This window comes from Bartonella sp. AP20NXHL, from assembly GCF_042196165.1.
Classification (GTDB): Bacteria; Pseudomonadota; Alphaproteobacteria; order Rhizobiales; family Rhizobiaceae; genus Bartonella.
The window spans coordinates 57,672-115,342 of sequence record NZ_JBHIPV010000006.1; the positions used below are offsets into that span (position 1 = coordinate 57,672).

The window sequence follows — 57,671 nt, forward strand, 5'->3', positions numbered from 1 at the left end:
ATGGGGTTGCGAGGGGTGTTGTTGTGAATTCTGGAAATGCAAATGCTTTTACAGGAAGCAAAGGAAAGCACACAACCGATGCAATTATTTGTGCAGCAGCGAACGCTTTAAAGGTTAGAGAAGATGAAATTTTTATAGCTTCTACGGGTGTTATTGGTGAGCCAATGGATGCATCGGGTATTGTCAATCTTTTACCAAGTATGACAGAGACAGCAGAAGAGGGCAATTGGTTGGAAGCTGCAAAAGCCATAATGACAACGGACACATTTCCAAAACTTGCGACGCGCACTTTTGACTGTGGGGGAGAGCGTGTTACCATTAATGGAATTGCAAAAGGTTCTGGTATGATTGCACCAGATATGGCGACAATGCTGTCATTTGTGGTTAGTGATGCGACTATTTCTTCGGATGCACTCCAATCCATGTTATCAGAGGCAGTTGAGGGTTCTTTCAATTCAATTACTGTTGATAGTGATACCTCCACTTCAGATACGCTTATGTTGTTTGCGACAGGAAAAGAACATTTTCCATGTCTTACAAGTAAATCTGATCCGCGTTATGGGGTTTTTGTGAAACAATTGAGTGCACTTCTGCATGAACTTGCACTACAAGTTGTTTGTGATGGTGAAGGTGCTCGTCATTTAATTGAGGTTAATGTGATGGGCGCTACAACAAACAATGCAGCTAAAACTATTGCTTTATCAATTGCAAATTCACCGCTCGTAAAAACGGCTATTGCCGGTGAAGATGCGAATTGGGGGCGGGTCGTTATGGCAGTTGGGAAGGCCGGTGTTGAAGTCGATCGTGATCTATTGACGATTTGGTTTGGTGAGCATCGTGTGGCCGTGAATGGCGTACGAGATCCTGAGTATTGTGAAGAGACAATAGGTGCTTATATGCAAGGTAAACACATCACAATTCGTGTTGATATCGGTTTGGGTAAGAGCACGGCGACGGTTTGGTCTTGCGATTTAACAAAAGAGTACGTTATGATCAATAGCGATTACAGAAGTTAATGGATGCACTTTATATTTAACAGCTTATTATTTTTCAGAGCAAATGGGGTATGTGAGCTCTTTTAGGAGCAGAGGGGATATGATAGGAAAGTCAGTTATTTTTATGTTCCCTATTGGGGAGTGATATGTGTATGAAAAGTTCTATTCTTCTTGTTGTTGCATGCGCATTGTTCGATCAGAATAATCGTGTTTTGCTTACACAGCGTCCTGAAGGAAAATCACTGGCTGGTTTATGGGAGTTTCCTGGTGGCAAGGTTGAGCAAGGTGAAACTCCGGAAGCATCATTGATTCGTGAATTAGAGGAAGAGCTTGGTATTTATGTTCAACTAAATAATTTACACCCTTTAACATTTGCAAGTCATAACTATAAAACATTTCATCTCTTAATGCCATTGTATCTTTGTGACCATTATGAGGGTGTTGCGCAAGGACGAGAGGGGCAAAATTTAGAATGGGTTTTTATTAATGATCTTGATAAATACTCTATGCCTGATGCTGATAAACCATTGGTTCAGGTATTGAAAAATCATCTTCTTTAATGTGTTATAAGAAGAAAATATAATTCAATATATTGATTTAAAATGATAATTTATAATTTTTTATGTTGAATGGGGAAGTCCAGAGTCGTAAAAAACTTTCTCATTTCAAATCTGTTTTATGTTAAATTAATCAAAACCATTCTTTTGCACGTTCCAAGCGGGGAGGGTTATGTGGATAAAATTATTTAAGAAAGAAATAAAATACGTGCTGAAAGAACACTCTCCAATAGCCAAGGGTTATCGCAACATTGAGAATTGGCAAAGTGTATAATGATGTCTTTACACGATTCATAAGTATAAAGATAGTGGTAGACAATGTATGTTATACTTTTCACGTGTATCATTGTGAGATGGGTTTGGGTGCACTGAGAGGTATAAGGGGTATTTATTTCATGAGATATCGATAATAGGAAAAATTTCAAAAAATGTTGCTTTTGATTAAGAGGGGTACGTTCTTTACGTAATGTAGAATGGCATTGTGTTGCATATTCACGAGCTTTTTTAAAAGAGGCACCTCGCAATGCTCCAAAGCCCATTTCGCGACGGTGCCCGGAATGATATAACGTTAAAGTCCCTATGGAAATAATGTAAAATCTATTGAGCGCCACTATCTTTACGCTTATGAAGAAGTAAGCTGGTCCCAATATTACGATAGCTCTTGGCATTTGAGGGCATTCAGAAGGAATATTTTTCTTTTCATAATCATTTTTACTTATACATCAATTACGCTTGTGATGAACAGACAAGCGGCTTTGATTGATCCAACATAAAAACAGATTTGAAATAAAAAATTTTACGATATTTAGAATGCTTGACGCAGAGTGAATGATGGATAATTATCCTTATAAATCAATATATTGTATAATAAAACATTCAATTAATTTTTTATAGGAGGCATGTATGAAGTTTCTTGAATTGGACGGCGTTTTGCGATGGGATATTGATTTTTTTTAGCGATACGCGTAATTGCGTTTTCCAAGGGCTCAATCATAACGTCCATAGAAAAACCATTTGCGTGAATAATATTTGCGTGATCGACCATAATAGCAACATGATCTTTCCAAAAAATTAAATCGCCTCGTTGAAGTTTATCAGTATCTGTAAGAGGACTGCCTATAGTTTCTTGCTGCATATCGGTGTCACGTAAAACTATTTGATCGGTCATCATCATAGAGAGCTGAATGAGTCCCGAACAATCAATTCCAAAACCGCTGACACCACCCCAAAGATAAGGTGTACGGATAAAGGTTTCTGCAACTGTGACATAATCTTCATATACGCGTCCAATGGGGCTGAGATGGCTCGTAATGATTGCTGTTCCATTTTCAAGAATAGAATACATTGTGTCACGGACTTCAATTTCATCAACAACACTGACTTTGCTTCCCATAGATAAAGGGGACACTATTGGTCCACGTAAGTCAGCGTGTAAATATTTAAATGTACGTGGTACTGAAACCACATGCGTTTGTTTTATGGTTGATGTACAAAGAACTTTTGTATCAATATAACCAACATAACCATCTTTGAGTGATTGTCCCCACGACATTGTTTCCCCTTGTTCAAAAATGAGAAGTTCTTCTCCCAATAAGCATTCTGTTTGTCTTTCACTTTTTTTACTATTTTCTTTAAAAAGTCCAGCGACCGCTGTATTAACACGTCTTTTTTCACCTTGAACAAAGCGCTGAGCTGTAATTTCTGTTTCAAGACGTTGATCTGCTAGATCATCTCTGAATGCATGAAGTCTTGGGTCTTTAGAGATCATCTTTTTGCTTTCCATTTTGTTACTTCTTACCTTTAAACAAACTCATGAAAGCTGTATTGGTAAGATTTTTATCCTCAAACAAAACTAAGAATACTGTGTAAGACCAATTATTCTTTAAGCTGCAAAATTGTCTATTTTTTTGAATATTGTGTGTCAAACTTCATTTTTAAAAATATTATAAAGGGCACGAATAGTTTGTGCTGATCCACCAATAGGGTATCCTGGTTTTTCTTTTGGAATCCATCCATAAAGGTCAAAATGCGCAAAATGTTCAGCTTTTTCAACAAAAGAATTAAGAAATAAAGCAGCTGTTATAGAACCAGCAAAGCTATTTCCAGTTACATTGTTAAGATCAGCAATTGGTGATGATAACATTTCTTGGTAAGGTTTCCAAAGGGGCATTTGCCAAAGAGGATCAAAGACAGCGTGAGCAGATTCAGAAATTTGTTGTGCCCATATTGAATCATTACAATAAAATGCGGGAAGATCTGGTCCTAATGCTATACGCGCTGCCCCTGTTAAAGTAGCCATACAAAGCATGAATTGTGGACTTTCTTCATCACCATAGGCGAGTGCATCGGCAAGGACAAGGCGCCCTTCAGCATCTGTATTACCTACTTCAACACTTAAACCTTTACGACTTCTAAGGATATCACTTGGTCGGTAAGCATTCGCAGAAATTGCATTTTCTACAGCTGGAATCAAAACACGTAGACGGAAAGGCAATTTTGCATCCATGATAAGTTTAGCCAATCCCAAAACGTTTGCTCCACCCCCCATGTCTTTTTTCATAAGCAACATGTTATTGGCTGATTTAATATCGAGTCCTCCAGTATCAAAAGTTACGCCTTTGCCCACCAACGTTATTTTAGGATGATGTTCTTTCCCCCAGAGTAACTCAATCAGTCGTGGTGCAGTGCTGCCTGCTCGTCCTACAGCATGAATCATCGGAAAGTTATGTGTTAAGAGATCATCTCCACAAATACTTTTGATGTGAGCACCGTAGGTTTTTCCTAGTTTTCGAGCTTCTTTTTCGAGAGCATCAGGGGTCATATCATTGGCTGGAATATTAATGAGATCACGGACGAAAAAGACAGCTTCATAAATTCGTTGGAGTTCATTAAGATCAACGGCCTCATTGACATGGATGGATAATGATTTGAAAGAAGAATTTTGACGATAGCGATTAAATTGATAGCTACCGAATGCTAATCCAAGATAGGTATTTATTTCATCAGAGGTTGTACCTTCTAAATGCCATTGACCAGCAGGAAGTTTTTGAGCAAGAACTCCTGTGATAAAAGGATCGCTATTATTGCCAATTCCAAATAAAACTTTTTTTAAATGCCCCGTTTCGTGAGGAACAAAGAGTATTTGTCCCGCTTTTCCAGTAAAGTCATTAACTTTTATCCATGCTGTTGTTGACGCATCAAGTGATAAGTTAGCAAGATTTCTTTGGTTTACCAAGATGATAGGGCAACTGTTATCGATACGCGTTGAGGTAAAATGAATGTGGTGGTGCTGCATAGTTATGAGATCCTTATAGTCGTCTAAGTGCGACATATTCGACCAAATGATTTTTTCCCTTTCGTAGAATGAGATTGGACCGTGGTCGTGTTGGCAATATATTTTCCTGTAAATTTTTTAAATTAATCGTTTGCCAAAGATCCTCAGCGATTTTTGAGGCTTCTTTTTCATTGAGGTGGGCATAACGATGAAAATAGGATTCAGGATTTTGAAAAGTTGTTTTACGCAAACGTTTAAAGCGCTCCAAATACCAGTGACGAATGACTTCTGTTTCGGCATCGACATAGATTGAAAAATCAAAAAAATCTGATACGAAAGGAATAGCTTTTCCATCTTTAGGAAGATCACTGACCTGTAATACATTAATACCTTCAACAATTAAAATATCAGGACGATCGATGGTAATTGTCTGATTTTCTAGAACATCATAGGTCATATGTGAGTAAAGTGGGGCACGGACATTTCCGATACCTGCTTTTATAGCCGAAAGAAAGCACAGCAGCTTTTTAATGTCATAGGAATCAGGAAATCCTTTACGATTCATACGATTTTTTTGCTGTAAGATTGCGTTAGGATAGAGAAAACCATCCGTTGTGATTAGATCAACTTTAAGACTAGATGTCCAACGTTTCAACAGTTCTTGAAGAATGCGAGCCGTGGTTGATTTTCCTACAGCTACAGAACCAGCAATTCCAATAATAAAGGGCGTTTTTCTACTCTCTTCTTGATGGAGAAACTGCTGACGTTTGTGGAAAAGTTCCTGTACTGCTTCAACATGGCATGATAACAGACGCGATAAAGAAAGATAAATGCGTTGGACTTCTTTAAGATCGATAGGATCATCAATAGAGCGTAAACGCTTAATTTCATCAAAAGTCAAAGTAAGAGGTGTGTCTTCACGAAACTCTGACCATTCTTGTGCAGTAAAAACACGATAGGGTGAATATCGGTCAGAAACAGATTTGACCAGATTATCTTTCTGATTAATTTTTTGTATAGTTGTATCAATCATTTGTATTTGTCGAGATTTTTTTGCAGCAGCAATTGATTAAGAGCAGACAGAAGAGCGGCTTTATTTTCAAATAAATTTTGTTTTGCATGCTCTCTTCTTTTAAGATAATAGATCATTTTTCATTAACTTATAGTCCAGTCATTCCAGTTTGCACGGATTTGTGCTAATGAGTGCCCTTGCGCCAAAAAAGCCCATAAAAGTAGACGCGCTTTTACGGCTGATAAATAACCAGACATGAGAGCACCAGAAGCAATCATATCGATTTCGGAGCCTTTATAGCCATAAGTTATACGAGTTGTTGAGCCATTACAACAACGACTAGCAATAATGATTGGTATTTTTTGTGCATATTGTTGTACAAGGTCTGCTTCTTGAAAACTACAGTGCCCCGCACCAAAACCAGCAATAACAACTCCAGCATAATACCCACTTTCAAGGCATAGTTTCATTAATTGTGCACCAGATGATAAAGAGGAATAGAGGAGTGCAATTTGATGATCATGATTTTGGGGAAGATCAAACGTTGTCGGAAAAAATTTTCGATCATTGAAATAAATAAGTTTTCCCTCTAAAATAGTTCCTAAAACACCTGCAAGACCTGATTGAAATGTTTCGACTTTGACGGTATGGCTTTTATAGAGCCAATAAGGTGAATGAATTGCATCATTTATGACAACGAGAACGCCCCTGTTACGACTTTGTGTGGCTGCTGCGACACGAGTGGCTGCTAAAATGTTGGCGGGGCCATCCGCGCCTGCTTCATGAGGCATGCGCATAGCGCCGGTTATGATGAGTGGTTCAGCCTCCTTCCAATAAAGAGAAAGAAAAAAAGCTGTTTCTTCCAGAGTATCAGTCCCTTGTGTTAAAACAATACCTTCTGCACCAGCGTTTATTTGTTGTTTTGCCCACTTAATTATTTCAAAAAGCATTTGAAACGATAAAGATCCACTTGGTATTTGCATTAATGTTTGTGCATGAATATCAGCAACGTTATTTAAATCAGGAACACTTTTTATAAGGTTATCTGAAGTTAAAGTCGGTTGCATGTGACCAAAACTATCAGCAGTCATTGCAATTGTTCCACCTAAGGTTCCTATGGCTATTTTTTTCATAATTTTCCTCTAAAAAGCACAAACTGTTTATATAAAGCTATTTAGCAGTAATTTACATTGACAACAATGATATCATTTTTCCATTTTCAACAAATTGAGTTATGCTGAATCATTGTGTTTTGCTGTATATGTTCTTAAATAGGACAATAGTAATTGAGTTTTACATTGTATGAAAAGAAATCAATATTAAAAAGTAAAGTTAATATTAAGGAGTTTCCTTATGACAGAACATAAGCCAGACATAATGTATGGTACAACAATTATTACGGTACGAAAAGGTGGAAAAGTCGTGATGGCCGGTGATGGTCAGGTCTCTCTTGGACAGACAATTATGAAAGGCAATGCACGTAAAGTGCGTCGTCTTGGAAAGAACGGAGTGGTTATTGCTGGTTTTGCAGGTGCTACGGCAGATGCTTTTACATTACTGGAGAGATTGGAAACAAAGCTTGAACAATATCCTGATCAGCTTATGCGTGCCTGTGTAGAACTTGCAAAAGATTGGCGAACAGATCGCTATTTGCGTCGTCTCGAAGCAATGATGCTCGTGGCTGATAAGAAAGTAACTTTGGCTTTAACAGGGCTTGGTGATGTCTTAGAACCAGAAGATGGGGTTATGGCAATTGGCTCTGGAGGAAATTTTGCTCTTTCAGCAGCGCGTGCACTCATGGATTTGGATTTGGATGCAGAAACTATTGCTCGTAAAGCTATGGCTATTGCCGCTAAAATTTGTGTTTACACCAATGATCATTTTACGATTGAAACATTGGATGCAGAATTATCTTCTTTAGAGAAAGCTATTTAAATGTGTGTTGTATTTTCCCCTCGTGAGACTGTTTCTGAACTTGATCGTTTTATTATTGGCCAAAATGATGCCAAACGCTCTGTAGCTATTGCATTGCGCAATCGGTGGCGTAGGCAACAGCTTGATGAGCCGATGCGTGAAGAAGTTATGCCAAAAAATATTTTAATGATAGGGCCAACAGGTGTTGGTAAAACAGGAATCGCACGTCGATTAGCAAAACTTTCTGGAGCACCCTTCGTTAAAGTAGAAGCGACGAAATTTACTGAAGTTGGTTATGTGGGACGTGATGTTGAGCAAATTATTCGAGATCTTGTTGAAATTGCCATTTCTCTTGTACGTGAAAAGAAACGAGATGAAATAAAAGAAAAGGCTCACGTGAATGCTGAAGAGCGCGTTTTAGACGCCCTTGTTGGTAAAACAGCAAGTCCTGCTACCCGTGATAGTTTTCGTAAAAAATTGCGTGAAGGTGAGCTGGATGAGAAAGAGATTGAAATTGAAGTCGCCGATAATAATAGCAATAGTGCTTCAACCTTTGATATTCCTGGTATGCCTGGGGCACAAATGGGTATTATGAATTTATCAGATATTTTGGGCAAAATGGGCAGTCGTACAAAAGTCCGTAAGACGACGGTAAAGGATGCTTTTAAACCGCTCATTGATGATGAATCTGAAAAACTCCTTGATCAGGAGCAAATTATTCAAGAGGCGCTTCGTGTTGCTGAAAATGATGGTATTGTTTTTATTGATGAGATTGATAAAATTGCAACTCGAGACGGTGGAGCCAGTGCTGCGATTTCGCGTGAGGGCGTTCAACGTGATCTTTTGCCTTTGGTGGAAGGAACAACAATTGCTACAAAATATGGGCAAATCAAAACAGATCATATTCTTTTTATTGCCTCAGGTGCATTTCATGTTTCCAAGCCATCTGATTTATTACCGGAACTTCAAGGACGTTTGCCCATCCGTGTGGAGCTCAATCCTTTAACAAGGGAAGATTTACGACGCATTCTAACAGAACCAGAAGCCAGTTTGATTAAACAATATATTGCTCTTATGGCAACGGAAGAGGTTCATTTGGAAATTACCGATGATGCAATTGATGCTTTAGCAGATATTGCTGTAGATTTAAATGCAAGGATTGAAAATATAGGGGCACGTCGTTTGCAAACAGTGATGGAGCGCGTTTTGGATGAGATTTCTTTTACGGCGCCAGATAAAGCTGGAACATCGTTTAAAATTGATGCTGCTTACGTAAGAAAATCTATTGGCGAGCTTGCTGCTGATATCGATCTTTCCCGTTTTATTCTTTGAAAGTTATTGCTTGTTTTGTTTATCTGCGCGCTTCGATAATTTTGAAACCATGGGCTTGTTCATGTATCAACACTGTGCGGAAAATATTTTTTAATAATGTTTCATAAGGCAGGTGGCGGTTTGCAACAAAAAGCAGACTGCCGCTTGGTTTTAAGCACTTTGCAGCATTTATAATAAAATTTTTTCCTAATGAAACATCTGTCGTTTGTTGTGTGTGAAACGGTGGATTTGAAATGATTGTGTCATATAGATTTGTGATAGGTTCATGTACAAGGTCATGCCAATAAAAATGAATTGGAAAAGGAGCTGTTATGGATTTAAGGTGCCGTTTTGCTGCTCTCAAAGCGTTGTAGTCGGCTTCATAAAGGTCTAGAGCGGTGAGTTTTTCACTTCTTTCAAGTGCAACGTGAGAAAGATAGCCCCATCCAGCACCAAAATCAGCCGTTTTTCCAGAAATAACTTTGAACATATAAGACGCAAGCGCAGCAGATCCTGGATCAATACGTCCGTGTGAGAACATACCAGAAGCGGTTTGAAAATTACCAAAAGTGAGCGGTGGTGAGCGCAATTGCGCAATGTTATGTCTCTCAATTTGTTGAGGAACTTGCAACCAAAATACAAGACCATGATTTTTAGATAATTTATTGGTGATGGGAACAATTGTTTTGACCCATTTCATCATTGAAGCAGCACCAGCAGTTTTATTCCCACTGATTACAATCCATCCATTGGGTTTAACGCATTCTAATAAATCAAGAAAACAATTTTGGTTCAAACCACGATATTTGCTCAAATGTAAAAATGCACCATCATAGCTGAAGGTTTTATCTATTTGAGGAGAGCAGTGAAATTGAGTATCGACAAATTTTAAAAAATCTGGTCGCCAAGGCGTAATAACTCTTAAATTTTGTGCCCATTCTTGAGCTGGGATTTCTGTTAAACCAAAACTTAGCCAACACTGGTTTGGATCAGGATACGGGAGTTCATGATTTTCAAAAGGCAAAAATAATAACACATATGACTCTTTCAAAGAAAAAAATGCCACTCCAATATTGGGATGGCATTTCATGATACGATAAGAAGAAAAACTTACTCTTCTTTTTTCTTACGGCGGCGCTTATTTTCAGGTTGTTTTTTTTCATCCACGCACTTTTCTTCATTCATCACTTTATCACCGGTGATTTCCTTTCCGGTTGTTTGATCAACGACCTTCATTGATAACCGAACTTTTCCACGCTCATCAAAGCCCATTAATTTAACCCAAACTTTGTCACCTTCTTTTACAATATCGGTTGTTTTGCTGACGCGTTCTGATGCAAGCTGAGAGATATGAACGAGTCCATCACGAGAACCAAAGAAGTTTATAAATGCACCAAATTCTGCAGTTTTTACAACTGTTCCTTGGTAGATAGCACCAACTTCAGGCTCATCGACAATAGAATGGATCCAGCGTTTTGCCGCTTCAATGGTTTTAGCATCAGCAGAAGCAATTTTAATGGTACCATCATCTTCAATATTAATTTTTGCTCCAGTTTGTTCCACGATTTCCCGAATAACTTTACCACCAGAGCCGATAACATCACGGATTTTATCGACAGAAATATTCATAACTTCGATTCGTGGAGAAAATTCACTCAGCTCAGCACGTGCACTGGTTAAAGCTTTCGCCATCTCATTAAGGATATGAATTCGGCCTCCTTTGGCTTGTTCAAGCGCGATTTTCATAATCTCTTCGGTAATACCATCAATTTTGATATCCATTTGCAAGGCAGTAATACCATTTTCTGTTCCTGCGACTTTAAAATCCATATCTCCAAGATGATCTTCATCCCCTAAAATATCAGAAAGAACAGCAAAGCGTTCTCCTTCTTTAATCAAGCCCATAGCAATACCAGCAACAGGGCGTGCTAGAGGAACACCAGCATCCATAAGAGCAAGTGAGGTTCCACAAACCGTTGCCATAGAAGAAGAGCCATTGGATTCAGTGATTTCTGAGACAGCACGAATGGTATAAGGAAAAGATTCTTTCGTTGGCAACATGGGGTGAATTGCCCGCCATGCCAATTTACCATGTCCAATTTCACGACGACCAGGAGAACCAAGGCGTCCCGTTTCACCCACTGAAAATGGTGGGAAATTGTAATGGAGAAGGAATGTTTCCTTATACATTCCCGTTAAGGAATCAACATATTGTTCATCTTCACCAGTTCCTAGCGTTGCAACGACAATAGCTTGTGTTTCTCCACGGGTAAAGAGAGCTGATCCATGTGTGCGGGGTAAAATACCTACTTCTGATTGGATAGGGCGCACGGTAGAAAGATTGCGTCCATCAATCCGCTTTTGGGTATCAAGAATGTTCCCACGAACAATTTTTGCTTGCAACTGTTTAAATACGGTTGCAATTTGATCTGTACTAAATTGACAGTCTTTTTCTGTTTCTGGCATAAATTTATTGAGGATTTCTGTCTTTAGTGCATCAATTGCAGCATAACGTTCTTGCTTATCAGTAATTGTGTAAGCCTTTCGTATATCCTGTTCTGCCATTTTCTGCATCGCTTTTTCAAGTTCAGAAAGATCTTCAGGAACAAAATCACGAGGATCTTTTGCAGCAACTTCAGCAAGCTTTATAATGGCATCAAGGACAGGTTGAAGGCCTTGGTGACCAAACATCACGGCCCCCAACATGATATCTTCCGGTAATTCTTGTGCTTCTGATTCAACCATCAAAACAGCACTTTCTGTTCCAGCAACAACAAGATCAAGTTTTGATTCAGGCATTTCATCGATATGAGGATTAAGAACATATTGTCCATTACAATAGCCAACGCGTGCACCAGCTATAGGTCCCATGAAAGGAACACCTGACAGGGTCAATGCGGCAGAAGATGCAATCATCGCAAGGATATCGGGATTGTTTTCGAGATCATGCTGTATAACGGAAACAATAACTTGTGTATCATTTTTATATCCCTCAACGAAAAGGGGACGAATTGGGCGATCAATCAAACGTGAAACCAAAGTTTCATTTTCACTTGGTCGACTTTCACGTTTTAAATAGCCTCCAGGTATTCTACCAACAGCATAGAATTTTTCTTGATAATTAACAGTGAGTGGAAAAAAGTCCTGGTCTGGTTTTGGGTTTTTGGCCGATACAACGGTTGCTAAGACAATAGTTTCTCCATAGGTAGCAATCACTGCACCATCAGCTTGACGCGCTATTTTCCCTGTCTCAAGGGTGAGAGGACGCCCAGCCCATTCAATTTCTATCTTGTGCGTTTTGAACATTTTTTATCCTTAATGACCAGTGTTTAAATCTTTGATTGCTTACATTCTGGTTGTGCGCAGCATATTTGCAAGTTTTGGGGTGGACAACAAATTACTTCCTTTGTTGCGAGAAGAGAGAAGTAAATCGCATTAAATGTGAAACGATGAGCAGTCCTATCCCATAATAACTTATCAGTTTTTAAAATTTTTAATTAAAAGCAACACATTGAAAAAATGGGTGGTTTTTTTAAATACCACCTCCATTTTTCTTTTAGCGACGTAAACCTAACTTCTTTATAAGTGTCTGATAACGATTTTGGTCAACTCCTTTAAGATAATCAAGAAGACGCCGGCGTTGAGACACCATCTTCAAAAGACCTCGACGAGAATGATTATCCTTTTTGTGAGATTTAAAGTGGTTTGTTAAATTAGAAATACGTTCAGAAAGTACAGCAATCTGTACTTCTGGTGATCCTGTATCACCAACTTTGTTTGCGTATTCTGCGACAAGAGCTTGTTTACGTTCAGCTGTAATCGACATCGTATTATCCTTTCCAAAAACGAAGAAACATAAAGTCACCCATAGCCGAGATGTCGTTCAGCTAGGGTCTGTGAGAAAACAGGAAAAGTCGAAGACTCTTACCTAATTTCGTTCTTATATAGGAAAGAAGGTTAAAATACTAGTCCTTGACAGCATTTTGAAGTCTTTCTTTAAATAAAAGCTTTTGTTTTGAAATATTGATTTAAATAGAGTTTTATGAGAAGTGTTTTAAACAATTATGCATCCTTTTGATACAAAGATTATGAGTGTGTGTGAGTGGTAACAAAAGTGATAAATAGCGTTGGAGGGAAAAGATGCAGAGCATTTCAACATTAAAACTTTTTCGTAATTCGGTATTTCGAAATTTATGGTCATCTACTCTTATTTCTAATTTAGGGGGGCTGATACAAGCTGTTGGAGCAGGGTGGTTAATGGCGTTGATTAGTTCTTCGCATTCCATGGTTGGGCTCGTTCAAAGTGCCACAACATTACCACTTGTTATGTTTTCTTTGATGGCAGGGGCATTAGCTGATAATTTTAATCGGCGTCAAATTATGTTGTGTGTACAGATTATGATGATGGTCATATCGATGAGTTTATCTGTTTTAGCCTATATGGGATTTCTAACACCTTGGCTTTTGTTATGTTTTACGTTTTTGATTGGATGTGGCACAGCTTTTTATAATCCTTCTTGGCAAGCAACGATAGGAGATATTGTGAGCAGGGAAAATATTCCTGCTGCTGTTAGTTTGAATAGTGTCGGCTTTAATTTGATGCGGAGTGTTGGTCCTGCGATTGGTGGTGCCATCATTGCAACTTTAGGGGCATCGGCTGCTTTTTTGTTTAATGCTATAAGCTATATTCCTCTTATTGGTGCGTTGTTTTTCTGGAAGTCGAATTATGAAAACAACTCATTGCCACGAGAAAGGCTGTTAGGAGCTGTCTCAGATGGTTTGCGTTATGTTGCGATGTCACCTAATCTCTTAAGTATTATGGTTCGAGCGTTCCTTTTTGGTATAGGAGCAACTTCTATTTTAGCACTTTTGCCAATTGTTGCGCATAAAGTTCTTGGAGGAAGTGCCCTTCTTTATGGTACATTGCTCGGTTGTTTTGGGTTAGGAGCCATGACAGCAGGTATTATTAATGCAGTTGTACGGCATCATTTTCGTTCAGAAACAATTATTGCAAGTGCATTTATTGGTTTCGCCTTTTCTTGCTTTTTATTGGGAATCAGTCGTTCACTGATTATAAGCCATATTGCTTTATTTCCTGCAGGGTTATGTTGGGTTTTGGCCTTATCATTGTTTAATACATCTGTACAACTCTCTACACCACGCTGGGTTGTTGCACGTTCTTTAGCTCTTTATCAAACGGCAACTGCCGGGGGGATGGCTATTGGAAGTGCAATCTGGGGAGGTTTAGCTGATGGTTATTCTCCAACAATTGCTTTGAGCGTTTGTTCTTTATTCTTGATTTTTGGTGCTCTTGCAGGGGTAAAATTTAGAATTCAAGAAATTCCTCAGATAGATTTAAATCCTCTTGATCATTTTAGAGAGCCGGAATTATTACTCGACCTCAAAGCAAGAAGTGGCCCGATCATGATAATGATTGATTACCAAATTCATGAAAATGAACTCGAAGAGTTTCTCAAAGTGATGACGCGTCGACGCCATATTCGATTACGTGATGGTGCGCGTCAGTGGGTTCTTTTACGAGATCTTGAAAGACCTGAATATTGGACAGAGGCTTATCATATGCCAACATGGGTAGATTATTTACGCCATAATCATCGTCGCACAAAAGCGGATGCAGAAGTCAATAAGCGTCTGCGTCATTTAAATTGTGCTCCTAACGGTATAAGAGTGCACCGTATGATTGAACGCCAAACAATACCTCAAGCCAATGAGATGCTTTTAAAAGTTTCCTCTGATCATCTCCCTTAGGGTTAAAACAGTTTTTGTAAATATTACATATATTAATATTATTTCGATCAATTTGTTAGCTTAATCATAACAAAAAATTGCTGTTTCAATATTTAATGAATTGATTTATAATGGTTATTTTTCATTTTTCATGTTGAGTGATAGTTCTGAAAGTCTTAAGCTTTTCTCGTTTCAAATCTATTTAGAGTAAATCAGTCCACATCTTCGCTTGCACATTACAAACGAGGGCTAAAGTGTGAGTAAAAATGATTGAAAAAGAAATAAAAAGCCTCTTATGAATCCCTTCAAATGCAAGGATTATTGCGACATTAAGAGGAAAAAGTGTGTGGTGGTGTTAGCTTATAGCACTGACTTAAATTTTGATATGAATACGGTAAATATAGACAATGAAAAGCACCATATTTTTCTTAATTGATAGAGAAAAATATCTTTTCGCAAAAGGTGGTTGTGGAAAAGAATCGATTAAATTGTGAAAATCCGCTTTGGTTTAAATAGACCTTTGTCGAGAATGCCAATAGCAAGAAGTTGTTCCTTATAGAGGACACAAATTTCCTCTTCATCAAGAGGTACTTTGTGATGATTCAAGAGGATAGAATGACCCTTGATAATTCTCTGTGCTTGAGTTTCATTAAGGATATAGTGAGGGAGGCAATCTAATGCGGCACTTGTGTCAATTAAGAGCCCATCGAGTGTTGAGAAGTTTTTTTCAAAAGAACGATTATTTTCATCTGTAGTATTTTTATTTGGCGGAATGGCCGCTTTTAGTTCCTCCCATGTAATGAGATCTTCTTCATCAAAAGGTGCGACGGCAATACGTCTTAAATCAGCAATATGCCCATAGCAACCGAGATCACGTCCCATATCGCGTGCTAAAGAGCGCACATAAGTTCCTTTTCCGCAGGTTATTTCAAAGACAGAATGCTCTTTAGTAGGCATTTCTAATAACTTGAAAGTTTCTATTTCCACTTCACGGGGCGGAATTTCAACAACTTCCCCTTCACGCGCTAAATCATAGGCACGATTTCCAGCAATTTTGATTGCTGAAAATTGTGGAGGTGTTTGCAAAATAATACCCGTATATTGAGGAAGAAGAGCAAGTATTTCTTCTTGTGTTGGACGTATGAGAGAAGTTTTCGTTATTTCTCCTTCTAGATCATCTGTTGAGCGCTCTTGCCCCCAAGCAATATGAAAACGGTAAGTTTTTTTGCCTTGCATCACGTAAGGAACGGTTTTGGTTGCTTCGCCCAATGCAATAGGAAGGAGACCAGAAGCAAGAGGATCAAGTGTACCCGCATGTCCTGCCTTTTGAGCATGAAAGAGCCATTTGATTTGTGAGACAGCTTCTGTTGATTTCATTCCTTTTGGTTTATCAAATATGACCCAGCCAGAAACAGGACGCCCTTTTTTCTTGTGTTGCCGCGCCATATCTTTAATCCTCATCTATATCACTATGGTGAAGATCGCGTGCAACCTCAGGCGAGCGAAGGAGAGCATCAATTTTTGAAAAATTATCAAAACTATTATCAAGTCGGAAACGCAGTTCTGGCATATATTTCATTTGTCGCAACGCATGACTGATTTCTCCACGGAGAAAACGACTATGTTTATTGAGGGTATCAACAACATCGGTATGAGAAGCATTTTTAAGAGTGCTGAGAGGTGATACAAAGCAAGTAGCAATTTTTAAATCTGGTGACATGCGTACTTCAGAGACAGAAATAACAATATCTTTTAAGATATCATCAAGCAAAATATCACGCTGTAATATATGCGCTATTGCATGACGTACTTGCTCTGCTACTCTAAGTTGCCGTTGTGATGGCCCTGCATTTTTCATCAAAGTTTTATCCTTGCTACAAGATCTCTTTTTTTGACCATTTAGATAAGGAAAAAAAGATATTGTGTATAAAATCTAATAACTTTTTCTCATTTTATAACAGAATAAGGTTATTGGATTATTTTATAATGTACGATTAATATGTTCGATACGGAAGGTCTCAATGATGTCTCCTGCGCGCATGTCGTCATAATTTTCAAAGGCTATTCCACATTCTTGACCACTTTGCACTTCACTGACTTCATCTTTAAAACGTTTGAGTGTTTTCAGCTTTCCTTCGTGAATAACGATATTATCGCGGATAAGGCGAACACCGGCTCCTCGTTCTATTTTACCTTCTGTAACACGACATCCTGCAACTTTTCCAATTTTTGTAATGTTAAAGACTTCTAGAATTTCAGCATTACCAAGGAAAGTTTCACGCTGTTCTGGTGAGAGTAATCCAGACATGGCAGCCTTGATATCGTCAACAAGATCATAAATGATGTTATAATAACGAATTTCAATTCCTTGTGTTTTAGCAAAATCACGTGCCTGCTTATTGGCTCGAACATTAAAGCCAATTACAGCAGAGTTAGAAGCTTCCGCAAGAGAAATATCACTTTCGGTAATTCCTCCAGCACCAGAATGTACAATACGCGCACGAACCTCATCATTTCCGAGTTTTTCCAATGCTGAAGCAATTGCTTCAATTGATCCTTGCACATCCCCTTTTATAATAAGAGAAAACTCCTTAACACCAGTCGTTTGCAATTTTGTCATCATCTGTTCAAGAGAACCACGCGAACCAGTTTGCCGCGCAACAGCTTTATCACGTGCTAATCGTTGACGATATTCAGAAATTTCACGTGCTTTTGCTTCATGTGTGACAACAGCAAAACGGTCTCCGGCTTGTGGTGTTCCTTGCATTCCTAAAATTTCAATCGGTGTAGAGGGAACGGCTTCTTTGACATGGCGGCCATGGTCGTCAATCAAAGCACGCACACGACCCCATTCATTTCCGGCAACTATAATATCAGAAGGGTGTAATGTACCTTTTTGAACAAGAACTGTTGCAACAGATCCACGTCCGCGATCCAATTTGGCTTCAATGATAACGCCTTCTGCAGTTCGTTGAGGATCTGCTTTCAGATCAAGCATTTCAGCCTGAAGAAGGATAGCTTCGAGAAGTTTATCAAGATTTTGACCAGTTTTAGCAGAAACTTCAACGTCCAAAGTTTCACCGCCCATAGTTTCAACAAACACTTCATGTTGTAGAAGTTCTGTACGTACTTTTTGTGCATTCGCAGCTGGTTTATCAATTTTGTTGATAGCAACAATGATAGGTACACCAGCAACTTTCGCATGATTGATTGATTCAATCGTTTGGGGCATAACACTATCATCAGCGGCTACAACGAGAACAGCAATATCAGTAACACGAGCTCCACGTGCACGCATAGCCGTAAATGCAGCATGACCAGGTGTATCAATAAAGGTAATTTTTTGACCGTTTTGTTCTACTTGATAGGCACCAATATGCTGCGTAATACCTCCTGCTTCGCCAGAAACAACATTTGCTTTACGAATAGCATCCAAAAGAGAAGTTTTTCCGTGGTCAACATGGCCCATAATGGTTACAACAGGGGGACGCTGCTGCATGTTTTGAGGATTATCTTTTATATTAAAGATACCTTCTTCTACGTCAGATTCTAAAACACGTTTAACAGTATGGCCAAATTCAACAGCGATGAGTTCGGCAACATCTGCATCAATAACATCGCCAGGTTTCATCATTTGTCCTTGTTTCATCAAGAATTTAATCACATCAACAGAACGCTCCGTCATACGTTGTGCGAGCTCTTGAATGGTAATCGTTTCAGGAAGAACAACTTCGCGAGAAATTTTTTCTCTTGGTTCTTGATTTTGTGCACGCTTAAACTTTTCCTGTCTACGCCGCATTGCAGCCATTGAGCGCCCACGTGCGTTTCCTTCTTCATCCAGTGCACTATTCAGAGTTAGCTTTCCGCGCCGCCGCTCATCAGCTCCTTTGACAACTTTTGGTACACGTATTTCTGATTTAGCAGGATTAGCACGTCGACTATGCCGTTCTTCCTCTTTATTGTCATCTATTTTGCGTTTTTCAATCACGGTTGTGTTTTTAGGCGCAATAGGAATATCTGTCTGTTCAATGAGAGGGGGAACAGGTGGAGTCTGTACTGGTGATATTTCTTCTTCTTGTTGGAGATGTATTTCTTTTTCTTTACTTTCTTGCTGTAAAATTTCTTCACGCTCTTTAGCGCGTCTTGCTTCTTCTTCGGCTTGTTCTCGCGTTATTCTTTCTTGGATATGTGCTTCTTCTAACGCGCGAAGTCTCGCTTCCATTTCAGTTGATGAAAGATTGCTTTTGGCCACAGATTCTTGAGGCTTTTTTCCCTCAAAACGCGGTTTAGAACGCTGGGGGGCCACATGCGGCTTTGTAATGGGCTGTAGGGTTTCAGCTTTTTCATCAGGTCGCGTAATTTTACGCCGTTTGGTTTCGACAACGACAGCCTTCGTACGGCCATGACTAAAATTTTGTTTAACCGTGCTCGTTTCCAAGACAGACCTCTTGAGAGTTAGTGTCTTCTTGACGGTTGTTTTGTCGTTGTTATTTTCACTCATTGTACTTCCTTCACGGCTTGTGCCGTCATCTCACTAGACTTACTATGCTTGTCGTCACGATAGCTGATCAATTTACATGTCGTTTTGAGAAATCCTTCAGCAGCCTTTGTGTCCAGTAAGGCCGCGTGCATTACAGGATTAGAGCCAAAAGCCACTCGCATTTCATCACTTGTAAATAAAGATATGGTTTTTATAGTCCGATTTGTTTGTTGTTGTATTGAATGGATGGCCTGTGCAATTTTTCGTTTCCCATCTTCTGTTGTTTCTTTAGCATGAAGTACAAGAATAACTTTACCAGAGCGGATAGCAGCGTCAACCTTTGTTGCTCCCATAACAATTGCTCCCGCTTTTCGTGCCATGGAAAGGCTTGAAAGAGCGGCTTTTAGTAAAAGCGTATCAATAACATGCACAAGATTTGGTGCAACCTCAACATCTGTTTTAAAATTTCTATGAAAAGCTTTCTGTTTTATTGCTTTCTCAATAACAGCGTGATGGGCGGAAATCCAAACGCCACGCCCTGGTAAATTCGCTTTAAGATCAGGAACAATTTGGTTATTGGGACCAATAACAAAACGGATCAGCGTTTGTGCTGAAGCATTTTTTCGGGTCACAATGCAAGTCCGTTCATTCATTTAAAGTGTATCCACATCCAAATCATCTATTTTTTCATTTTCTGTAGAATTTTCATCTTCTACAGGATTTTCTGTAACAAGATCAGCTTGGTCTATCCAGCCTGCTTGTACACGTGCGGCTAAAACCATAGCTTCTGCATCTGCGCGTGTAATGTCAAAAGGGGTTAAAATACCAGAAAAATTCTGTGTTTGACCTTCTTTGCGTTCTCTCCAACCAGCTAAATCATCAACGGCATAGCCAGCAAAGTCTTCTATCGTTTTTACACCATCCTCACCTACAGCAACCAACATAGCACTTGTCATTCCAGGAAGTGTTCGCAATTCGTCAGAAACTCCGAGCTTTTTGCGTTTTTCATCAAGTTCTTTTTCTTGATGATCAAGATATTCGCGGGCACGACTTTGGATTTCAGCGGCGGTATCATGGTCAAAACCATCAATAGAAGCGATTTCTTCAAGATCAATATAGGCGATTTCTTCAATAGAAGAAAAACCCTCTGATGCCATAACCTGTCCGATCATTTCGTCAACCTCTAAGGCTTCCATAAACAATTTACTCCGTTCAGTAAATTCTTTTTGACGATTTTCAGATTCTTCCTTTTCCGTTAAAATATCAATGTTCCATCCTGTTAGCTGTGAAGCCAAGCGAACATTTTGCCCACGTCGTCCAATAGCAAGGCTAAGTTGATCATCTGGCACAATAACTTCAATCCGTTCAGCATCTTCATCAAGGATAATTTTAGAAACTTCAGCAGGTTGCAGTGCATTAACGACAAATGTTGCCGCATCAGGCGACCAAGGAATAATATCAATTTTTTCGCCTTGTAATTCAGCAACAACAGCTTGTACACGACTTCCTCGCATTCCAACGCATGCTCCAACAGGATCAATGGAACCATCGCGTGAAACAACGGCGATTTTAGCCCGTGAACCTGGATCACGAGCTACAGATTTTATTTCTATAATACCATCATAAATTTCTGGCACTTCCATAGTGAAAAGTTTTACCATAAATTGGGGATGTGTGCGTGAAAGGAAGATTTGCGGCCCACGCGTTTCACGGTGTACATCATTGACAAAAGCACGAATGCGATCTCCATAGCGGAATGATTCACGAGGAATTAATTCATCACGGCGCACAATAGCTTCACCGCGCCCTAGATCAACGATGACGTTACCATATTCCACACGCTTAACTGTACCAGAAATAATTTCACCAACTTTATTTTTGAATTCCTCATATTGCTGATCACGCTCTGCGTCGCGTACTTTTTGTACAATAACCTGTTTAGCAGATTGTGCTGCGATACGTCCAAAATCCATAGGAGGTAAAAGATCAGCAAAAAAATCACCAATTTTTGCTTCTGCTTGATGTTTGAGAGCATCAGACAAAGTAATTTCCGTTGTATAGTCTTCAACGACATCAACGATTTTAAGCAGGCGCTGTAATTTAATTTCACCTGTTTTAGAATTGATTTCAGCACGGATATTGGTTTCTTGACCATAACGAGAACGTGCTGCTTTTTGAATAGCATCAGCCATCGCAGAAATGACAATTTCACGGTCGATTGACTTTTCACGTGCAACAGCATCTGCAATTTGCAGAATCTCAAGCCTGTTAGCGCTTGTAGCCATCAATTTTCTCCTTCTTTGTGCCACACGATGGGTATTCCCCTGTGATATTATTTTTTGAAATTGAGCGTCTGTATAGAGTCGTTAGCGTTCTCTTCGGCAATGAATTGTTGACTTAAATCTTTATTTTGTTTCAATGCATCGCGAATAAGCTCATCGGTAAGCACTAAATGTGCATTTATGATATCACAAAAGGAAATAGGGGTATACATGGCTTCTCCATAAGCAGCTTTATCGGTGTTTAAAATAAATCCATCTTGCGTGATATTTGTAAGTGTCCCGCGAAATTTTCGGCGCCCATCAATTATTATTTTTGTTTCAATTTTTGCAAGATGCCCTTGCCAATGAAAAAAATCAGATTTTCTTACCAATGGACGATCGATTCCAGGTGATGAGATTTCTAAATGATATTTGCGTTCAATAACATTTTGGACATCAAGGAGTGGGGAAACAGTTCGACTAACAGTTTCACAATCTTCTATGGTCATAGAACCATCGGCACGTTCAACCATAATTTGAAGTGTTAAACCATTTTGACCAAGGAGTTTTACACGAACCAAACGAAAACCTAAAGGTTTAAGTAGTGGTATGACAAGAGCAGCAACCTGTGCTTCGATACCCTCTTCTTCAAACAAGCGCGGTTCGTCAAGATTGCTTATTTTTTCAGCTTCGTTCATACATTTTATCCAAGTTGTTTTCATCAGTTTTATGATATTAAAAAAGAGCGGGTCCAACGGCCCACTCTTCATCATAAGACCAAGAATTTAACTATTGATACTCTTAAATTCAAAATTTTTCAAGTTGTTTATGAGAAAAGCGCTTGATCATTTATTTCTTGATAAAGGTAAGATAGGCAGGCGTTCGTCCTTCGCGTAAAGCTTTTGCTTCATAGCGGGTTCCACTCCATAGTGGATAAGGGAGTTTCCAGTCTTGAGGGCTTTCTGCTTTCCATTCAAAGTGATCATGTTGTGCACAATGGTACAAAGTCCAGTTTACATAACTGTCTATATCGCTAGCAAAGCGAAAAAATTTCCCTATTTTAAGAACACGAGCAAAACGGTTAAGATTTTTTATGTTGATGAAACGTCGTTTCCAGTGTTTCTTTTTCGGCCAAGGATCAGGATAGAAGAGGTCTATTCCATCAAGCGAGTTATCAGGGAGCCAATCAAGGAGGCGTGTAGCATCATCATTATAGAGGCGAAGACGATTTTGATGGTTTTGATGCTGTTCAAGAGACAACAATATTTTTGCCATGCCATTGATAAAGGGCTCGACGCCGATAAAACCAGTTTTTGGAAAATATTCCATTTCATGAAGTAAATGTTCACCTCCACCAAAGCCGATTTCAAGTCGAATTTCTCTTACTTTGCTTGAAAATAAGGATGTAAGGTTTGAAGGAGGAGGAACATTTAAATCAATATTAAAATTGGGGAGAAGCATTTTTATACGTGTAAGCTGACTGTTTCGAAGTTGTTTTCCTTGTCGGCGTCCAAAAAATGCTTCACTCTTACGTATATTATGTTTAATCATGGGATTTGGATCATTGTTTGAAGCGTTTTCACGAGATCAGTTTTTTCCCATGAAAACGAACCATCGTTTTTTGGTTTACGACCAAAGTGACCATAGGCAGCTGTTTTTGCATAAATAGGTTTATTGAGGTCAAGATGTTTTCGAATGCCGGTAGGTGAAAGGTCCATTATTTTGCGGATGGCTGCTTCAATAACTTTTTCATCGACTTTTCCTGTTCCATGAAGATTAAGATAAATAGATAAAGGTTGTGCGATACCAATTGCATAGGAGAGTTGAATGGTGCATCTCTCTGCTAAATGAGCAGCAACAATATTCTTAGCCAGATAGCGTGCCGCATAGGCAGCAGAACGATCAACTTTTGTTGTATCTTTTCCTGAAAAAGCACCGCCTCCATGGGGTGCTGCACCTCCGTAAGTATCCACAATAATTTTGCGTCCCGTTAATCCGGCATCGCTTTGAGGTCCTCCAATAACAAATTTTCCTGTTGGGTTAATATACCAACTGCATTGAGCTGCAATGGGAATGTCATGTAAAGCTTGGCGAATGTAAGGCTCAACCACTGTACGTACTTTATTGGAATCCCAGCTTTCATCAAGGTGCTGCGTTGAAAGAACGATGGATGTGACCTCTATTGGTTTTCCATTTTTATAGCGTATGGTTATTTGGCTTTTAGCATCTGGTCCTAATTTTCCAGTTTCTCCCTCTCCTTTATGTCGGGCTGCGGCAAGAAGTTTGAGAATTTTATGCGCATAATAAATTGGTGCAGGCATGAGATCAGGTGTTTCACGGCAAGCATATCCAAACATGATGCCTTGATCACCTGCTCCTTCTTCACCGTGCCGATCCGTAGCATTATCAACCCCTCTTGCTATATCAGCTGATTGGGGGCGCAAAAGAACATCAATTTTAACAGTTTTCCAATGGAATCCTGCTTGTTCATAGCCAATGGTACGAATAGCACGGCGCGCTGCTGTACGAAAACGTGTAGGATTAATGAGTGGAAAGCTAGTTTCATCGTAGATGAATTCTTTATTTTTATCTTTTTTTAATAGCGTATCGGGAACACGTACTTCACCAGCGATAACAACACGGTTGACACTGACGAGAGTTTCACAGGCAACGCGTACTAACCATGGATCAGTACCAGTCTTTTCAGCTTCTTTATAGATCATATCAACGATTTCATCGGAAATACGATCACAAATTTTATCAGGATGTCCTTCCGATACCGATTCGCTCGTAAAAAGATAATCTTGATGCGGCATAGGAACTCCTTCAAAAAAGAAAACCAACGATTTAATTAATTGCTTACTAAAGTCGCTACCATTTGCTAATTCTGTAGCAAATCGTCAATGCAAATTTATATGAATAAAAGAGAAAAGATATAATTTTAATTTATAACTTATTTGTCACATCTTCCTCAGAAAGTGCTTTTGCCAAATCAATAATTTTTCGACGCACTTTAGCATCAGATATATTTGTAAAAGCGCGCATGAGCTGAATCCCTTCGCTGCTAGAACAAAAGTCTATAAAATTGTGATCACTTTCGGCAAAACCCTCTACTTGTTGGGAGGTAATACCTTTATCAAAAAAGTAAGAAACAGGAACATCCATAATTTCTGCTATCGCTTGAAGACGACTGGCACCAATACGGTTTGTTCCTTTTTCATATTTTTGGATTTGCTGAAAAGTAATTCCTAATTTTTCACCTAGTTTCTCTTGAGTGAGTCCTAAAATATTACGACGTAAACGGATACGAGTTCCAACATAGATATCTATAGGGTCAGGTTTTTTTCTAGTTTCGGTCATAATGCAACTCTTTATTTCCAGCACTTTTCTTCTAAACCAACATCATATTTATGCGAAGCTGATTTATCATATAATTAAAACAATATGTAATATTTTTTCCCAATACTACTGGTACACGCAACATAATGCCGTACAAAGGGCACTTGAATCATTTAAGCTGTTTTGTAGAACCAAAACCAACACGACACAATAGCATAAGGATGAATAAGATAAAAGTAGAGAAAGTTCTGTATTCATTGCTTCCTATAGGGGTAATGGATGATGGAACTTGTGAATCAATAATGCCCACAGCATTTTGTCGAAGAGCTACAACGATTCGTCCATAAGAATCAATAACAGCTGATATGCCATTATTAGCTGCCCGTATGAGGGGGATTCCCAGTTCAACGGCACGAAGCTGTGCTTGTTGAAGATGTTGATAGGGTCCAGGTGTTACACCAAACCATGCATCATTTGTAATATTAATAATTGCTTGAGGCGGGGAGCCTTGAAAAGTCATTTCATGGGGAAATATTGCTTCATAACAAATTAAGGGTAGATAAGAAAATCCGTTTGGCATTGTAACAATTTTGCGCACACTTGCAGTACTATATCCACCAATATTATCGGCAAGGGTACGCAATCCAATTTTTTTCAATAAATTCTGATAAGGAAGATACTCACCAAAAGGAACCAAATGAAGTTTATCGGAGGTATTTAAAATATTACCTTGAGCATTAATGACTGCAATTGTATTAAAATATTGTGTTTGGGAATGAGGTAGATCATTGCTGGCGCGTATTGCTCCGATAATAGCCCATTGTTTAGGTTTTAAAAGAGAGGCAATGCGCATTGTGATAGATGAGTTATCATAAAGAAGGTAAGGAACGGAAGCTTCCGGCCATATGATAAAATCGGGTTCTGAATTTTGATCGGTTGTTGGTGTTGCACTTAGCTTCATATGCGCTTCCAACATAGCTTCTCGTGTATTATCACGCAATTTTATATTTTGTTGGATGGACGGTTGAACAATACGCACCCAATAAGCACTTTTTTGATCTTCAGCTGTGTTTTCTATAGTATGAAGACGATAAAACCCAAAACCACAGTGAATGAATATAAGTGATAAGCAAAGAGAAAGTGCCACTTTCTTTTTTTCATTCGTTAATAAAACAGTTGGCAAACTGTAGGCTAAGACAGCAAGAATATTCATTCCGTAAAGTCCTACGATTGCATCAGATTGCATGAACATTGGGGTTGGCATGGCTGTATAGCCAAGAGAATTCCATGGAAATCCTGTGAATAAAAACGCACGCAACCACTCGGATAATCCTAATGCAAAGGCTAAAACAAAAAAGCGTGCTATTCCTTTTGTCCATAATAAACCGACAATGAAACCAGAAAAAAACCAATAAAGAGAAAGGTAGAGTGGAGGGAATAAAATGGCTAATGGGACTGCCCAACCAAAAGAATCTGGATCTGTTAACAAAGCATTGCATAGCCACCAAAGGCCGCAAATAAAATAACTAAAACCAAAGGTTCCACAGCTTAAAGCGTAAGTAAAAAAATGTTTTTTATTGTTTTTGGTGGCCCGTATTGAGTCAAGTAAAACAATAAAGAGAGGGAAAGTTAAAAAGCAAAGAGGTGTTAAATAAAAGGGTGGAAGTGCAAAAGAAGTAAGAGCACCACACAGAAATATCCATGCTTGGCGCTTCCAGCCTGTAACAGAGAACAAAAAAACGATAAAATTGTTTAAAAACGCTGGACTATTCTTTAGGGATGGCATTGTTCTCAAGATTCTCATTTTTGGGAATGCGAAAAATGCGCAATCGTTTAATCCGGCGTTTATCAGCTTCTAAAATACGAAATCTATAGCCAGGTACAGCTTCGACAATTTCACCTTTAGCAGGAATGCGATCAAGAATGGAGACGATCAAACCACCAATAGTATCAACTTCATCACCATATTCCCCTACGATAAAATCAGGACCAAGAGCTTTCTCCACATCTTCTAGTTCAGTTCTTGCATCAACGAGCCATTTATTATTTGGTTCACGTACGATAGCATTGTCGACATTATCATGTTCATCTTCGATATCCCCAACGACTAACTCAACAATATCTTCCATTGAAACGAGACCATCTGTTCCTCCATGTTCATCAATAACTAAAGCCATTTGAGTTCGTGTAGTTTGCATCCGTGTTAATAATTTGCTCGCAAGCATAGAACTGGGAACAAAGAGAACTGTTCGGATCAAATCCAATTCACCGATTGGAGTATGCAAGTCTGTATGGTTTAATTGAAGCAAATCGGATTTTTGTTCGGTTTTTGTTGGGTTGATAATAAAGCGAGTGATGTAGTTAAGAATATCGCGGATATGGATCATGCCGCGCGGATCATCTAAAGTTTCAGCATAAACGGGTATACGAGAATGACCAATTTTTGCAAAACATTGAAGGGTTTCTCCAAGAGAGGTGTTTATTTCTAATGCTTCGATTTCAGAACGAGGTATCATAACATCATCCACGCGTGCTTCACGTAAGCGTAAAATGTTATGCAGCATAGTACGTTCTTCAGGTGAGAAGAGGGCGGTATCTTTTTCATTGTTAGTTGTGAGTGCAACGGTAAGATCATCGCGCAGTGACGTAGATGCACAATTACGACCCCGTAAGAATGAAAATAAATGATTCATCAGGGAATATTTCTCTGTATGATTCGTCTGTTGAGAGGGGTCTTTTTCATTATTAGAAGATGCTTGACTATTATTTTGTGCATTTATTTTGTTTGCCATGGTTTTGAAATCTTTTAGACTTTCTTTTTATAACAGATAAATAAGAGGCTTTAAATGGTATGCTGGTAATATTGATTTTAAAAGTTAAATTTTATCATTGATAGACAATTATGCGTAAGGATCTTTTATGGAAAGCTTTTGAAGAATTTCTCTTTCGAGCTTTTCCATTTTATATGCTTCATCATCAGTTTCATGGTCATAACCAAGCAGATGTAAGATACCATGAACAATCATATGCGTTAAATGATCTTGAAATGTTTTTCCTTCTTTCTCTGCTTCGAAAACAACAGTTTCTCGGGCAATAATAATATCACCGAGCATGGGACCAGGTTGATTTCCAGCTTTAAGTGGAAAAGCAGGAAAGGATAATACATTAGTGGATTTGTTTTTGTTGCGCCATTGTGCATTGATTTGTGCCATATGTTCATCATCCGTAAAAAGCAGGCTAATCTCGCTTACAACATTTTCCAATGAAACATGATGCATAGTTGCCATTAATGCTTTTTCAGTGATATTATAAAGCATTTTCTCATCATTCCACCCTGCGCTTTTAATCATTATATCAATAATAATCATGACGAATCAAATTCATTTTTTAATGCATCGCATGCGAATGATTTTTTTTTATTTTGTATTTCGGAATCACGATCATAAGCACGAACGATAGCAGCAACAAGTGGGTGGCGTACAACATCTTTTTCATCAAAATGCACAATTGCAATATTTTCTACATTTGAAAGAATGCGAATTGCTTCAATGAGACCTGATTTTTGCCCTGTAGGCAAATCAATTTGGCTTACGTCACCGGTAACAATCATACGCGTTCCTTCTCCAAGACGTGTGAGGAACATCTTCATTTGCATGGGGGTAGTATTTTGTGCCTCATCAAGAATAACAGCAGCATGGGCAAGTGTTCGTCCGCGCATAAAGGCGAGAGGAGCAATTTCTATGACACCAGAAGCTAAAATGCGTTCTATTTTTTCAGCGGGCATCATATCATAAAGAGCATCATAAAGTGGTCGTAAATATGGGTCGACTTTTTCTTTGAGATCACCGGGAAGAAAACCAAGATGTTCTCCAGCTTCAACAGCTGGACGTGAGAGAATAATTCGCTCAATGATACCACGTTCTAGAAGCATTGCAGCATGAGCAACAGCAAGATACGTTTTTCCTGTTCCTGCTGGTCCTACACCAAACACAAGTTCAGTATGCTCCATAGCGCTTATGTAAGCGTCTTGTGTTGGAGTTCTTGCATGAATTATTTTTTTATGGGTACTCAACCGTGCTGGTATACGTTTCGTTGCAGATTTGTGTGTTATTGTGTCTTCTTTCTGCTTCTTTGGTATATTTACCATAGCAATCGCTCCTTTTATATCTGATAAAGTGAGCTCTTGATGTGTTTTGGCACGTTCATAAAGCTGCTGCAATACATATTGCGCATGTTTTATAACAGAAATATTTCCACGGATTAAGACTTCATTACCACGCGGATGAATACTAAGTTCGAGTTTTTTTTCGATATAAGCGAGATTTTCGTCAAATTTACCAAAAACTGCTTTTGCATATTTATTATTTTCGAAAATCAAAACAACTTGGCTCACATCTGAAGCGCTTGTTTGTTTCAAGGTATCAGCCTTTTCAAGGGACATATTTACTTTTTCTTTAATACGCTTTATTTTTTCGGTTGAAGCTTTCAGCCTATTCTCCATATCTACATAAACATTGCACATTTTGTTAAGTAAACTTTATAAAAGACAATTTTTACAAAAAGTGCACGCTTTAGATGTAATCATTTTCTTTTAAAATAAAAGAGTTTTCAAAAATATTTATTTTTGAACAAGGTGTTAGAGGCATGTTTATCTATTTGTCACTTCACCAACAAAACTGTTTGAGCTTGCATTTTTAATATGAATTTCTATCACGCTACCTGTAGAGGCTTCTGTATCGACAACAACAGGTAAAAGCCAAGGGGAACGCCCTACCATTTGCCCTGAGTGACGTCCAGGTTTTTCGATGAGAACGTTCGTTTTCTGATCAATTTTAGAACGCAAAAACGCATTTTGTTGCTCAAGAAGAAGGGCTTGTAAATGTTGAAGTCGGGAATCTTTTACAGATTCATCAACATGATTTTTCATTGTGGCTCCCACTGTTCCAGGACGGGGGGAATATTTAAAAGAATAAGCTGAACTGTACTGTACTTGTTGAATAAGTTTAATGGTTTCTTCAAAGTCTTCATCTGTTTCTCCTGGAAACCCTACAATAAAATCGCCTGAAAAGGCAATATCTGGCCGTGCGTTTCGAATTTTTTCGATAAGATGAAGATAATGAGAGCTTTTGTGTTGTCTGTTCATGGCTTTTAAGATGCGATCTGAACCTGATTGAACAGGAAGATGGAGGTAAGGCATTAACATATCAAGATCTCGATGCGCGGCAATAAGGCTATCATCCATATCACGTGGGTGGCTGGTTGTGTAACGCAAACGCTTTAAACCATTGAGTTTTGCAAGATGATAAAGAAGATCGCCAAGACGCCAAGTTTTGCCATCAGCACTTTGTCCATGCCAACCATTGACATTTTGTCCAAGCAGCGTAATTTCTTTGACACCCGCTTCGATGAGTTGGCGGGCTTCCTCGGTAATTTGCTCGACAGACCGTGATATTTCAGCACCGCGTGTGTAAGGAACAACACAAAAAGTGCAAAATTTATCGCAACCTTCCTGTACTGTTAAAAATGCGCTAACACCTCGTTTTCTTACCGCATGTTTATTATGGGGCGGCAAATGAGCAAATTTATCTTCAACAGCATAGTCTGTTTCGATAATTTTTTTTCCTTGTTTTGCTTTTTCTAACAATTCTGGCAAGCGATGATACATTTGCGGACCAATAACAAGATCCACTGTTGGAGCACGGCGCAAGATTTCACTTCCCTCAGCTTGTGCAACACAACCTGTTACACCAACCATCAGGGGTTTATCAGGTGTGCGCTCTTGACGCATAACGCGCAAACGACCAAGATCAGAATAAAGTTTTTCTGCTGCTTTTTCACGAATATGACAGGTATTAACAAGAATAAGATCGGCATCATTGGGAATTTGTGTTGTCACATAGCCTTGCGAACTGAGGCTATCAGTCATCCGTTGGCTATCATAAACATTCATTTGACATCCATAGGTTTTGATAAAAACCTTTTTAGGAGCAACAGGAGGCGTATTTTTAGGATTTACTTTATTCATAGCGCATGTGTAAATGTTTTTTACACAAATCTCAATCTATTTGCTTAAAAGTTTTTTGCATGATAATTGCATCACCACGACCATTTTTTGACGCGTAGTAGGCAAGACGTTCAGAAATTTTTTGAAATTCAAAGCGTTGATAAAGGTTCAAAGCAGAAAGATTTGTGGCTTCTACTTCCAAGAATAATTTTATAGCGCCCTTGTCGTGAAGATGGTGAACTGTACGATCGATAAGAAAGGTACCAATTCCTTGTTGACGATAATGAGGATGAACAGCAATTGTGATGATTTCTGCTTCATCAAGGATGAGACGGCATAGGCAAAAGCCTAAAATTTGATCAGAGCGATCAATGAGAAAAACTTTGTATCCGAAGATAGAGTGATCTGTTAAGAAATTATCAAAAGCTTGTTTTTCCCAAGAAGGGGTAAAACAATGTTGATGAATTTGATGAAGAGAAGCACTATCATTAACTTGTAGCGGAGCAATTCCAAAAATCTTTTTTGTCAATGAAAATTTGGGCATTATTTTTTTTGTGGCAAAGCAAAATTGGTTTGTTGTTTTGCATCAGCGCTGCGTAGATAGAGTGGGCGAGGCGAATTTTTTGATTGTTTGTTTGCAGCAAGATAAGCATAGTTTACAATATCGGCCGCTTCGCAGGGGATTTTTTCTAGGACAATTTTTTCGTGTATTTTATGGTTTTTAATATGTTCCATAACGACATCAGCAGCTGGGCCAGTCAGTCGGGTTTTTTTTGGCAAATCTTCGAGGATATTTTCAATTGTTTTTAATCCCGGCTCTCCCAAAGGTGTGAGATCATTATGAAAATTTTGATGGTAGAACATTCCTCTCCCTGCTTCAATGACAACAGTAATTGCCGATACTGTACTTTTACTGTTTATGACTTGTGCTGCTAACGCTTCAAGAGCACTCACTCCAACAGCTGGTATTTCAAGTGCTAATGCCAAAGCGCGTGCTGTTGCAACACCGACACGTACACCAGTAAATGATCCAGGTCCAATATTGACAGCAATACGCTCAACTTGATCAAGCGTCATATTGGCTTGTTTCATTATTTGTGTAATCTGCCCAATAATTTTTTCGGCATGTCCTTTGTTCATGCGTTCATTGATACGCGCAATAACAGATTTATGACGAATAAGCGCAACAGCACAATAAATTGAAGCAGTATCTATAGCAAGGATAAGCATAAAAATATTTTAGTTGAATAAAACGATAAATAAAAGTCCTGCTGTATTTTTAATCTTTTCATTATCGTATATTTCATTTGTAAGAAAGTTACTAGTGCCAATAAGCAACAATATCTTTTTATGAGATAGAACGAGATGTTAATTTAATCCTTATTATTTCACTTTTTGAATGAGTACCTTGAGTATTGTAAGATTCTCTTATTTTAAATTTACTTATGGTGAAACAATTAAATTTATTAGCTTGTATATTACAAGCGGAGTTAGCGTATGAATCAAAACTCCTTTCACGAATCATTTAAATGTAAGGGTTGTCACAACTTTTAAGCTATCAAATAGTACGTTGATGCCACTTGTATTACATAGTAAGTAAAAGTAATTTAAAAGAGGAAAAGTCATGACCTCACATTTTTTCCAAATAAGAATATATTTTATCAGTCTTTGTATAAAAACCTCAGCGTAATGAGAGCAGATGAAAGAAATGGTATTGTTTTGTATGAGTTACGTATTTTGATACTACCCCGTTGCAAACCATTATGGACTGAAAAGCAAAATTGACAGTTTTCACTTAAATATCAGCTCTTTCAATTTTTTGTATAGAATAATGAGCAATATTTTAGAACTTTTTCTGGTTTATGAAAGAACTGATTTTAATAATAATGAGGACTTTGGGTTGATTGCATACTACGTTGAAAAAATAATAATCAATGCACATTTTAAAATGTTATATGATTTAAATCATTCAATTGTATCATAATAAGGCTACAAATACCGAGAATAATTATGGAGCAGGTTGAAGCCAAAATGACGCGCCATCCTGCTTTTTTTAGTGATCTGATATCAACACCTAATCCTAGTGCAGCCATTGAGATAACAGTAAACAACTGGGCAATAAATTTGATGGGATTGATAGCCTTTTCAGGGATAAGACCACTTGAGCGAACAAGCATCATGATAATAAAGCCAATGATAAACCATGGGACGAGGGTATGTAAACGCAAGCGTGTTTCTGCTGATCGGCGATAAATGATTGATAGAGTAAAAATAACAGGGCCTAACATGAGAACCCGTACTAATTTGACAATTGTTGCAATTTGAACACTTAGAAAAGAGATAGGTGCTGTTGCTGCTAAAACCTGTGGTACAGCATACACAACCATGCCAGCAAGCACACCATATTGGCTAAATGACAAATTCAGAGATGGATGTAAAAAGGGTAGAAATAAAATAATAAGAATTCCTAAAAGAGCAGTGAAGGCAATTGACGCGGCTACATCGTCATGTTTTGCTTTTATAACAGGTGCAACGGCGACAATAGCTGAATTGCCACAAATAGCATTCCCACAAGCGACCAGCATTGCCAAATGTGTAGAAAGCCCGAAAAGTCGGCCGATGGCAAAGCTCAGGATAATCGTTACGAATATCACGAATATGATACTAGCAAGCAAATTCCAGCCAGCTGAAAGGACTGCGTTAATGCTAATGCTTGCTCCTAGAAGAACGATAGCAATTTCGAGAAGTGTTTTTGCACAAAAGGTGATACCTTTTTGAAAATATGTTGGCAAAGAAAAACAACTACGGATAATTGATCCTAGAAGAATTGCCAAAACAAGGCTTTCAAGCCACGCTTCCGTGAAAAACTGTTTTTCTACAACTTCTAAGCCATAAGCTAAGGCTGATATGAGTAAACATACTAAAATACCAGGACCAAAGTCGTTTAAAAGTGAGAGATTTTTCTTGATCATTTTAATATTCCCCCGTCATTAAAGAGCTAAAGGTTAAGAAGAAAAAGTTTTAAAGATTTGTTCTTGCTTGTACAGCTGCTGCTAAAGTTCCATCATCAAGATAATCAAGCTCACCTCCTACAGGAACACCATGAGCAAGTCGCGTAATTTTAACTGGAAAATTAGAAAGCTGATCAGTGATATAGTGAGCAGTTGTTTGACCTTCGACAGTCGCATTGACAGCAAGAATAATCTCCGTAATAGGGTTTTGTACAACACGCTGTATTAAGGTGGCAATGTTGAGTTCGTCAGGACCTATTCCATCTAAGGGGGAGAGTCGTCCACCCAACACATGATAACGTGCGGCTAAAGTTTTTGCGCGCTCAAGGGCCCACAGATCAGCAATATCCTCAACAACGATGATTGTTGTATCATCGCGGCGCAAATCTGTACAAATTGAACAAGGATCAATGGTATCGACATTTCCACAAACAGAACAAATACCGACTTTTTCGATAGCTGCTTGTATAGCCGCTCCCAAAGGCTCCAGCAATGTCTCCTTTTTTTTGATAAGATGAAGCGCAGCACGACGCGCTGAACGTGGACCAAGACCTGGTAACCGTGATAAAATCTGAATGAGACGTTCAATCTCAGGTCCTGCAATGTATTTAGACATATTTTTGTCTCACGGGAAAAAACCGTTTCATTAAAATGGAAGCTTGAAACCTGATGGGAGTGGTAGCCCTGCCGTTATACTTTTGGTTTTTTCTTCTATTGCAACTTCGATTTTTGTTCTTGCTTCATTATAAGCTGCCATAATGAGATCTTCAAGAATTTCACCTTCCTCAGGTTTGAGTAATGAAGGATCAATTTGAATTGCTGTTATAATATTTTTGCCACTTAAAGTGATATTGACGAGACCACCCCCTGCAGTGCCCACAGCTTGCAGATTAGCTATTTCCTCCTGAATCTTCTGCATTTTTTCTTGCATTTCTTTGGCTTTTTTCATCATGCTCATCATTTCACGCATAGGAATAGGTATCCTTATTCATCATTGATATCATTTTTATTTTTAAAAATATCAGCATTTTTAAAGGTATTGGAGAGTAAATCAAGATCATTTTCTTCTTTATTGAGTCGAATATCGACAATTTTTGCTTCTGGGAAATGATTGAGGATTTTCGCAATATCAGGATCTGTTTCTGCATTAGAAAAAAGAGTCTTTTGAATCGCTATACTTTCCTCCTGTAAGGTTGGGCCACCTCCTTCATTAACAAAAGTTATTGTCCAGCGTTTTTCTGTCCATTGAGATATCTTTTTTTCTATATCATGAGCAAGAAATTGTGGGGTATTTTCAGAAAGTCTTAAGGTAATATGCCCAGCTTCAAAAGAAACAGGATGAACAAATTCTTTAATAAGGAGTTTGAAAGGAGTGTCATTATGCTGTTCGGCTAATTGAACAATATCGTGCAAAGAATTAATCACGAGAGTTTTAGGTTCAGTAATCTTTTCTGTTGTTTGCGTGACAGAATGCGATAAATTTACAATCTTTTCAGAAAGATCAGTAGATGGAGAAGTTTCTAGAATTTCTGTTACTTCTTGGGCGTTGATTTTGTCATGGTTTTGATTTTTAACTAAATTTTCCGGTTGTAAGGAATGATCTAATTGGTTTTTCAAAGAGCTTTTTAAATCTGATTGATCGGGTAATGTATTTGAAACGCTCGAGGAAGCATGGGCTCCGACCATTGTTTCTTTTGTTATATTATTTGCATTTGTAGATTCTTGATGAGAAGAGTTTTTAACCAGTGTGAGAGGCGTTTTTTCTTGCGTAAGCTTTTTTAAAGCCTCATCAAGAGTTGGTAAGTCAGCCGTGTGAGCAAGACGAATTAAAAGCATTTCAGCGGCTTGAAGAGGACGTGCAGTTTGATTAACTTCCTGTAAACCTTTGAGTAACATTTGCCAGTTTCGGGATAAAATAGGAACGGAAAGTTTTTTTGAAAAGTCTAAACTTCTTAAACGTTGTTCTTCAGTTAGAGAGAAATCTTCCACTATTTCTGGTGTAAAACGTAAACGTGTGACCAGATGATTAAAATCGGCTAGTTCTGTCAATATAGTAAGAGGATCAGCACCTGCTTCATATTGACTGCGTAATTCATGTAACGCATTGACAACATCGCCCTTCATAATAAATTCAAAAAGATCAATGATACGTGCTTGATCCGCTAATCCTAACATTGTACGCACCGCAATAGCATTAACATTGCCATTGCTATGGGCGATTGCTTGATCAAAAATGGATAATGCATCACGTGCTGATCCTTCTGCAGCACGGGCAATCATAGAGAGTGCTTGATCTTCTACTTCTACCTTTTCATATTTCGCAATTTGACGCAAATGTGCACTCAAAGCTTTTGATTCAATACGTCGCAAATCAAAACGTTGGCAACGCGAAAGAATTGTAATAGGAACTTTGCGAATTTCTGTTGTGGCAAAAATAAATTTCACATGGGACGGTGGTTCTTCAAGAGTTTTCAATAAACCATTAAAGGCTTGTGTTGAGAGCATATGTACTTCATCTATAATATAAACCTTATAGCGTGCAGAAACAGGACGATAGCGTATTTGTTCAATAATTTCACGAATATCATCAATGCCCGTATGAGAAGCGGCATCCATTTCTATAACATCAATATGGCGTCCTTCGATAATTTGTGTGCAATGTTCTCCAAGAGAGTCCAATACGGTTGTTGGTTGATCAATATCTTTTGTTTTATAATTAAGCGCACGTGCCAAAATACGTGCTGTTGTGGTTTTACCTACGCCACGAATCCCTGTTAACATCCACGCTTGTGCAATACGACCTTTTTCAAAGGCGTTGGTAAGAGTACGCACCATAGCTTCCTGACCAATGAGGTCAGAGAAGTTTTTTGGTCGATATTTACGAGCAAGAACACGATAGGCTGTTTCTACCGGTAAATTTTCCATGAGTATTTCCAACTTCGAAGTTCTTTATGCGTACATTTTGATAATACAAAAGCATAGATCAATACTGTAGTCTCATATAAAAGGATTTTTTCTTAATCAAATTATTTATGGGACAATTTGTTTAAAAATAACAAAACCCCTTTATTTGCTGCATACAAATGCTGCTCTGAAGATTAAAAATACCTCGCTAAAAGACAGCATAAAAAATAATTTCTTCAGCAAAATAGGAGGTTGGAACGATGACCCGTACCAGAACTCGTTGGGGCTGCTTCTTTCCAGACCTGACCCAGTTGGCGAGTAGTTCGTCCACCACCAACCTCCCAAGCTCATATTGTCGATTTGGAATGAAAAATCAAGATCAGAAACGAAAAATATCCTAAGAACGACGAAGAATTTTCCTTTGCGTTTAATTTATTGACATATAAACAACAAAGAGATTGTGGATTTACCAGTTTTTATAGCAGTAGCTCTTCATATTTATTTGGTATGAAAATATTTTTTCGCTTAAGATAGTCTGAATGTATAATTATTCTCATTCGCTGAAACATGTAAGAGTTTTAGGATAGATACATCTGTTCTAAAACTACGAAATTGAATCATCAAAAATTTACAACAGTCAAAGAAGCAAATAAAGCAGATAGATCATGTAATTGGCTAACATTCGAAAGTCAGGGGGGAAGAGTGCTATTTAAAGAATTATAAAATATTGCTTTATACATTTAATGTTATACATTCACAGGCTTTTGAAAGAGCGATTGCTCAATACTCTTAACTATATTTCAAACGCCACTCATAATAGTATACATGCTTCCCTTGAGTTATAAATCTATAGTTGCGCTACCCTCTTTATGCTTAATACAAAGTATAAATTTTAGCCCTCATGCTATTTAACAACTCCCAATGTTGCGATCCCTTGTACTTGAGAGGCTTTATAAGAAGCATTTTTATTCCTTTTTTTAATCGTTTTTACTCACACACCAATCCCATTTGTAACTTTCGAGGAAACGATTTTAATGGATTCAATAAGAGATTTAAGATGGGAGGATCTTACTTTATTCGTGGTTTTAATTCAGTGTAAGAAAATCAAAGTCTTATAATGATAAGCCAGTATCTTATAAGAGTACCATCTCATTTCTATAGTGAATGAGAATATAAAATATATAATATTTTTTCTTTTAACATAATATAAATATATAAATACTGAATAGATGTTATCGCTCTTTTTTTGCGTGCTTGTTCTTTTAATTAAAAAACATTGATGTTCATCACAAGGTGGGTCAATATATGAAGTTTCATTATTTGAGAAAAGATTTCATATATTTTTAAAGGGGCTGTACTCATACAAGAGGAGATGCAACATTCAACGCTATAGAAATAAGGGGATACTGATTTTATAAGCATAAAAATGGTTCTTATTCGATATAAGCGACATTTTATAGTTTCAAATAATATATTCTTTAATAAGGAGGGAAAAGCGAGATAATTTTTATAAAAAGCTGAATGAGTATGACTTAAAGTGCAGTGAGGAATGCACCTGTAGAGCAAATTTTACTTTTCCGTTTATCTAAGTGATTTGGGTACGATGTGCTTTATATCACTTAAAATGAAGCAGTTGCGAAGAGAGAAGCATATTCTTATTAAAAAAATAGCTCTGATAGTAGAAAATACAGAACAATTTAAATTTAGTCTTTTAGTTTTCGCAAAAGTTCCTTAATATCTAACCTTATGAGCAACTTAAGGTTTGCCATATTAGGATAAAAACACCTCTTCAGCGATAAGTTTTAATGGCTCATTATGCTGTATTTTGAAAAAAATAACTGAAAAAAAATAAATCTACTAAAATTTAGATGTTATAGAAATATTGTTAATCATAATCTCCTGTGTCACAATTTGTTCCAACAACTTTTTTCTTCGTAATATTTTTAAAAATATAATGTCCTGACGAAGGAAAACTTATATGAAGAGATTTTATATTTTTTAGGATAAAGATCTTCTTTTCTTTATCATGGGTTATTTTCTTTTCATCATCAACAGCAATTCTCAATTTGTTTAAATCAGAAGGGGTAGAGTACGATAAAGTAAAGGATACTTTCTTTGGTTCAAAGATACTACAAGAGTATTCAGCTCCTTGATGGATTGTATCGGATGGTATGATCACAACACTTTCATCCAGCCCAAAATTCCATTTTTTCTCACCAAAGCCAGCAAACGCACCACTAGAGTGGGCGAGAATATTTGCGGCTAATAATCCTTGCATGAAGATTTTTTTCATTATCTTCTCCTTTTTCTAAAGTGAGGTGAATCATAAATCAATTTTTATAAAGATAAAAGCTCAAACTTAACGCTAAAATCAGGGCTAAGTTGCATTTTCTAGTTTTAAACCATGTTCAGACTGATATCAGTCTAAGAAATTTGAATGCTCTATCATGTATAATAATTTGAATTGTTTTGAGAGCTAATTTAGAAGTTCGTTATCTTTATTGGAATATTGTCAGAGGAAATGACTTTTCTCAAGAAGCTCTCTTTGAAGATATAAAGGGAAATAGATGGTACAAGCGTTTTTATTTGTAGTTACTGTGTTTTTTTACACTGGTTTTTATACAAGTTGAAGTGCTTTTTATCATGATATAATTTGTGAAAAAATATTATGGAAATAATTTATATATTCTTTTATGAGCCGTTTTTTCTTCTTCAGTGTTTATGAAGGGTGTTGAGTAGAAAAAAACGAGCTCTTTCAAGATACGTTGCATTATGAAATTTTTACGATGCTCTTTGATATCAGCAAAGAATGATAGCAGCCTAATTGCTTTTATATATACGATGTTCGATCGTTTTGTGCTGGATAAGTACCGATAATACGCAGTTCTGCAGAAAAGAAAGATAATTCTTCTAAGGCAAGTTTCATCATCGGGTCTTCAGGATGCCCTTCAATATCAACAAAGAATTGTGTTGCATTGAAATTTCCACCAATTTGATAGCTTTCTAATTTTGTCATATTAATACCATTCGTTGCAAATCCTCCCATAGCTTTATAGAGAGCAGCGGGGACATTGCGCACTCGAAAAAGAAGACTGGTGATGATTTTTTCGCCATTTTGAGGTTTGGGGACATGTCGTTTGGAGCGTGAAAGGATGACAAAACGGGTAATATTATGAGGGTTATCTTCAACATCTCTTTCAAGAATATCAAGTCCATAGAGTTCTGCTGCGATTAAAGGTGCTAAGGCAGCCTGTGAACGTTTAGCATTTTTTTTAATAAATTTTGCAGCTCCAGCGGTGTCAGCAGAAACAACAGGTTTCCAACCGTTGTTTCGTATGATTTTTCGGCATTGTGCAAGGGCATGCGTATGGCTGTGGACGGTTTTAATTTCGTCATGTGTAACGCCGGGTAAAACCATGAGTTGAAAATGGATAGGTAAAAAATATTCATCAATAATATAAAGAGATGACTGCGGTAAAAGATGATGAATGTCTGCAACGCGTCCCGCAAGGGTATTTTCAATAGGGATCATAGCAAGATCAGCTTTCCCGCTTTCCACTAAATTAAGGGCGTCTTCGAAAGTAGCAGAGGGAACAGCATCCATATTGGGGAACATATTGGAGCAAGCAATATGGGAATTAGCGCCGTATTCTCCTTGGAAAGAAATTTTATTGGTTTTTTTAAGTATTTTCATGCTAAAATCTCACAAACTCTATCGAGATCATGTTGTGTGTCTACACCTAAGGGAATTGTATCGACTATTTCCACATCAATACGCATGTTGTTTTCTAATGCACGTAATTGTTCAAGTTTTTCACGTTTCTCAAGTGGTGAGGGTTTGAATGATACAAATTTCTCAAGTGCTTCGCGCCTATAGGCGTATATTCCAATATGGTGATAAAGAGGACCGTCTCCATAGGGTGCTGTGGCGCGCGTAAAATAAAGAGCACGAAGACGATTTTGAGAAAGCGGTGTACCAATGATTTTGACAACATTGGGATCTCTTGTTTCATTTTCTTCAATGATTTGGGCGCCCAAGGTTGCAATGTCAGTAAAGCTATTTTCTAAAGGGCGTAGCGCACGAATGATTTCACGAGGCATTATTGTTGGTAAGTCACCTTGTATATTTAAAATGGCATTGTAACGTTGTTCCGGATCAATGCGCATTAAAGCTTCATAAATACGATCAGATCCAGACTTATGATCACCTCGTGTTATGATATATTCATGTCCATAATCTGCAACAGCTTTAGCGATATCATTATGATCTGTTGCAACGATTGTACGTCCTATTGCAGCTTTTTTAGCTTGTTCTGCGACATGAACAATCATCGGTTTTCCGCCAATTTTAGCGAGAGCTTTTTGAGGAAGACGGGTTGAGCCTATACGGGCAGGAATAAGAATAATTGGTTCAAGAGCCATTGTAAGATTCCAAATGTCATCTGTGATGCATTTATGATGTTGTGTGTTATAAAGAAAAAGCTTAAACTAAAAATGGTAATGAAACCGTGAACATTTGAGTTTTTATGAATCGCCGGAGATTTATTTATTTTATTTGTGCTTGTTTATGTGTGCTGGTCGCTGTTGTGGGGATTTCCACACTCAGCAATATAATTTACGATCATCCTACATCAGTCCAATATCATCATACAGTTGCCAAGAATGATATATTTCAAGAAAAACAAAAAGCACCTGATGTTTCCCTATCACTAAATAGCCGCCTTCAACAAGGCAATTTTGAAAATGGCCGTAAAGTTTTTCGCCAATGTGCCATATGCCACACATCTGGACGCAATGAAGCAGGGCGTGTTGGTCCAGTCCTCTGGGAGATTGTTAACCGCCCTTTGGCATCAGCAGCAGGTTTTGCTTATTCACGGGCATTACGTGCTCATTCTGATCAAAAATGGGATTTTGTAACGTTAGATCGTTATTTACATTCTCCACGTGAAGCTTTTCCTGGGACCATTATGTCTTTTCGTGGAATTAAAAATGACCAAGATCGTGCCGATCTTTTGCTTTATTTACGCAGTTTATCCGATCATCCTGTTCCTTTACCAATGGATAATAATAAAGCGAACGAGCCAAATTAACTTATACCATAGATGTTAATTTTAGAAAGAAGTCTGACTTTTTGTAATTTTAGTTTCAAGGTTTTATAAAAAGAGCTCTTTTATAAAAATGCACTCTTTACGCTGTCATCTGCAGATTGGTTTTCAAGATTTGTTTGCTTCACTTTTTCTACATATACTTGTCTGTGAAATTATTGCTGAAGGATTATCAATTCATGAGCCGCAACTTTCTGCTTCTGAATGCGATAATTATGTAATTAAAGCTCTCCATGAGGTTTATCTTAATCCTTCTATGCACATCAATCCCCATGTACTTTTACATCAATTTCCATGTATCAGAGACAATTGATTGTTCTTATACGTGCAATGATCCTAAGCTGCATTTTATGATGCTTGATGAATAGACGTTTTCTCTTGAGGTTAGAGGTGTAGGTACAGATCATTGACCTTCTATAGTATCAATCACTAAAATATGACTTAGATTATTTATTTATAGGTTATGGTTTGAAGTAAGCACTTTCATGTGAAACAATTTTCATATGTGAATAGTAAAATAGTTGAATAGAGTTCTGCTGATTGTATTTTTATCTACGTTGAAAATTTTTTTACACAAGAATACTGATGGCAGCTAAGTTTGCACGAGTCTCTGTCCATTTATAAACAATGACATGAAATTATACTGATAATCCATTATAGAGAATTATTTTTTCACAAAAGGTTTTCCATATTTGTGATAAATTTAATAGGTTTCATTGGTTACAATGTTTCGATGACTTGAGATAAAATATTAGTATTTTAATACATATTGCGAGAGTGCTAAAAATTAGTGGAAGAGAGGACATAATCATAATTCTCCAAGCTTCTTAATAACTATGGCATTTTCTTTATAATTTGAGCGTTTATAAGTAATAATATTAAATTGCGCTAATAATCCATTATAGAGAAGAATCTTTCCTACTAATGGCTCTCCGATGTTTGTGATCATTTTAATAACTTCCATTGCTTGTAGGGTCCCAATAACGCCAGGTAAAACACCGATTATTCCAGTTTCAGCGCATGTTGGGATAGTCCCGTGAGCTGGAGGGGTGGGAAATAAATCGCGATAGTGAGGATTATTGTCTTTATACGGCATAAGGACGGTTAATGAGCCATTAAAACGTTCTACAGCACCACTTATTAAGGGTTTTTTGCATTGGGCAGCGTGATCAGCAAGAAGATAGCGCGTCGTAAAATTATCGCTTCCATCAACAATGATGTGGTAAGCATTAAGCAGTTTATCCACATTACTTTTATCTAAGCGTAGGGTGTGTTTTTCAACTACAACATGGGGATTTATTGCTTTTATAGTGGCTTCAGCACTGTCTGTTTTGCTTTTGTTTATTGCATTTGTTTTATGAATAACTTGGCGTTGTAAATTGGAAAGTGAAACGATGTCGTTATCGACAATTCCAAGGGTTCCTACACCTACGGCAGCCAAATAGGTTAAGACAGGAGCACCAAGACCACCAGCACCCACAACAAGAACACGTGCTTTTTTTAGCTTTTGTTGTCCTACACCACCAATCTCAGGCAAAATGATGTGGCGTGCATAGCGTTCGATTTCTTTGTTGTTTAATTTTGTATCTGTTTCTTTTGTCATAAATTTTCTCTTGTCATAGTTCTTTTATTGTTTACTAAGTTTATGATGCTTAGACCAGTCTGCTTTTAGGATAGGGAGGATTTATTTATGAAAATTGCCATTCAGATGGATCATATTTCAACAGTTCGGATTCAAGGAGATACGACATTTGCACTCGCTTTAGCAGCACAAGAACGTGGACACTCTCTCTTCCATTATACACCAGATCGTTTATCTCTGTATGATGGTTGTGTGATTGCACGACTAGAGCCATTGATTGTACATGATAAAGAGGGAAGCCACTATAAATTAGAAAAGCCTGTTCGCACGGAATTAACAGATATGGATGTGGTTCTTTTACGCCAAGATCCACCTTTTGATCTCAATTATATCACAACGACTCATTTGTTAGAACGTATTCATCCTAAAACACTCGTTGTGAATGATCCGGCATGGGTACGCAACAGTCCAGAAAAAATTTTTGTGACTGAATTTTCTGATCTGATGCCAGAAACATTAATTACCAAAGATATTGAAGAAATAACAGCTTTTAGAGAGACATTTGGCGATATTATTGTTAAACCACTTTATGGAAATGGGGGCGCTGGTATTTTTTATTTAAAACAAGATGATCGCAATTTAGCATCATTGTTGGAAATGTTTTCAGAAATTTATCACGAACCTTTTATTGTTCAGCGCTATTTAGAGGCAGTACGAAAAGGAGATAAAAGGATTATTTTGCTTGATGGTACACCTGTTGGAGCTATTAATCGAATTCCGACAGAAACAGATGTGCGCTCTAATATGCATGTTGGAGGCCGCGCGGAAAATGTTGAGTTAACAAAACGTGATTATGAGATTTGTGAACGCATTGGTCCAGCTTTAAAGGAACGAGGTCTTCTTTTTGTGGGGATTGATGTGATTGGAGATTATATAACAGAAATTAATGTGACGTCTCCTACGGGAATTCGTGAAATTAAACGCTTCTGCGGTACAGATGTTGCTCATTTGTTTTGGGATGTTATTGAGTTCAAGCGTTCAAATGAATTTATTTGACAGAGGACAAAAACATGGTTTTAAAAAATGATCCATGTTGTTTTTTATATTTGTTATGTTGCAAATGTGAACTAGAATGACCGTATGATATAAATTAAGAGGCTTTATCCTCAATTTTTAGGGAGCTTATAGATGAACAGAGTATTATCAATTGGAGTGGGATTGTTTTTTGCGCTACTGCTGTCAGCAAATGGAGGCAATGCGCGCGATCAAATACAGATTACTGGTTCATCTACAGTTTTACCTTATCAAAAGATTGTTGCTGAAACATTTGGAGAAATTTATCCTCATTTTAAGGTTCCTGTTATCGAATCGGGTGGAACAGGAGCTGGTATTAAGGAATTCTGCCGTGGTATTGGGGAGAACACTGTTGATATTGTTAATGCTTCGCGAGCAATGAAACCGAGTGAATTACAGTCTTGTTTTGATGCTGGTGTAAAAGATGTTGAGGAAATACGTATTGGGTATGATGGCATTGTTTTTGCAACTGATATTAAGGGACCTGATTGGAAATTACAGCCAGTAGATGTTTATAAAGCCCTTGCTGCTCGAATTATTATAGACGGAAAGTTGCAACCGAATAATGTTTTGAAATGGAGTGCAGTCAATAGTGCTCTTCCTGATTGGACGATAGCAGCGTATATTCCTGGGGAGAAGCATGGGACACGTGAAGTTTTTGAGGAAAAATTACTTACTAAGGGGTGTAAAGAGAGTGGGGCAGTTGAAGTGATGAAGTCTTTAGGAATGGATGATAAGGAGATACACACTGCTTGTATTGCGGTACGTAAGGATGGAAAAGCGGTTGATATTGATGGTGATTATTCTGAAACATTTGCGCGTCTAACTTCTAATAAAACAGGGGTTGGTATTTTTGGTTTGTCTTTTTATCAAAATAATGCTGATAAACTAAAAGTTGCCGATATTAACGGTTTTGCGCCAACAGTTGAGACGATTTCTAGTGGACAATATCCGGTTTCTCGTCCGCTTTTTTTCTATATTAAGAAAGCACATTTAGGTATTATTTCAGGTTTGCGAGAGTATGTTGACTTTTTTCTTTCTGATCAAATGATTGGTCCAGAGGGTCCTTTGGCTGAATATGGTTTGATTGTTTCTCCTGAAAAGGAGCGTCAAGCACAGCGTTCTGATTTTTCTGCTGGTCGAGTAATGACATTGAAATAACTTGCAGGGAAAATTTGTTGGATTTCTGGGATAGGGAATTTGGATGCTATTTTTTTATAAAAACTGAAAGATAAAATGCGCATTTCCTTTATTATTTTGTTATTATTGATTTTTGGATTTTGTGGTTTTTGTATTTCTTATATGCGAGCACGCATTCTTGAATACAGACAACATAAAATGCATTCTCGTGCGTATTATTATGGCTGGTGGACATTTTTGATTACTGTTATTCCAGCTTTTATTTTTTTAATTGTTTGGGATGCTGGGAGTACAATTTATTTAGAATATAATGCCTCTCGAGAGCTTGAGGCGTATAGTGCGCATGTAACAGAGCCTGTAAATCACGATCTACTTTGGGAGACACTTCGAAGTCTCGTCAAAAAGATTCATCGCTTTGAGGGGAATCTTTCTACCGCTTCCTATAAGGAAGTGCAGGCACAATTACTCGCGAAGGGATGGATTTTACCCGATGAAGCATCAGATGATGTGTTCAAAATAGCACAGTCGTGGGTATTTTCTTCTGAAAAGCTTAAATTTATAGGTTATGTTTTCCTTTTTGCTATTGCGTCCTTTGGTTTTATCTGTGGAATGATGCAAATTGCGCCTCATCAACGTGCGCGTAATAAGGTTGAATCTTTTATTATTATTGGATTGATTTGTGCATCTATTGTTGCAGTCTTGACAACAATAGCCATTGCGCTTTCTATGCTTTTTCAGACAGTAAGCTTTTTTCAGTCTGTATCCTTTTCAAATTTCTTTTTAGGAACAGTTTGGGATCCACGTTTTTCCGCGAGCGGTTCAGGCGATGAAGTAGGACAATTTGGTTTAATACCGCTTCTTGCTGGTACGCTTTATATTGCATTTGTTGCCATGCTTTTTGCTGTACCTATAGGACTATTTTCAGCTCTTTATATGGCTGAGTATGCTTCTGCGCGATTGCGAGCAATTGTAAAACCATTATTGGAAGTTCTTGCTGGCATCCCAACCATTGTTTATGGTTTTTTTGCTTTGAAGGTTGTAGGACCATTTTTACGTGATCTTTCTGTTTCTCTCTCAGGTGGGGTTGGTTTTATTATGGCACAAAGTGTTTTGACCGCTGGAGTTGTGATGGGAATTATGTTGATACCTTTTGTTTCCTCTTTATCGGATGATGTTATTACGGCTGTTCCACGCATTTTACGTGAAGGTTCTTATGGTTTAGGCGCAACACAATCTGAAACAATTAAAAAAGTTGTTATACCAGCAGCGCTTCCAGGGATTATGGGGGCTATATTGTTGACGGCATCGCGTGCAATTGGAGAAACAATGATTGTGGTTTTGGCGGCAGGTGTTGCAGCAAACTTAACACTCAATCCTTTCGAAGCAATGACTACGATGACTGTTAAGATTGTTAATCAATTGACCGGTGATTTTGAGTTTAATTCTCCACAAACTCTGGTGGCTTTTGCCTTAGGGATGACGCTTTTTGTTATGACACTTTTGATGAATATTCTGGCTCTTTATATTGTGCGTAAATATCGGGAACAATATGAATGAATGAAGATTTTTTTCCTCGTCGCAATATTAGTCTCAAGCGTCGATATTGGGCTGAACGTCGTTTTCGTGCCTATGGTTTGATTGCCATTTTTATTGGTTTGTTTTTTTTATTTGCGCTTTTATGGTCTATCATTAGTCAGGGTTATACAGCTTTTTTTCAAAGTGAAATGACATTGTCGATTTATTTGGATGAAAAGATCATCGATCCAAGTGGTCAACGTAAAACAAAACCACAAGTTCTCATGACGGCGAATTATCCACTTCTTGTACGCAATGCTTTAGCAAAGAAACTTAATATCAATCAAAATGATCGAGCCTCTCTTCGGGACGTTAACCGTATGTTTTCAAATGGTGTCCGCGTTCAACTACGTGAAATGGTGACAAAGAATCCAAAATTGATTGGCACAATGCAAAAAGTTAAAGTTTTGGCATCTGCGGATATTGATTCTGCTTATAAGGGACAGATTGATCTGCGTGTAGCAGAAAAAAACCGTAAAGTTTCTAATCGACAAGTGGAATGGATAAAACGTTTAGCGCATGATGGTACGCTTCATAAAACATTTAATATTGGTTTTTTTACATTTGGCGCTTCAAGTCGTCCTGAGACTGCGGGATTAGGTGTTGCGATTATTGGTTCTCTTTATATGATAGGCATCGTTTTATTAGTTTCACTTCCAATAGGCATAGCAACGGCTCTTTATTTGGAAGAATATGCACGCAAAAATAAATTTACAGATTTTATAGAGGTTAATATCAATAATCTTGCAGCTGTTCCTTCGATTGTGTTTGGTCTTTTAGGACTCTCTTTTTTTGTTAATTTTTTAGGATTACCACGTTCAGCCTCCTTTGTTGGTGGTCTTGTTTTAGCGCTCATGACTCTTCCCACGATCATTATTGCAACACGTTCTGCTCTGCGTGCTGTTCCTCTCTCTATTCGTGCAGCAGCTTTAGGACTGGGAGCATCAAAAACACAAATGATTTTTCATCATGTTGTTCCTTTAGCAGTGCCTGGCATTTTGACAGGCACAATTATTGGAATTGCTCAGGCTTTGGGTGAAACAGCTCCTTTGCTTTTGATTGGAATGGTTGCTTTTGTTGTTAATATTCCTACGACCCCCATGGATCCAGCAACGGCTTTGCCTGTTCAAATTTTTATGTGGGCGGGGGAAGCAGAGCGTGCTTTTGTTGAAAAGACATCAGGTGCTATTATTGTATTGATGATTTTTCTTGCGATCATGAATATTTCTGCGGTTTTTTTACGACGACGATTTGAACGCCGCCAGTAATTTTAATAAAATAACAACTTTGATAAGATTTTTGTAAGGTGAATTTTTGTAATGAAGATTAAAATGCGTGGTGAGGATGTGAAGGTTTCTTATGGAGACAAAGAAGCACTCCACGGTATTACACTTGATATTCCTGAACATCAAGTAACTGCTTTGATTGGTCCATCAGGATGCGGAAAGTCGACTTTTTTGCGTTGTTTTAACCGTATGAATGATACGATTGAAGGCGCTAAAACAACCGGTCTTATTACCTTAGATGGGGAGAATATTTATGACACACGGATTGATGTTGTAGAATTGCGCGCTCGTGTTGGAATGGTTTTTCAAAAGCCCAGTCCTTTTCCAAAATCTATATTTGAGAATGTTGCGTATGGTCCACGCATTCATGGTTTAGTAAAAACGCGCTCTGAATTGCATGATGTCGTTGAAAAGAGTTTGAGGCAGGCAGGTTTGTTTGAAGAAGTAAAAGACCGTCTTCATGATCTTGGAACAAGTTTATCAGGGGGACAACAACAGCGTTTGTGTATTGCACGTGCTATTGCGGTTAGTCCTGAAGTTATTTTGATGGATGAGCCTTGTTCAGCTCTTGATCCTATTGCGACAGCACGGATTGAAGAGCTTATCGATGCATTACGGCAAAATTATACAATTGTTATCGTAACGCATTCTATGCAACAGGCTGCACGTGTTTCTCAATATACGGCTATGTTTCATTTAGGGCATTTGGTAGAAGTTGGTGCGACTGAAATGATCTTTACCTCACCAAAAGAGCAACGGACACAAGATTATATTACGGGGCGTTTTGGATAGGTGAATTGAGGAGTGTAAGATATGTCTATGAACCATACTGTCCGTTCTTATGATGCAGAACTAAAATATTTAAGAGCAAGGATTATAGAAATGGGGAGCCATGCAGAAAGGATGATTGAACGTTCTGTCGCATCGGTTGTGTGTAGTGATCTTCAACTTGCAACGACAGTGATTGCCGATGATGTATTTTTAGATGAAGCAGAACGTGACATTGATGAAAAAGCGGTTGCTATTATTTGCAAACGCCAACCGATGGCTGTCGATTTGCGTGAAATTATTGGAGCCATTCGTATTTCTTCTGATCTTGAGCGGATTGGGGATATGGCCAAAAACATTGCTAAAAGGACGGTTGCACTTTCAGAAATACGACAATCTGCTTCTGTTTATCATGGGCTTGAAACAATTACAGCTTTAGCACTCAATCAATTAAAAGAAGTCTTAAATGCTTATACGAGTCGCCTATTAGAGCGTGTTGACGCGGTGCGTGAGCGTGATGAGAAGATTGATGCTTTGTATACTTCTCTTTTTCGTGAACTTTTGACGTATATGATGGAAGATATGCGCAATATTACGGTTTGTACGCACTTACTGTTTTGTTTAAAGAATATTGAACGAATTGGTGATCATGTTACTAATATTGCTGAAATGCTGCATTATATCATAACGGGTTACCATATGTCCTCTGATCGTCCTCGCGATGACCTTACTTATAAAGTTGGAGTAGGTGAGAAGAAAATAGATTAAAATTTTTCTTATATGTATAAAATAAGTTTGTAGATATGTGAGTATTTTCTTACAGTGCAGCTATAGAAAGAATAAGATAACCGTCTTATGGAAAAGCACAAAGAAGCAACAAAGAGTTTTTTCAGAGAAGCGTGGCAGATTGCTAACTCTTGGTTTGACATATTTGTATATTAGATGATATCATCACTCGTATTGTGGCCGGAGGGGAGTTTTCTAGGGGAATTTCCTTTCAGATCATTTTGTTAAAATTTTATATTAAAGGGGATATCTGTATTATTTTTTCGTATGTAGAAGAAATGGATAGCGTTATTTTACTATAATTGAAACGTATGGGTTATTATAGCCTATATTGAACCATGAATAATAACAATATTGATCTATAAATTAAGAGTTTTTTATTTTTTATTTTGCATAGATACTTTATTGATTACCTCTTGTATTAAAATTTTGCTGAGTGGTAACAATTAGCTATGTACTTTATTGAGAGATACATTTAAAGCTCATTTCAAGACTTGAATAGCTCAGAGATTATAGGAATGTGTTGCATAAGATGAAAAAAAATCGTTGGAATGTATTTGTTACCTGTTGTGTAGCGCCGTTAGTTGTTGTGGGGTGTGCTTCAAATCATTTAGATACTGGAAAAATAAATAATAATAAGACAAAAACGGTTACGTATCCATTGACAGAGCGTCAATGTCTTATGCGAGCGATGTATTTTGAATCAAATCGCACAAGCCGTGAAGGAATGATTGCCGTTGGGACGGTTGTTATGAATCGTGTTAATTCAACCGCCTATCCTAAGACGATTTGTGGTGTTGTTGGTCAATATAGGCAATTTGCTCCTGGTGTTTTAACGCGTCCTATGACGGAGAAAGCATCTGTTGCTCGTGTAAGAGAGGCAGCTGATGCCGTTTTACGGGGTGAACGAGATAAGAAAGTTAAACACGCTAAGTTTTTTCATACCGCTGGTTTGTCTTTTCCGTATAAAAACATGCATTATGTTCAGGTTGCAGGGGGAAATGCTTTTTATGAAAAACGATCACGTGATGGGGCACTTCAAGTTCCTACAAATAATCGCCCTTATGATGTTGCTTATGCTTTTGCTCAAGAACGTTCTGGTCATGCGCCAAGCTTTATAGATGAAGGCTTAGAGAGTAGGGGAGTAAAGGCAGAGAAAAGTACATCTCATTCGACAGAAGTAGCACAATCCAAGACGTCACATCCAGCGCCTTTTGCTATGGTACAGCTTGATAAAGTTCCTATCCCTGCCTATGCACCTCAACATATAGCTAGGAAAGAGGAAAATAAAACGATTATGGCTTTACCTTCATCCGATCAGTTAAATGCAATTGTTGCAATGTTAGAAAAACGACACAGAAACTGGTAAGTTTTTCATGACCAAAGAAGGGTTATACACCCATTGCGGTTTATGAATTAAGTGAATTTTAGCGATAATGATATGCATAAGTATACGTAGAGAAAGTGAACTCAAAGGATCTGAAAAACAATTTATAATATGACGACATAAAGAACGCATTTTATTTAGAGAAGGGTATTGGTAATGTACTTTGATATTCATGAGACAATTTCGCCTGAAATGCTTAATCGTCTTGCAGAAATTACAGTGAAAGTGGGGTTGAATTTACAAGAAGGGCAGGATCTTGTTTTGACTGCTCCAGTTTCAGCGTTACCTTTTGTTCGGCGTATTGCATATCATGCTTATAAGGTTGGTGCTGGTGTCATTACACCAATTTTTAGTGATGATATGTTATCGCTTACACGGTTTGAAAATGCTCATACAGCTAGTTTTGATTGTGCCCCTTCTTGGCTTTATGAGGGAATGGCGAAGGCTTTTGAAAATGGGGCAGCGCGTTTAGCGATTGTTGGTGATAATCCTTTGCTCCTTTCCAATCAGGATTTTGATAAGGTTTCACGTTTAAATAAAGCCACTTCAATAGCTTATCAGCCGGCACTCAAGCAAATATCAAATTTTGCTATGAATTGGTCGATTGTTGCTTATCCAACAGCAGGGTGGGCTGAGGCGATGTTTCCTTCTTTATCGCTTAATGAGGCGATTAAAAAATTAGCTGATGCAATTTTTTCTGCTTCACGTGTTACAGAAGAAGATCCGGTACAGGCGTGGACTGTCCATAATGCACATTTGAAGAAACGATCATCTTGGCTTAATGAGCAGCGTTTTTCTGCCTTACACTTTACAGGGCCAGGAACTGATTTGACGGTTGGTTTGGCAGATGATCATGAATGGCATGGCGGTGCATCTGTTGCTCAAAATGGTGTTATTTGCAATCCGAATATTCCGACAGAAGAAGTTTTCACGACTCCTCATGCTCATAAGGTTGAAGGTTTCGTTCGCTCAACAAAGCCCCTTTCCTATCAAGGAACTCTGGTTGATAATATTGAAGTACGTTTTGACGCAGGGCGTATTGTTGAGGCTCGTGCATCAACAGGCCAAGAAGTTTTACAGCAGGTTTTGCAAAGTGATGAGGGTGCAAGCCGGTTGGGCGAAGTTGCCCTTGTGCCCCATTCTTCACCAATTTCTAAGAGTGGCCTCCTTTTTTATAATACCTTATTTGATGAAAATGCTGCATGTCATATTGCTTTAGGTCAGTGTTATTCCAAATGCTTTTTAGATGGGGCATCATTGACGTCAGAAGAGATTGCAGCACGTGGTGGGAATAAAAGTGTCATTCATATTGACTGGATGATTGGTTCTGGCGAAATTGACATAGATGGCATTACCCAAGATGGTGTAAGAGTTCCTGTATTTCGTAAGGGTGAATGGGCTTAATTTTGTTACCATAAAACACGCTCATTTGAGGTGGGGTGGGATGTAAGCCTCATTGATACGTTAAGTATTTTAGAGTGTGTGGTATATATTCAAGGCAGGGTTTGTCCATAAAGCCTTTAGTTAAATGATTCACATGAGTAGGAATCCAAGTAAAATCCACTCATCAAGAATTTGTTTAGTAGATGTAGAGGAAGTCTTCGTTCTTTGAGGGGGGTGGGAAGAAGTCAATTTATCAGAGATACGATTGGAAAGTGTATAATTATTAAAGAAGAGTAATGCCTGAGCTTCCTGAAGTAGAGACAGTTCGTCGTGGACTTGAGTCCGTTGTAACTGATGCAAAGATAGTATCTGTCAAACTTAATCGTAGAGATTTGCGCTTTCCTTTTCCTGAGGCTTTTTCTGAGCGCCTTATTGGCAGAACAATTATAGAACTTGGTCGGCGTGCAAAATATTTATTATTTCATCTTTCTCAGAATGAAACGATTTTAAGCCATTTAGGAATGTCTGGTTCATGGCGTATAGAGAATGATCTTTTAAGAACAGTTTTTTCAACGACAAGTAAATTGGTTAAGCATGATCATTTTGTCATGGATATTCAGACAAAGAATGGTGACGTTTATCGTCTTATTTATAATGATGTGCGTCGCTTTGGGTTTATGCTTTTAGTCGATACGGATAAGCTTTATGAACATCCACTTTTAAATAAGCTAGGTCTTGAACCTATGAGTAATTCGTTTTCTGGTCGTTATTTACAAAAGGCTTTTGTTAATAAAAAAATGTCTCTCAAGGGTGTTTTACTTGATCAGTCTATTGTTGCAGGTCTTGGGAATATTTATGTTTGCGAAGCACTTTGGCGGAGTCGTTTGTCTCCACAACGTGGTGCATTTACATTGGCATCACAAACGGCACGGGCACGTGAATTTGCAGATTCTTTAGCACAAAATATACGCAATGTGATTTCTGAAGCCATTTTGTCTGGTGGCTCTTCTTTACGTGATTATATGCATATAGATGGTTCACTTGGTTATTTTCAGCATGCTTTTTCAGTTTATGGACGAGAAGGCAAGCAATGTTTGGAATGTGGAGCGCCTATTATGCGCATTTTACAGGCTGGACGTTCAAGTTTTTACTGCTCACAATGTCAAAAATGAATAAGGCGTCTTGCAAAATCTTACAAGAGGCTTAAAGTCATCGTATCTATAATATAATTACACAAGGCTTGAAAGGTTTTTTTTATGCTGAATAAAGTACTAACACATCTTGATGGAAATATAGAGAAGAGCCTTGAACGCCTTTTTTCTCTTTTACGTTTTCAATCGATTTCTACAGACTCGGCTTACAAGGATGCATGTCGTAAAGCAGCTGATTGGTTAGTAGAGGATTTAAAAAGCATCGGTTTTGAGGCTTCACGCCGTGATACACCGGGGCATCCAATGGTTGTTGGGCATCATCCTGGACCTTCAGATGATTGTTTGCATGTGTTGTTTTACGGACATTATGATGTTCAACCTGTTGATCCATTGAGTTTATGGGAGGATGATCCATTTACACCTTCTTTAAAAGAGAGAGATGGAGAGAAAGTTATTTGTGCTCGTGGAGCTTCAGATGACAAAGGTCAGTTGATGACTTTTATTGAAGCATGTCGTGCATTTAAGAAAGAAACAGGGCAGCTTCCTATTAAAGTTACTATTTTATGTGAAGGCGAGGAAGAGAGTGCTTCTCCTTCCCTTATTCCTTTTTTAAAAGCAAATACAGATGAACTTAAGGCAGATTATGCATTGGTTTGTGACACGTCAATGTGGGATGCGAATACTCCATCTATTGCTCTTTCTCTTCGGGGAATTATGGCAGAAGAGATTATTATCACAGCAGCTAATCGTGATTTGCATTCTGGTTATTTTGGAGGAGTAGCAGCTAATCCCATTCGTATTTTAACGAAAATCTTAGCAGGACTTCACGATGAAAATAATAGGGCAACACTTCCTGGCTTTTATGATGGAGTAGAAGAAACACCTCCACATATTTTACAATCATGGAATGCGCTTAATTGTACTGCTGAAAATTTTCTTGGTCCTATAGGACTTTCCGTTCCAGCTGGTGAAAAAGGGCGGAGCATTTTAGAGCTTGTATGGGCACGTCCTACCATGGAAATTAATGGTATTAGTGGCGGCTATGAAGGGGAAGGGATGAAAACGGTTATTGCTTCTCAAGCGAGTGCAAAAGTATCGTGTCGTTTGGTGCATAAGCAAGATCCAGAGAAAATACGCCAAGCGTTGCGTGATTATGTACGTAGCTCAATTCCTGCTGATTGTAAGGTTGAATTTAAGAATCACGGTTCTTCTCCGGCACTTCAGATTTCTGATGATTCATCTTTTATCAAGGAGGCGAAGGATGCCTTATCACAAGAGTGGGAAGTGCCTGCTGTCTTGACAGCCATGGGGGGCTCGATCCCAATTGTAGCAGATTTTCGGTCAATTCTTGGCATGGAAACTCTTTTGGTTGGTTTTGGACTGGCTGATGACCGTATTCATTCGCCTAATGAAAAGTATAATTTAAAATCATTTCATAAGGGGCAGCGGTCTTGGGCGCGTATTCTTGCAGCTTTAGCAAATAGGAGGGTAAATGGCTGAGATTCGTGTTCATCAAGGTGATTTACCAAACTTAGATAATTATCAAACTGATGCTGTTGCGATTGATACCGAAACTTTAGGATTACAACCCCATCGTGATCGTTTATGCGTTGTTCAGCTTTCTTCTGGAGATGGTACTGCCGATATTATACAGATTGCTAAAGGACAAAAGAATGCACCTAATTTGGTCAAGCTTCTTAAAGATAAAGCAGTCGTAAAAATATTCCATTTTGGGCGTTTTGATCTTGCTATTTTAGCACATACATTTGGTGTTATGCCAGAGGCTATTTTTTGTACAAAGATTGCTTCGAAACTCACGCGTACTTACACGGATCGTCATGGCTTGAAAGAAATTTGTAATGAATTGCTGAATGTGAATATTTCTAAACAGCAACAATCTTCGGATTGGGCGGCAGAAACGTTATCACAGGCGCAAATTGAATATGCTGCGTCGGATGTGTTATATTTGCATCGTTTAAAGGTTATATTTGAAGAACGTTTAAGACGTGAAGAGCGAGAAAATGTTGCCAAGGCATGCTTTCAATTTTTGCCTATGAGAGCTAGGCTTGATCTTTTAGGATGGGCGGAAGTTGATATTTTTGCGCATAGCTAACTTTAAAATTGGCTTTTAATGGAGTTAATTATTGATGTGAGAGGACAAAATGCTTGTACATTATGGACATTTTATCCTCTCATCTTTTCTGATAAGAATTATAATAAATTCTTAAGTGCTATTTCATTTGAAGTTTAGGCAATAAAAGTACTTTTGCGAATTCATATTTTTTATTTTTGTAACAGCTTTTATTTGAAACAAAGCAATTTTGAGGAGAGGCTGGAAACATACGGTGATTGGAAGACTTAAATCTCTGCAACCGGTATACAGCCTAATTGGGGGAGAATATGAATGTGTAAATGTAAAAACCAAATCTCATCTTTACCATCATTTTTAATTCGGCTTTACGACTTTCAAAAGTATTTAAAGCAATGTCTGTTAAATAATAGAGATTACGCATTGCCTCATGTTTTTAATGGATTTACGTTCTTCGTGTAAAACAGAACGCCCTAAACGGAATATATTTGTGTTGCTAATTCATGTGCTTTTTTAAAGAAACCGGCACCCAAATCCATTTTACGGCGGCGCTTATGAATGGTATAACGATAAAGCCCCCAAAAATATGATATAAAATTCATTGAGCACTCTCATTTTTACGCTTACGGAGTAACAAGCTGCTACCATCACACCACTTTGCCAACTCCCAATGTTGTGTAGCCCTTGGTACGGTTCATAAGAGACATTTTTAGTCTTTTTAGTGTTTTTTATCCACACAGCTTTCCCCACTTATAACGTGCAAACAAATGGTTTTGATTGATTCAACATGAAAAAGATTTTGAATGAGAGAATCTTATGATATTTAGGGTTCTCAGTCAATATGAATAACGCTAAATTATCATTATAAATCAGTATATTATATGAAGTTCGTATAGTTTATTATTTTCAGACGATACTTTGTGCCTTTATTTATTACTCAATAAGTAATTTCTATGTTGGCAGAGCAGGGCAATTTGCTTTTATTTTAAAAGCAAAATGCTCCAAAGCTTTATTTTTAAGGATTTTCACTTTTTATCTATAAACACATTATTTTTCTCTGGAAATTTGCAATGAAGGCACTAGATAAAATCCATTATGAATATTTGATGAGGTTAAATTTATGAATATAAAATATTTTATTACAGCTTTTGCTACTTTTGCTTCAATCTCTATGGCTCAAGGTGCAAGTTTTTTAGCGTCTCAAAATCTTATACAGAGAGCATCTTCGACTGTTCCTCCAATAGGTTTTTTTTCTGGTGAACAGCTTTGCAAGTTATTATCTGAAGTTTTTCAGATAGAACTTTCTTGCACAAATAACAGCGAATGCATAACAGCAGCTAAGTTAGTACCTGTGTTACATTCTGGTAAAAAAAGAGATCATTATCCTAAAAGAAGACCAGGGAAAAGAGGACGGCCAAACCTATTTGCACGAGGTCCAATGAGTTTTTAAAAAGTGAAAAAACAACATTAAGAAGTATAATATATGTTTTGAAGTTGAAAAAGAGGGATATTTTTTCTGCCAAATTCATGATTTT

Annotated in this window: 49 protein-coding genes, 1 other RNA gene and 1 pseudogene (1 of these 51 only partly in view); 18 read left to right on the forward strand and 33 right to left on the reverse strand. The window is 37.9% G+C overall.

Annotated features, from left to right (window positions below; genetic code table 11):
- A protein-coding gene (argJ, locus tag ACFILL_RS04915) for a bifunctional glutamate N-acetyltransferase/amino-acid acetyltransferase ArgJ (RefSeq protein WP_375643386.1) crosses the window boundary here: on the forward strand, positions 1-1,016 show its 3' portion. It extends 217 nt beyond the left edge of the window; only the last 1,016 of its 1,233 coding nucleotides appear in the window; its start codon lies beyond the left edge, outside the window; the stop codon is at positions 1,014-1,016.
- A 125-nt stretch (positions 1,017-1,141) separates the two neighbouring features.
- Positions 1,142-1,555: an 8-oxo-dGTP diphosphatase MutT gene (gene mutT / locus ACFILL_RS04920; RefSeq protein WP_273790599.1), complete on the forward strand. Its 414-nt coding sequence runs from the start codon at positions 1,142-1,144 to the stop codon at positions 1,553-1,555.
- 877 nt (positions 1,556-2,432) lie between these two features.
- On the opposite strand, the gene ACFILL_RS04925 is transcribed toward mutT, so the two are convergent.
- The 4 genes from ACFILL_RS04925 to ACFILL_RS04940 form a co-directional block, all read right to left on the reverse strand.
- Complete coding sequence (locus tag ACFILL_RS04925; protein ID WP_375643406.1) at positions 2,433-3,320, reverse strand: NlpC/P60 family protein; 888 nt, start codon at positions 3,318-3,320, stop codon at positions 2,433-2,435.
- A 153-nt stretch (positions 3,321-3,473) separates the two neighbouring features.
- Positions 3,474-4,847: a M17 family metallopeptidase gene (locus ACFILL_RS04930; RefSeq protein WP_375631081.1), complete on the reverse strand. Its 1,374-nt coding sequence runs from the start codon at positions 4,845-4,847 to the stop codon at positions 3,474-3,476.
- A gap of 13 nt (positions 4,848-4,860) precedes the next feature.
- The gene (coaA, locus tag ACFILL_RS04935; protein WP_273790598.1) at positions 4,861-5,859 is read right to left on the reverse strand and encodes a type I pantothenate kinase; all 999 of its coding nucleotides are present in this window, start codon (positions 5,857-5,859) and stop codon (positions 4,861-4,863) included.
- Positions 5,860-5,981: 122 nt separating this feature from the next.
- The gene (locus tag ACFILL_RS04940) at positions 5,982-6,971 is read right to left on the reverse strand and encodes an asparaginase (protein ID WP_375637596.1); all 990 of its coding nucleotides are present in this window, start codon (positions 6,969-6,971) and stop codon (positions 5,982-5,984) included.
- 220 nt (positions 6,972-7,191) lie between these two features.
- Here ACFILL_RS04940 and hslV point away from each other — a divergent pair, with 220 nt between their 5' ends.
- Both hslV and hslU read left to right on the forward strand, forming a co-directional pair.
- Positions 7,192-7,773 (forward strand): ATP-dependent protease subunit HslV, encoded by a 582-nt coding sequence (hslV, locus tag ACFILL_RS04945; RefSeq protein ID WP_012754621.1) that lies wholly within the window; start codon positions 7,192-7,194, stop codon positions 7,771-7,773.
- Entirely contained in the window at positions 7,774-9,084 is a 1,311-nt protein-coding gene (gene hslU / locus ACFILL_RS04950) for an ATP-dependent protease ATPase subunit HslU (protein ID WP_375643388.1), read from the forward strand. It begins immediately after the preceding gene.
- A gap of 19 nt (positions 9,085-9,103) precedes the next feature.
- Here the strand turns inward: hslU and ACFILL_RS04955 are convergent, their stop codons facing one another.
- From ACFILL_RS04955 to rpsO, 3 genes are all read right to left on the reverse strand, one after another.
- A complete protein-coding gene (locus ACFILL_RS04955) occupies positions 9,104-10,099 on the reverse strand; it encodes a class I SAM-dependent methyltransferase (RefSeq protein WP_375643389.1) in 996 nt (331 codons plus the stop codon).
- A 74-nt stretch (positions 10,100-10,173) separates the two neighbouring features.
- Positions 10,174-12,369: a polyribonucleotide nucleotidyltransferase gene (gene pnp, locus ACFILL_RS04960; RefSeq protein ID WP_375643390.1), complete on the reverse strand. Its 2,196-nt coding sequence runs from the start codon at positions 12,367-12,369 to the stop codon at positions 10,174-10,176.
- A 250-nt stretch (positions 12,370-12,619) separates the two neighbouring features.
- A complete protein-coding gene (gene rpsO / locus ACFILL_RS04965; protein WP_005774142.1) occupies positions 12,620-12,889 on the reverse strand; it encodes a 30S ribosomal protein S15 in 270 nt (89 codons plus the stop codon).
- A 314-nt stretch (positions 12,890-13,203) separates the two neighbouring features.
- Between rpsO and ACFILL_RS04970 the strand changes: the two genes are divergently transcribed.
- A complete protein-coding gene (locus ACFILL_RS04970; RefSeq protein ID WP_375643392.1) occupies positions 13,204-14,832 on the forward strand; it encodes an MFS transporter in 1,629 nt (542 codons plus the stop codon).
- A 462-nt stretch (positions 14,833-15,294) separates the two neighbouring features.
- Here the strand turns inward: ACFILL_RS04970 and truB are convergent, their stop codons facing one another.
- The 24 genes from truB to ACFILL_RS05090 all read right to left on the reverse strand — a co-directional run bounded on the left by truB (position 15,295) and on the right by ACFILL_RS05090 (position 41,232).
- Positions 15,295-16,257 carry a tRNA pseudouridine(55) synthase TruB gene (gene truB, locus ACFILL_RS04975; protein ID WP_375643393.1) on the reverse strand — a complete coding sequence of 321 codons (963 nt, stop codon included), beginning with the start codon at positions 16,255-16,257 and terminating at the stop codon, positions 15,295-15,297.
- Between the two features lie 4 nt (positions 16,258-16,261).
- On the reverse strand, positions 16,262-16,669 hold the full coding sequence (gene rbfA, locus ACFILL_RS04980; RefSeq protein WP_375643394.1) for a 30S ribosome-binding factor RbfA: 408 nt from the start codon (positions 16,667-16,669) through the stop codon (positions 16,262-16,264).
- Positions 16,670-16,792: 123 nt separating this feature from the next.
- The gene (gene infB, locus ACFILL_RS04985) at positions 16,793-19,312 is read right to left on the reverse strand and encodes a translation initiation factor IF-2 (protein ID WP_273790590.1); all 2,520 of its coding nucleotides are present in this window, start codon (positions 19,310-19,312) and stop codon (positions 16,793-16,795) included.
- Positions 19,309-19,944 (reverse strand): RNA-binding protein, encoded by a 636-nt coding sequence (locus ACFILL_RS04990; protein ID WP_273790589.1) that lies wholly within the window; start codon positions 19,942-19,944, stop codon positions 19,309-19,311. The genes infB and ACFILL_RS04990 overlap by 4 nt, the downstream gene beginning before the upstream one ends.
- Positions 19,945-21,576 carry a transcription termination factor NusA gene (gene nusA / locus ACFILL_RS04995; protein ID WP_375631074.1) on the reverse strand — a complete coding sequence of 544 codons (1,632 nt, stop codon included), beginning with the start codon at positions 21,574-21,576 and terminating at the stop codon, positions 19,945-19,947.
- A gap of 47 nt (positions 21,577-21,623) precedes the next feature.
- Positions 21,624-22,274 carry a ribosome maturation factor RimP gene (gene rimP / locus ACFILL_RS05000; RefSeq protein ID WP_273790647.1) on the reverse strand — a complete coding sequence of 217 codons (651 nt, stop codon included), beginning with the start codon at positions 22,272-22,274 and terminating at the stop codon, positions 21,624-21,626.
- A gap of 127 nt (positions 22,275-22,401) precedes the next feature.
- Entirely contained in the window at positions 22,402-23,103 is a 702-nt protein-coding gene (locus ACFILL_RS05005; RefSeq protein WP_375631073.1) for a tRNA (guanine(46)-N(7))-methyltransferase TrmB, read from the reverse strand.
- Positions 23,100-24,368 carry a methionine adenosyltransferase gene (gene metK, locus ACFILL_RS05010; protein ID WP_273790586.1) on the reverse strand — a complete coding sequence of 423 codons (1,269 nt, stop codon included), beginning with the start codon at positions 24,366-24,368 and terminating at the stop codon, positions 23,100-23,102. Before metK ends, ACFILL_RS05005 begins: the two co-directional genes overlap by 4 nt.
- A gap of 130 nt (positions 24,369-24,498) precedes the next feature.
- Positions 24,499-24,912: a helix-turn-helix domain-containing protein gene (locus ACFILL_RS05015; RefSeq protein WP_273790585.1), complete on the reverse strand. Its 414-nt coding sequence runs from the start codon at positions 24,910-24,912 to the stop codon at positions 24,499-24,501.
- A 148-nt stretch (positions 24,913-25,060) separates the two neighbouring features.
- Complete coding sequence (lnt, locus tag ACFILL_RS05020) at positions 25,061-26,695, reverse strand: apolipoprotein N-acyltransferase (protein ID WP_273790584.1); 1,635 nt, start codon at positions 26,693-26,695, stop codon at positions 25,061-25,063.
- Positions 26,658-27,683: a hemolysin family protein gene (locus ACFILL_RS05025; protein ID WP_273790583.1), complete on the reverse strand. Its 1,026-nt coding sequence runs from the start codon at positions 27,681-27,683 to the stop codon at positions 26,658-26,660. Before ACFILL_RS05025 ends, lnt begins: the two co-directional genes overlap by 38 nt.
- Positions 27,684-27,791: 108 nt before the next feature.
- A complete protein-coding gene (ybeY, locus tag ACFILL_RS05030) occupies positions 27,792-28,259 on the reverse strand; it encodes an rRNA maturation RNase YbeY (protein ID WP_375637600.1) in 468 nt (155 codons plus the stop codon).
- Positions 28,256-29,380, reverse strand: a complete 1,125-nt coding sequence (locus ACFILL_RS05035) for a PhoH family protein (protein WP_375637610.1) — start codon at positions 29,378-29,380, stop codon at positions 28,256-28,258. The genes ybeY and ACFILL_RS05035 overlap by 4 nt, the downstream gene beginning before the upstream one ends.
- Positions 29,381-29,539: 159 nt before the next feature.
- A complete protein-coding gene (miaB, locus tag ACFILL_RS05040) occupies positions 29,540-30,916 on the reverse strand; it encodes a tRNA (N6-isopentenyl adenosine(37)-C2)-methylthiotransferase MiaB (protein ID WP_375631070.1) in 1,377 nt (458 codons plus the stop codon).
- A 31-nt stretch (positions 30,917-30,947) separates the two neighbouring features.
- Positions 30,948-31,439 (reverse strand): ribosomal protein S18-alanine N-acetyltransferase, encoded by a 492-nt coding sequence (gene rimI / locus ACFILL_RS05045; protein ID WP_273790580.1) that lies wholly within the window; start codon positions 31,437-31,439, stop codon positions 30,948-30,950.
- Positions 31,439-32,125, reverse strand: a complete 687-nt coding sequence (gene tsaB / locus ACFILL_RS05050) for a tRNA (adenosine(37)-N6)-threonylcarbamoyltransferase complex dimerization subunit type 1 TsaB (protein ID WP_375631069.1) — start codon at positions 32,123-32,125, stop codon at positions 31,439-31,441. Before tsaB ends, rimI begins: the two co-directional genes overlap by 1 nt.
- Positions 32,126-32,838: 713 nt before the next feature.
- Positions 32,839-33,867, reverse strand: coding sequence for a YeiH family protein (locus ACFILL_RS05055; RefSeq protein WP_273790578.1), 1,029 nt, complete (start codon positions 33,865-33,867; stop codon positions 32,839-32,841).
- A 49-nt stretch (positions 33,868-33,916) separates the two neighbouring features.
- Positions 33,917-34,522 (reverse strand): recombination mediator RecR, encoded by a 606-nt coding sequence (gene recR, locus ACFILL_RS05060; protein WP_273790577.1) that lies wholly within the window; start codon positions 34,520-34,522, stop codon positions 33,917-33,919.
- A gap of 30 nt (positions 34,523-34,552) precedes the next feature.
- A complete protein-coding gene (locus ACFILL_RS05065; RefSeq protein WP_375643396.1) occupies positions 34,553-34,876 on the reverse strand; it encodes a YbaB/EbfC family nucleoid-associated protein in 324 nt (107 codons plus the stop codon).
- A gap of 14 nt (positions 34,877-34,890) precedes the next feature.
- Positions 34,891-36,831, reverse strand: coding sequence for a DNA polymerase III subunit gamma/tau (locus tag ACFILL_RS05070; RefSeq protein WP_375643397.1), 1,941 nt, complete (start codon positions 36,829-36,831; stop codon positions 34,891-34,893).
- A gap of 223 nt (positions 36,832-37,054) precedes the next feature.
- Positions 37,055-37,152, reverse strand: an RNA gene (gene ffs, locus ACFILL_RS05075) — signal recognition particle sRNA small type.
- Between the two features lie 1,543 nt (positions 37,153-38,695).
- The gene (locus ACFILL_RS05080; protein ID WP_375637603.1) at positions 38,696-39,103 is read right to left on the reverse strand and encodes a hypothetical protein; all 408 of its coding nucleotides are present in this window, start codon (positions 39,101-39,103) and stop codon (positions 38,696-38,698) included.
- Positions 39,104-39,640: 537 nt separating this feature from the next.
- Positions 39,641-40,504 carry a prephenate dehydratase gene (locus ACFILL_RS05085; RefSeq protein ID WP_273790573.1) on the reverse strand — a complete coding sequence of 288 codons (864 nt, stop codon included), beginning with the start codon at positions 40,502-40,504 and terminating at the stop codon, positions 39,641-39,643.
- Positions 40,501-41,232, reverse strand: a complete 732-nt coding sequence (locus tag ACFILL_RS05090; RefSeq protein WP_375631064.1) for a 3-deoxy-manno-octulosonate cytidylyltransferase — start codon at positions 41,230-41,232, stop codon at positions 40,501-40,503. The genes ACFILL_RS05085 and ACFILL_RS05090 overlap by 4 nt, the downstream gene beginning before the upstream one ends.
- 104 nt (positions 41,233-41,336) lie before the next feature.
- On the opposite strand from ACFILL_RS05090, the gene ACFILL_RS05095 reads away from it, so the two are divergent.
- Positions 41,337-41,900, forward strand: a complete 564-nt coding sequence (locus ACFILL_RS05095; protein ID WP_375632302.1) for a c-type cytochrome — start codon at positions 41,337-41,339, stop codon at positions 41,898-41,900.
- 823 nt (positions 41,901-42,723) lie between these two features.
- Here ACFILL_RS05095 and ACFILL_RS05100 read toward each other — a convergent pair.
- Entirely contained in the window at positions 42,724-43,518 is a 795-nt protein-coding gene (locus ACFILL_RS05100; protein ID WP_375643398.1) for a molybdopterin-synthase adenylyltransferase MoeB, read from the reverse strand.
- An 87-nt stretch (positions 43,519-43,605) separates the two neighbouring features.
- Here ACFILL_RS05100 and gshB point away from each other — a divergent pair, with 87 nt between their 5' ends.
- The 11 genes from gshB to ACFILL_RS05155 all read left to right on the forward strand — a co-directional run bounded on the left by gshB (position 43,606) and on the right by ACFILL_RS05155 (position 56,160).
- Positions 43,606-44,553, forward strand: a complete 948-nt coding sequence (gshB, locus tag ACFILL_RS05105; RefSeq protein ID WP_375643400.1) for a glutathione synthase — start codon at positions 43,606-43,608, stop codon at positions 44,551-44,553.
- Between the two features lie 132 nt (positions 44,554-44,685).
- On the forward strand, positions 44,686-45,732 hold the full coding sequence (locus tag ACFILL_RS05110) for a substrate-binding domain-containing protein (protein ID WP_375631060.1): 1,047 nt from the start codon (positions 44,686-44,688) through the stop codon (positions 45,730-45,732).
- Positions 45,733-45,807: 75 nt separating this feature from the next.
- A complete protein-coding gene (gene pstC / locus ACFILL_RS05115) occupies positions 45,808-47,268 on the forward strand; it encodes a phosphate ABC transporter permease subunit PstC (RefSeq protein WP_375637606.1) in 1,461 nt (486 codons plus the stop codon).
- Positions 47,265-48,554, forward strand: coding sequence for a phosphate ABC transporter permease PstA (gene pstA, locus ACFILL_RS05120; protein WP_375643401.1), 1,290 nt, complete (start codon positions 47,265-47,267; stop codon positions 48,552-48,554). The genes pstC and pstA overlap by 4 nt, the downstream gene beginning before the upstream one ends.
- A 51-nt stretch (positions 48,555-48,605) precedes the next feature.
- A complete protein-coding gene (gene pstB / locus ACFILL_RS05125) occupies positions 48,606-49,364 on the forward strand; it encodes a phosphate ABC transporter ATP-binding protein PstB (protein WP_273790565.1) in 759 nt (252 codons plus the stop codon).
- Positions 49,365-49,385: 21 nt separating this feature from the next.
- A complete protein-coding gene (gene phoU / locus ACFILL_RS05130) occupies positions 49,386-50,108 on the forward strand; it encodes a phosphate signaling complex protein PhoU (RefSeq protein WP_273790564.1) in 723 nt (240 codons plus the stop codon).
- Positions 50,109-50,658: 550 nt separating this feature from the next.
- Entirely contained in the window at positions 50,659-51,495 is an 837-nt protein-coding gene (locus ACFILL_RS05135) for a cell wall hydrolase (RefSeq protein WP_375643402.1), read from the forward strand.
- 174 nt (positions 51,496-51,669) lie between these two features.
- Positions 51,670-52,917, forward strand: coding sequence for an aminopeptidase (locus ACFILL_RS05140; protein ID WP_375611789.1), 1,248 nt, complete (start codon positions 51,670-51,672; stop codon positions 52,915-52,917).
- 275 nt (positions 52,918-53,192) lie between these two features.
- Positions 53,193-54,068, forward strand: coding sequence for a bifunctional DNA-formamidopyrimidine glycosylase/DNA-(apurinic or apyrimidinic site) lyase (gene mutM, locus ACFILL_RS05145; protein ID WP_375643403.1), 876 nt, complete (start codon positions 53,193-53,195; stop codon positions 54,066-54,068).
- Between the two features lie 84 nt (positions 54,069-54,152).
- Positions 54,153-55,547, forward strand: coding sequence for a M20/M25/M40 family metallo-hydrolase (locus tag ACFILL_RS05150; RefSeq protein WP_273790560.1), 1,395 nt, complete (start codon positions 54,153-54,155; stop codon positions 55,545-55,547).
- On the forward strand, positions 55,540-56,160 hold the full coding sequence (locus ACFILL_RS05155) for a ribonuclease D (RefSeq protein WP_273790559.1): 621 nt from the start codon (positions 55,540-55,542) through the stop codon (positions 56,158-56,160). The genes ACFILL_RS05150 and ACFILL_RS05155 overlap by 8 nt, the downstream gene beginning before the upstream one ends.
- Before the next feature lie 248 nt (positions 56,161-56,408).
- Here ACFILL_RS05155 and ACFILL_RS05160 read toward each other — a convergent pair.
- A pseudogene (locus ACFILL_RS05160) lies at positions 56,409-56,843 on the reverse strand (integrase); the annotation flags it as partial.
- Between the two features lie 413 nt (positions 56,844-57,256).
- On the opposite strand from ACFILL_RS05160, the gene ACFILL_RS05165 reads away from it, so the two are divergent.
- Entirely contained in the window at positions 57,257-57,586 is a 330-nt protein-coding gene (locus ACFILL_RS05165) for a hypothetical protein (protein ID WP_273790557.1), read from the forward strand.
- Positions 57,587-57,671 lie beyond the last annotated feature (85 nt).

Bases quoted from the DNA above. Each gene is read 5' to 3' on its own strand.
- mutT (WP_273790599.1), top strand. From the start codon at position 1,142: ATGTGTATGAAAAGTTCTATTCTTCTTGTTGTTGCATGCGCATTGTTC.
- pnp (WP_375643390.1), bottom strand. From the start codon at position 12,369: ATGTTCAAAACGCACAAGATAGAAATTGAATGGGCTGGGCGTCCTCTC.
- ACFILL_RS05155 (WP_273790559.1), top strand. From the start codon at position 55,540: ATGGCTGAGATTCGTGTTCATCAAGGTGATTTACCAAACTTAGATAAT.
- rimI (WP_273790580.1), bottom strand. From the start codon at position 31,439: ATGCCCAAATTTTCATTGACAAAAAAGATTTTTGGAATTGCTCCGCTA.
- recR (WP_273790577.1), bottom strand. From the start codon at position 34,522: ATGTCTAAATACATTGCAGGACCTGAGATTGAACGTCTCATTCAGATT.
- rimP (WP_273790647.1), bottom strand. From the start codon at position 22,274: ATGAAAACAACTTGGATAAAATGTATGAACGAAGCTGAAAAAATAAGC.
- ACFILL_RS05100 (WP_375643398.1), bottom strand. From the start codon at position 43,518: ATGACAAAAGAAACAGATACAAAATTAAACAACAAAGAAATCGAACGC.
- lnt (WP_273790584.1), bottom strand. From the start codon at position 26,695: ATGAGAATCTTGAGAACAATGCCATCCCTAAAGAATAGTCCAGCGTTT.
- ACFILL_RS05135 (WP_375643402.1), top strand. From the start codon at position 50,659: ATGAAAAAAAATCGTTGGAATGTATTTGTTACCTGTTGTGTAGCGCCG.
- rbfA (WP_375643394.1), bottom strand. From the start codon at position 16,669: ATGAAAAATGCAGGGCCATCACAACGGCAACTTAGAGTAGCAGAGCAA.
- ACFILL_RS04930 (WP_375631081.1), bottom strand. From the start codon at position 4,847: ATGCAGCACCACCACATTCATTTTACCTCAACGCGTATCGATAACAGT.
- ACFILL_RS05150 (WP_273790560.1), top strand. From the start codon at position 54,153: ATGCTGAATAAAGTACTAACACATCTTGATGGAAATATAGAGAAGAGC.
- hslV (WP_012754621.1), top strand. From the start codon at position 7,192: ATGACAGAACATAAGCCAGACATAATGTATGGTACAACAATTATTACG.
- coaA (WP_273790598.1), bottom strand. From the start codon at position 5,859: ATGATTGATACAACTATACAAAAAATTAATCAGAAAGATAATCTGGTC.
- ACFILL_RS05110 (WP_375631060.1), top strand. From the start codon at position 44,686: ATGAACAGAGTATTATCAATTGGAGTGGGATTGTTTTTTGCGCTACTG.
- ACFILL_RS05140 (WP_375611789.1), top strand. From the start codon at position 51,670: ATGTACTTTGATATTCATGAGACAATTTCGCCTGAAATGCTTAATCGT.
- ACFILL_RS05065 (WP_375643396.1), bottom strand. From the start codon at position 34,876: ATGCGTGAAATGATGAGCATGATGAAAAAAGCCAAAGAAATGCAAGAA.
- metK (WP_273790586.1), bottom strand. From the start codon at position 24,368: ATGCCGCATCAAGATTATCTTTTTACGAGCGAATCGGTATCGGAAGGA.
- hslU (WP_375643388.1), top strand. From the start codon at position 7,774: ATGTGTGTTGTATTTTCCCCTCGTGAGACTGTTTCTGAACTTGATCGT.
- ACFILL_RS05055 (WP_273790578.1), bottom strand. From the start codon at position 33,867: ATGATCAAGAAAAATCTCTCACTTTTAAACGACTTTGGTCCTGGTATT.
- ACFILL_RS04990 (WP_273790589.1), bottom strand. From the start codon at position 19,944: ATGAATGAACGGACTTGCATTGTGACCCGAAAAAATGCTTCAGCACAA.
- ACFILL_RS05015 (WP_273790585.1), bottom strand. From the start codon at position 24,912: ATGACCGAAACTAGAAAAAAACCTGACCCTATAGATATCTATGTTGGA.
- nusA (WP_375631074.1), bottom strand. From the start codon at position 21,576: ATGGCTACAAGCGCTAACAGGCTTGAGATTCTGCAAATTGCAGATGCT.
- ybeY (WP_375637600.1), bottom strand. From the start codon at position 28,259: ATGATTATTATTGATATAATGATTAAAAGCGCAGGGTGGAATGATGAG.
- ACFILL_RS05165 (WP_273790557.1), top strand. From the start codon at position 57,257: ATGAATATAAAATATTTTATTACAGCTTTTGCTACTTTTGCTTCAATC.
- pstB (WP_273790565.1), top strand. From the start codon at position 48,606: ATGAAGATTAAAATGCGTGGTGAGGATGTGAAGGTTTCTTATGGAGAC.
- ACFILL_RS05090 (WP_375631064.1), bottom strand. From the start codon at position 41,232: ATGGCTCTTGAACCAATTATTCTTATTCCTGCCCGTATAGGCTCAACC.
- phoU (WP_273790564.1), top strand. From the start codon at position 49,386: ATGTCTATGAACCATACTGTCCGTTCTTATGATGCAGAACTAAAATAT.
- pstC (WP_375637606.1), top strand. From the start codon at position 45,808: ATGCGCATTTCCTTTATTATTTTGTTATTATTGATTTTTGGATTTTGT.
- ACFILL_RS05085 (WP_273790573.1), bottom strand. From the start codon at position 40,504: ATGAAAATACTTAAAAAAACCAATAAAATTTCTTTCCAAGGAGAATAC.
- ACFILL_RS05005 (WP_375631073.1), bottom strand. From the start codon at position 23,103: ATGATTAAACATAATATACGTAAGAGTGAAGCATTTTTTGGACGCCGA.
- ACFILL_RS05025 (WP_273790583.1), bottom strand. From the start codon at position 27,683: ATGGCAAACAAAATAAATGCACAAAATAATAGTCAAGCATCTTCTAAT.
- miaB (WP_375631070.1), bottom strand. From the start codon at position 30,916: ATGAATAAAGTAAATCCTAAAAATACGCCTCCTGTTGCTCCTAAAAAG.
- ACFILL_RS05095 (WP_375632302.1), top strand. From the start codon at position 41,337: ATGAATCGCCGGAGATTTATTTATTTTATTTGTGCTTGTTTATGTGTG.
- ACFILL_RS04970 (WP_375643392.1), top strand. From the start codon at position 13,204: ATGCAGAGCATTTCAACATTAAAACTTTTTCGTAATTCGGTATTTCGA.
- infB (WP_273790590.1), bottom strand. From the start codon at position 19,312: ATGAGTGAAAATAACAACGACAAAACAACCGTCAAGAAGACACTAACT.
- gshB (WP_375643400.1), top strand. From the start codon at position 43,606: ATGAAAATTGCCATTCAGATGGATCATATTTCAACAGTTCGGATTCAA.
- tsaB (WP_375631069.1), bottom strand. From the start codon at position 32,125: ATGCTTATCCTTGCTATAGATACTGCTTCAATTTATTGTGCTGTTGCG.
- ACFILL_RS04925 (WP_375643406.1), bottom strand. From the start codon at position 3,320: ATGATCTCTAAAGACCCAAGACTTCATGCATTCAGAGATGATCTAGCA.
- rpsO (WP_005774142.1), bottom strand. From the start codon at position 12,889: ATGTCGATTACAGCTGAACGTAAACAAGCTCTTGTCGCAGAATACGCA.
- ACFILL_RS05070 (WP_375643397.1), bottom strand. From the start codon at position 36,831: ATGGAAAATTTACCGGTAGAAACAGCCTATCGTGTTCTTGCTCGTAAA.
- truB (WP_375643393.1), bottom strand. From the start codon at position 16,257: ATGGCGCGGCAACACAAGAAAAAAGGGCGTCCTGTTTCTGGCTGGGTC.
- mutM (WP_375643403.1), top strand. From the start codon at position 53,193: ATGCCTGAGCTTCCTGAAGTAGAGACAGTTCGTCGTGGACTTGAGTCC.
- ACFILL_RS05080 (WP_375637603.1), bottom strand. From the start codon at position 39,103: ATGAAAAAAATCTTCATGCAAGGATTATTAGCCGCAAATATTCTCGCC.
- ACFILL_RS04940 (WP_375637596.1), bottom strand. From the start codon at position 6,971: ATGAAAAAAATAGCCATAGGAACCTTAGGTGGAACAATTGCAATGACT.
- pstA (WP_375643401.1), top strand. From the start codon at position 47,265: ATGAATGAAGATTTTTTTCCTCGTCGCAATATTAGTCTCAAGCGTCGA.